Here is a 57,671-nt window from a genome sequence, read left to right as displayed (position 1 = left end):
GTCAAAAATATGACAAATGAACAATTATTTAATAAAATGGATTATAGATTAATTACTTTTGTAGGGGGACTACTATGGTAAACTTAACAGAATATCTGTACAGAAAGACAAAACCGATTATTGAAAGTTGGAATGAGGAAGGAATATATGCATTATCTTTTTTTGTATATACAAATGAAGATAATATCCCTAATTTTTTAATCAGTTATAATACTGAGGAAGATTGTGAGTATAGTCCACAGCTCAGTGAGCAGAGATGGAATTATGCCTTTTGGAGACAAGATGAAAATGAAATTATTGGTGATGAAGAATCAACAAATATTTTATTACAATGGTTTAAGGAAAATGGCGTAAAAGATATTGGGTACGAGGACGAAACATTAATGTTTGATGAGGATTATAATTATATAGGAAAAGGACCAAACGGATATTATGAGTTATTACAGATAGTTTCTAATGTAGCAAAAATATTACACGAAAATAAAGTTATTATAAATACTTTTAAAAGAGAAATACCCATAATTATTCACGATTTGGAATACTCTTGGTTTTCAGAAGAAGCAACGAAAAATGGAAACCCTAATGGAATAGCCGAGATATTCTCGGAAGCATTACGCCAAGAATTTCCAGAGTAAATTCTTGTATGTATTGAACAATTTACTTTCGATATGTTTCGGGCAATATTCATACCAATACATTTATCTACACCTCACAGAATGCTGATTATTGTACATTTATATAATCATTTATTAAATCAATAGAAATGAAAGCAAAATAAAAAATGTACACCACTAAATTGATTTTAGTAGTGTACGTTTTATGTTCTTTTTGTTAGTTAGGATTTTATTATTTTCCAAAATTCTGTTCCATAGCTTTTATTAGTAAATTCAACGGGTATTTGTGTTTTTGCAAAGTTGTCGCCACCCCCTATCTTGTTCACCTGATTTTGTAATGGTGAACCAAATGAAAATTCCAGTTGCAAATCAGTAAGGTTAAACAAAATTGAATGCACTGTTCCAAAGCTTTCATTGTAATTATGGACGGATAACCCTTTAGGAAACTCTGTTAAAAGAAGCTCTTGGATTTCATCAATAGATCTTTTGCCACTTTCCTTCAATTTCCCCCCTAAAATATCATATCTTAATTGAGAATGCTCGAGCTTGCCAGGCTCCATTTTTTGTATTGAAGAAAATAGACCATGGTTAGTGGCAATAAGATAATCTAGTTCTGCACGTTTCACTTCCTTTATTCCGTCGTATGTTCCAATTAAAGCTGCGTCGCCATTTGCATCAGCTATAAGTAGATTCATATTCGTTCCTACTGGCATATTGTTAACCATATAAATGGCTTCTTCTACATTTTTACAATTCTCTAACAGAGCTCTGACAATAACCATAAACTGTAACCCAGGTACTACTGGTAGTCTCATACCAGGATGTTTGCCAATAGGCATGCCACACGATGCATAGGCAACACATAGCCCCTTCTCATTTAAGCCTTCGCTCCGACCGAATGTAGAAACAGAAAATCCTGTATGAGTATACTTCCCCTCGACGACAGTTGTACATAAGCGCATATCTGAAATGTCAGGTGATAGATCATAATTTCTTATGACATATGTTTTACCATCCGCCATTTTTCCAGGCAAAATAGCCCCTAAACTACACCCTCCAGGAATTAACCAGGCATTTTGATAAAAATTTAATTGTTCGGGCTTATAGCCAAAGCCTTCCGCAAAGCCTTCTAATTCTTTATTTAAGCCTGTGCAATACTGCTCTATTTGTGCTCTCATTTCAAGATAAGCTTTGTCTGAAGCAAAATTTTCCGTAAAAAATAATGATTTCGCAAAAGGGATATTTTGAAATTCTCGGGCTTGTTGTTGTCCTATCTCGTACGAACTACCTTTAAGAAATGCAAACTGTCCTGTATTTATTTTCATTGATATACCCCATTCTATATAATACTAGCAAGACATTTCTACCCTTGCTAAATATAGAATAAAGTCTCCATCTACAGGAGAGTTTAGCTAGTTTCTTATTTTCACAAACACTTTTGTCAAAAAATCATTTGGATGTAGCTCAATATTTGGTTTGATATTAATTGGGTTTACTACTTCGGATGGGATTAGCCCCTTTATGTATTGCTCCATAAACATTCCTTCTGTCTTAAGGGATTGTTCCGTAAGCCATTCCTGCAAGCGACTATAGCCAAAATTCAACTCTGAATACGGTCCCTTTATATTTATACAAGCATACCTGCCTTCCGGTATTACTTTAATATACTCCGCCAGTTGAGTTGCTTTTATTGGCACCAATAGTTCAACATCTGCTACATTTTGCTTCCTATCCTGTTGATGAAAAATTGCAGTAAGTTTCCCTTCTATCTCTAATTGATAGGCATAAATTCGTTCAAATAATTTTTGTACTAACCTGTCTATTTCGATAATATTGATTTTTTCCCGAATGAAAAGCACCTGTATTTCTGATCGTTCTTCTATGTAACAACTCGATAATGTTGGCTTTGCATTAAATGTCTCAGCGTTCTTTATAGAATGTTTCACTTGGACAATATTTTGAATTTGTTCAGCGATTATTTCTTGTTGGTGCTCTAATTCCTGAACTTTTTTATGTAATCTTAGCTCTAAATCTTGCTTATCATTTTTCCCTTTTATAACCTGTTCAATTTCTTTTAATGAAAAATGACAGTCTTTTAGAACCTGAATAGTATTCAGCTCTTTCATTTTATCGTAATCATAATAACGATAGCCGGTCACTTCATCTATAAAAGATGGCTCGAGTAACCCAATATCGCTATAGTAACGAATAGTTTTTACAGGTACATTACATAGATTCGAAAATTTCCCAATGCTATACATAAGAACACCTTCTTTTCAATTTAGTTGAATTCGATTCATCGTGCTATTTCATTCATCTTGAATGAATTGAAATAAATCGCTCCTTGCTTAGTTATTGTACGATAAAGTTGTAGTAATTGTTTCAAAATATAATGAACGTGAGGTTGATTTAAGCGTCCAATGAACCACCCTGCTCTAAGTCTCATCAATCAACATTCACTCTAATCAACGTATAAACAACATGGTATACGTTTTAACAACTATCAGCGACAACTTGCTCAAATACAGAAGGTGAAAGGATGCCTAAAAACCAAAAGAGTATGCTCATGATTTGAGCATACTCTTTTCGATATATACTAATTTGTCTCGTATGTGAATTACCTTGTTCCTGCCGGTATTTACCCTGCTTCCGCGGGTATTTGCCTTGCTTCCGCGGGTATTCACCCTGCTTCCGCGGGTATTTACCCTTTCCGCGGGTATTCACCTTGCTTCCGCGGGTATTTACCTTGCTTCCGCGGGTATTTGCCTTGCTTCCGCGGGTATTTACCCTGCTTTCGCGGGTATTTACCCTTTCCGCGGGTATTCACCTTGCTTCCGCGGGTATTTACCCTGCTTCCGCGGGTATTCACCTTGCTTCCGCGGGTATTCACCTTGCTTCCGCGGGTATTCACCCTGCTTCCGCGGGTATTTACCTTGCTTCCGCGGGTATTTGCCTTGCTTCCGCGGGTATTTACCCTGCTTTCGCGGGTATTTACCCTTTCCGCGGGTATTTACCCTGCTTCCGCGGGTATTTGCCTTGCTTCCGCGGGTATTTACCCTGCTTTCGCGGGTATTTACCCTTTCCGCGGATATTCACCTTGCTTCCGCGGGTATTTACCCTTTCCGCGGGTATTTACCTTGCTTCCGCGGGTATTTACCCTGCTTTCGCGGGTATTTACCCTTTCCGCGGGTATTCACCTTGCTTCCGCGGGTATTTACCTTGCTTCCGCGGGTATTTGCCTTGCTTCCGCGGGTATTTACCCTGCTTCCGCGGGTATTTACCCTTTCCGCGGGTATTCACCTTGCTTCCGCGGGTATTTACCCTGCTTCCGCGGGTATTCACCTTGCTTCCGCGGGTATTCACCTTGCTTCCGCGGGTATTCACCCTGCTTCCGCGGGTATTTGCCTTGCTTCCGCGGGTATTCACCCTGCTTCCGCGGGTATTCACCCTGCTTCCGCGGGTATTTGCCTTGCTTCCGCGGGTATTCCCCCTGCTTCCGCGGGTATTTACCTTGCTTCCGCGGGTATTCACCCTGCTTCCGCGGGTATTCACCCTGCTTTCGCGGGTATTTACCCTGCTTCCGCGGGTATTTACCCTTTCCGCGGGTATTCACCTTGCTTCCGCGGGTATTCACCCTGCTTCCGCGGGTATTTACCCTTTCCACGGGTATTTGCCTTGCTTCCGCGGGTATTTACCCTGCTTCCGCGGGTATTTACCCTGCTTCCGCGGGTATTTACCCTTTCCGCGGGTATTCACCTTGCTTCCGCGGGTATTCACCCTGCTTCCTCGGGTATTTACCCTTTCCGCGGGTATTCACCCTGCTTCCGCGGGTATTTACCCTGCTTCCGCGGGTATTTGCCTTGCTTCCGCGGGTATTCACCTTGCTTCCGCGGGTATTTGCCTTGCTTCCGCGGGTATTTACCCTGCTTCCGCGGGTATTCACCCTGCTTCCGCGGGTATACTCCCTCTTCGCGCGGGTATTCACCCTCTTCGCGCGAGATCTACCCTTTCCGCGGGTATTTACCTTGCCTCTGCGGGTATTCTTCCTCTTCGCGCGCGGTTCACCTTGTATAGAAACTTATTTTTTAAAACGATTACGAGTATTGACATACACAAGTGTGAAAATAGTAAGACCTATAAAGAGAACGAGCCCGATGATAAATAGCCATTCCGTTTTAAATAGCTCGTTCAGTCCCCATAATAGTAAACAAAAACAGTAGCCGTACATCACTTTGCCCATAAATATCGCAAGTGCTTTTTCGTTATATTTCTCTTTCTCACTGTTGGACATCGTATTATAGCCCGCTAATCAATTATGCCTTGGCATAATTGCGTCCGGAATCGGCTTTGTGCCTGCACAAAGAACTCCTTTCCGATTCTGTGACATCCGCCGGAGGCTTTAATTTCTTTCAGCAGTTGTTTGGACACCTGCTGAAAGAAATTAAAAATGCACCTTTTCCTTGTGATAAAACAATTGCAAAGATTAGGAACGGAATCATTATGATAAACCAAACAATGACATTCATGATAATTAGTCTCTACTTTTCATTTAAAATAAATTGCTGAATGGCTGGCAGCAATTCTTTATGAAGTGGTAATGATGGGTCTGAATACGTCGCTAAATTTTTCGCGCGATCTGCTGGAGCATTTTTTAACACATGATTCATTCCGTCCATATATACAAGCTTGGCATCTGGTTTACCTTTCTTTAACGCTTCTGCATCAGTTGCAACTACTTGTATGTCGGTTGTTCCTTGAATAATTAAAACTCGGCTTTTCACTTTCGCTAATTCATTTGCAGGGTTATATTTTAACCATGAAATCATATACGGTTGAACGGAAGAACGGAAGAGAGATTGTAACTCTGGCGAAGAAACGTTCTTCACTAGCTCGCCTTTTTTCAAAGATGCAAGAACATCTGTTGTTTCTTTTAGAAGGGCTGGTGTAAACTGAACTTTTAATTGCTCTAACAAAACTTCATCTATTGGTCTTCCGGTGCCTGCTATAGAAACAAAAGATTCTACATTTGCTTTTTGTGCTGCTAGTAAACCGATCAATGAGCCTTCGCTATGTCCAATAATATGAACGCTTGAATAAGTATTGTCGGCTAAAAGGGTATTGATTACTTGAACTGCGTCATCTACGTATTGGTCAATAGTCATATTCTCTTCCTTTGTTAAAAGGGATTGATTATCGCCAACTCCTCGTTTATCATAGCGAACCGTAGCAATACCGTCTTTTGCTAATCCTTCTGCAATCATTTTTAAGCTATTATTTTTACCAGCTATGGCTGAATTTCCATCCTTATCGGTTGGACCAGAGCCTGCTATGATAAGTGCAACTGGTGATGGCTCCTTGCTAGCCTTTTGAAGGGCCACTGTTAACTCACCATCTTTAACGGGAATCTTTATCGTTTCATACGTAACTGGTTGTTCGGGTTGTTCTTTGAATGGTTTTAAGACAAGTGGGAGTTTGCCACCATTTTGTTGAAACGTTGCTTCAATTTGCCCATCTTTTAATGTTCCGTTAATTTCAATAGCCGAGCCATTTAAGTTGATCGATACACTTACTTGATCACCATTGTATTTAATGCTTTTAAATGGATAATTGGATAATCCTTGTGCTGGTACTGATAATTTCCCGCTATCTTTCTGCAACTCAACTATAATTGGAATAATTGGCAGTGCTCCGTTTTGTATCACAATATTTCCTTCCCATTTTCCTACTAACTGTTCATTCATTTTATTGTCCCCTTTCGTCTCTTTCCCTTTTGTGTTGTCTTCCTTCTGAGCGCATGCTGCTAATAATAAGAGTGCACAACATAAAAATAATAGTTTTTTCATAAAATCTCTCCCTCTATATGAAAATGACTAACAAGATTGGCAAAAATATGACAAGTATAATGATATAGCTCCATTTATTCGCCAAATTCACAGTCCAACCAACACCGTGTTTCTTTTGCACTAATAATGAGGGGTCATTTTTATTGATGTAAACTATACCCCATTTCCAGTATCGATCATCTGCTGCCGCTGTTTCGTTTGTATGTAAATCATCAAAGCGCTCATTACTTTTACTTAACTTCCAAATGAAGAGGATAAGCCCACCTAAAGAAACAATCATAAAAACGGTGAAAAGTGGGAAGAAGTAAGGAGCTGTTTGATTTTTTAAAATCACTGTTGTGTAATGTAAAACAACAAGAAGAATAGTCATACTATAATTAATCGCCGCTAAGTACCAGCTACCATATTTACGCTGTGTAAGCTCTCTATTGGCTGAAGCTTCTTTCGCCTGTGCGCTCAATTGTATTTTGGCATTTTTCATACCTATACTCATGATGAAAGAGCTAATTTGTATCCCTAGTAAAATAAGGGGCATTACAATTACTGATATCCATGTTTTTTCAGTCCAACCGTCTACCTCACCCGATACGTTCCAATGGGTAGCAAATACATCAGGGATGGCATTGTAATTCATATAGGTAAAGGTAATTAACGCTAAAGTCACAATAATTGGTAACACGAAAAATTTAGGTGAGAGTACTTCATCTCTATCACGTATAGATAGATCCGTCACATAAACGGTCTTGACATGTGCTTCCCAATTTTCTTGTTTTTTTAGTTTTTTTATTTTTATATGATAAGACATATAAAGAGCAGCTGATAGGAGTTGCATGACAAATAAGAATATGAAAGATAGTAAAACAAATTTCTCTTCCTGAATGGACGTAAATAGTAGAAAAATTTGGCCTAAAAGAAATGCAGTTGCTATGCTCCCTACCAGCATGCTGTAGTACTTCTTAAATATTCGTAGTTGCTGATGTTGCACATAGGGCTCTGGAATTGAAACACCAAACACTATTGTTTTTCTCGATAAAAATGGTGTTAATGTTTCCAGTACGCCTACAAAGATGAAGATGCTTACTATAAAAAGCATATTTCCCCTACTTCCATTGTTTTAGAATTCGATGAAACAAACTTGTCATCTGTTCTTTTTCGAGGCCACGTGCAAATGCCTCTGCCATAATTGGTTTTAATGCATTTTCTACTTTTTCAACTTCCGTCTCTTTCATTTCTTTTTTTTGACCACCGATAATGAGAGCCTTTGCTTTCGGCTTTAATTCGATTAACTCTTTTTCTTCGAGTTCATGATAGCTCTTACTTACCGTACTGACATTAATCCCTAAATCTGAAGCCATTGAACGAACTGAAGGTAATGTATCACCATTTTTTAGCTCTCCCTTAGCAATTAACTCAATTAATTGATTTGCCAACTGTTTATAGAGCTGTAATTCACTGCTTGAATCTAAATGAATATGCATCTTACCCCTCCAATCTGTATCGCACATCACCAAACAGAAATCTGTCATACTTAGAGTAATACAGATTTCTAATAATGTCAATTTTTTCTATAAATTAAAACTTAATCAGTGTTTCTCACTGATTATTAGTCTTCACCAATCGAGCTTTAGGGCAATGAATACGAAATAAAAAAAAGGACCCAGAAAAATTCTGGATCCAAGAACACTTATTTCTATTGATTATATCTGTATTGTTTTTTGCTTCTGCTTAAGCTACAGCAAAACAGAATAGCCTCTGCCTCACCAAATGCTTAAGATTTTTTAGAAGCTCACCTAATACAACTGTGGCGGACTTTCCTGAGATTCCTGGTCTTTGGGTGTTTGACTACTCATTCTACATCCTCCTAATCACATTAGATTAATAAGTGGTTCTGCTCTTAATATGAACCGTTTGACGATTGTTTATTCACGTGATGCGCATTTTTATTTAAAGTGGGATATCGCATAAAACGCCAAGGAAATTTTACGCTTCTTCTTTAAAGACCTGTTGCGCTATGGTTAAAGCGTTTTGCACACGCGGAAAACCTATGTACGGCACTAATTGTAATAGTGCTTCCACAATTTCTGTTTGTGTCAAACCTACATGTAAACCACGTTTAATATGTGTTTTTGTTTGCGGAGCAGCACCTTGAGTTACTACGGCTGTAATGACAACAAGTGCACGGCTTTTTGCATCTAGTCCTGGTCTTGAATAAACATCCCCATAGGCAAATTCTATAATCATTTTGCGTAAATCTGGTGCGATGTCAGCTAGTGCATCTGCCTCAATCATTCTTGCCGCTTCTTCCTTTGTCACATACTGTTTAATTGTTTCGTACCCCTTTGAAAAACGCTCATTCATTGAAAATCCCTCCCATTATCCTTTCATTACACAAAAACCCCAATTCCGCGTCTCCAGAATTGGGGATTGTCCTTCACGTATGTAAGGGTCTCTTTTTTTGTTTCACCCTCCGGCTCTAACAAAAAAGGAAAGTTTTTTTTCATAGTGCCTCACTGGACAGCTTTAATGAATATCTATGCAAAGTCACAAGGACACGCACGCTAAAATAATTGTTAAATTAGACAAGCTTTTGCCTTTTCAATTTGGATAATAACTTGATCAAATCCTGTACCACCTAATGAATGACGACGACGAACGGCAGCTTCAGGTGCTAATACATCGTAAATATCCGCTTCGATAAGCTCACTTTCTTTTTTCATGTCTTCAAGTGGTAAATCTAATAAGTAGATGCCCTTTTGAATACATGTGAATACAAGTTTTCCTGTCACTTCATGCGCTTCACGGAAAGGCATACCTTTTGTTGCTAGATAATCTGCAAGCTCCGTAGCGTTGGAGAAGTCAGAGTGTACTGCCTGGTGCAAACGCTCTGTATTGACAGTCATCGTGCGAATCATACCTTCAAAGATTTTTAGAGAACCAAGAATTGTATGGACTGTATCGAACATACCTTCTTTATCTTCCTGCATATCTTTGTTGTATGTTAACGGCGTTCCTTTAAGAACTGTTAATAAACCCATTAAGTTACCGTAAACGCGTCCCGTTTTCCCACGGATTAATTCCGCCATATCAGGATTTTTCTTTTGTGGCATTATAGAAGAACCTGTTGAAAAGGCATCATCTAATTCGATAAATTTGAATTCATCTGTTGACCACAAAATAATTTCCTCTGCAAAACGCGATAAATGCGCCATTAATAATGATGAATTGCTTAAAAATTCAACGATAAAATCACGGTCACTCACTGCATCCATAGAGTTTGCATAAACCTCGCTAAAGCCTAAAAGCTTTGCGGATTTTAAGCGGTCGATTGGGAAAGTTGTCCCCGCCATGGCACCTGCACCTAATGGCAAAATATCGATACGTTTAAGCGACTCCGTAAAACGTTGTTTATCACGTTCTAACATCCAGAAATAGGCCATTAAGTGATGCGCAAATGAGATTGGTTGCGCACGTTGTAAATGGGTATAGCCTGGAGCAATTGTTTCCACATGCTCCTCTGCCTTTTCTAGCAATGTCTTTTGGAATGTCTCCATTAAACCGATTGCTTCTTTCACACGTTTTTTCAAGAAAATGTGCATATCCGTTGCCACTTGGTCATTTCGGCTACGGCCTGTGTGAAGCTTACCACCTACAGGACCAATTAAGTCCATGAGCATTTTTTCCAGATTTAAGTGAATATCTTCATTAGCAACCGTAAATTCAAGCTCACCTGCAATTGCTTTTTCTTGTAATTGTGCAAGTCCACCGAGAATTGCCTCTACGTCAGTTGCTGGTAAAATTTCTGTTGCGCCAAGCATCGTAACATGTGCTACGCTACCTTCAAGGTCTTCTAGAACAAGCTGTTGGTCAAAGCCAATCGATGCGCCGAACTCGTCCACCCATGCTTCTGCTGATTTTTGGAAACGTCCGCCCCAAAGTTTTGTCATAACAGCTCACCTTTTCCTTCATTTCTTTTTGAAAAGGTGCAGCATAGCACAAGCTATCCTACACCTTGCTTGTCAAAATTAGTTTTTATTTACTGAAGAGTTAACTACTGTTGGCAGACCCCATAGTTCGATGAAGCCTACTGCTGAAGCATGGTTGAATTGGTCTTCTTTAGAGTATGTTGCTAGTTTTTCACTATAAAGTGAATTAGGAGATTTACGTCCTTCCACAATCGCATGACCTTTATAAAGCTTCACGCGTACAGTTCCGTTCACAAATTTTTGTGATTCAGCCAGGAATGATTCCAGTGCTACACGTAATGGAGAGAACCATAAACCATCATAAATTAATTCAGATAATTTTTTCTCAATGACTGGCTTAAAGTGCGCTAACTCTTTTACAAGTGTTAAGTCTTCAAGCTCTTTATGAGCCGTTAATAGCACTTTTGCCCCTGGAATTTCATATACTTCACGTGATTTAATACCAACTAAACGGTTTTCTACGTGATCGATACGACCAACACCGTGTGCACCAGCTACTGCATTTAGCTCTTGGATTAAATCAGCAAGCTTCATTTCTTTACCGTTTAAAGATACTGGCTTACCAGCAATAAATTCAATTTCCACGTATTCTGCTTCATTTGGAGCATTTTCCACAGAAACTGTTAAACCGTATGCTTCTTCTGGTGGAGATACCCATGGATCTTCCATTACGCCCGCTTCATTTGCACGACCCCATAAGTTTTGGTCAATAGAGAATGGTGAATCTAACGTTGCAGGAATTGGCACATTATGTTCCATGGCATATTCGATTTCCTCATCACGGCTCCAGCCCCACTCACGTACAGGTGCTAATACTTCTAAGTCTGGATTTAACGCTTTGATAGAAACTTCGAAACGAACTTGGTCATTCCCTTTACCTGTGCAACCATGCGCTACTGCGTCCGCACCTACTTGGTTCGCAATTTCCACTAATTTTTTTGAAATTAATGGGCGGGAAAGTGCCGATACTAACGGATATTTTTGTTCGTACCAAGTATGAGCTTGTAATGAGATTAATGCATATTCTTCCGCAAACTCATCCTTCGCATCTACCATATATGATTCAATTGCTCCTACTTGAAGAGCTTTATTTTTTACGAATTCAAGGTCCTTACCTTCACCAACGTCAAGGCACACTGCAATAACATCCCAACCTTGTTCTTTTAACCACGGTATTGCTACAGAAGTATCAAGACCTCCTGAATATGCTAATACTACTTTTTTATTTGCCATAAAAAATGCGCCTCCAATTAATCTATAGGATATGTATGTTTATACATTCAACTAAAAGTTTATACACGAATAGTATCATGTTATAAAAATAAAAACAAGTGTATTTTTATAAATTAATAGACTTTTATGTTTATTGTAAAAAGTGTGTCATTCCAATACTTTAAGTGCTTGTACAAACGATGAATATTTTTACTCGGAAAAACGTTTTTTTACTCGCAACATGAATGTATATAATATAAACTTTAGGAAAGTAAAAGGTTCTTCGGCAAACTAGGGGTTGATTTCCGTTCCAGCTGTGCGCTTTCTATAGGCGTCGGAGCAACAAATGTTTTCTATGCGAAAACTAGCGCTAACTTAGCGGCAGGTTGTTTTTTGCGCGAATGGACACCCTTGCACTTAGCTAGTGGTTCGCATATCCTAACGCCCACAGCGAACTTTCATCACCTAGTTGACGGACTTGCCGGCATACAAAAAAGAGTTGTCTCAGCGCAAGAGACAACTCTTTTCTTAATATCGAAAAACAAAATGATCTAGGTAATCTTTGTGAACTGTTTTAGTCTTCGTTTTTATAGGAATACTTTGAAGATTTATCGAAACAAAATCGCCCTTTATCGAAACTATTTGAGCTTTTATCGAAACAAAATCTCATTTTATCGAAACTTTTTGGGCTTTTATCGAAAAACAAGCTCTTTCTTTCAAAGAAATCTTAGACATTTGGTTTTTCGTTACTTCTTATTAAAAAATGATTTACCTAGAAATTCAACGGTTGCAGGTGCTATTGCATATAGCTTGCTTGTTAAACCCATGATCCGTGGTAAATTAACTTCTCGGACAGGGCGCTCGATTGTTTTTATCGTAGCTTGTGCCACTTCTTCAGCGGTTAATAAAAATTTTCCTAAAGACTCTCGATAGCCACTTTCATCACTCGCCTTGTCTAAAAATGGTGTATCGATTGGACCTGGATGTATCGCTGTGACTTTCACATTATACGGAGCTAGTTCCATGCGAAGCCCATTTGTAAAGCCAACAATCGCATGCTTAGTAGCAGCATAAACGCTAGCCTTAGGTGTCGCTACCTTTCCTGCTTGTGAGCCGATGAAGATGAGCTGACCTTGCTGACGTTGTATCATAGGGGTCGCTAAACGTTTTGCTAAATACATCGGTACAGTGACATTTAACTCAACCATTTGTCTAATAGCATCATCAGATAAGTCAGGTGCCATGCCAAATTTACCTACCCCGGCAGAAAGAATAGCTACATCAAGAGGCGGTAGCTGAGCACATACTTTATCTATTGTAGTAATATTAGTTAAATCTGCTTGGATCACGTTTGCGCCTACACGCTCTAATGCTTTCAATGCCACTGTATTGCGTCCTGTCGCATAAACCGTATGACCTTGTACTACTAATAATTCTGTAATTTTTAGTCCAACACCACTTGTTGCACCGGTCACGAAGATAGTCTTTTTATTCACGCTCATGTTTACACCTACTTCCTTTGAAATAAATAAATACCTTCTTCGGTTTTTGTAGATGTAATCAAATTGTTGGCCTCTAAGTAATCTAAATAACCGAGCGTTTTAGACAGTGTCAGACCAAGCTGACGTTGAAAAATTGCTGGGTAAAAACGCTTCGTTACTTGTACAGCAGTTAATGATTCATCACCAAATAATTCGCAAACCTTCAAAGCTTGTTGATGCTGGCGTTCTAATCGTTTATCAATTAAATCAGGAATATTCTGCAATTCTGCACCATGTCCTGTATACATTGTTTTAACTGGTAATCCTCGTAATATTTCTAGCGATTCATTATATTGTAGTATTGATTTCGTACGTCCTAATGTACGGTCTAGTGGTGGCTCAATTAACGGGTTTGGCGTTATTTTTTCAAGCAATAAATCTCCACCTATTACATGATGCGTTTTTTCATCCCAGAAAATTAAGTGGCTTTGTGCGTGTCCTAACGTTTCAATAGCCTTTAATCCAGGATGTCCTGGTACTTCATCCCCATCGTTAAGAATTTGTGATAATGGTCGTTCACCTACAAGCTCTATTTCACGGCGGACATGTACACTCGGCTGGATATATTCTTGAGGAACACCGTGCTCAAATAAGCGTTCACTGTAAAACTGCACATGGTAACGTAAAAAATCCTCGTCATGACTAAGCCATTTATCGTTATAGGCATGCCCTAAAATCTCTGCGTTTGGAAAGGCATCCACCCAACCTGCATGATCTGGATGATGATGGGTTAACACAACCTGTTCAATATCTCTCATGTCATAGCCAGCTGCGCGAATACCCCATTTTAGCGCATCATAGGCTTCCATTGTTTTTGGACCAACATCAAAAATTGTCAATGCATCGCCTTTGACAACAAATGCATTTACATCTCCTACATCATAGGGTGTTGGTATTTCTATTTTATATGTAGACAAAAGCTGTTTCCCCCTTTTATGCAACTAGTGAATACTGATTCATTCTATTTTACAAGTTTTTCTTCTTTTCGTCACCCTTCTGTTGACAGGTTGACGTATTACCAATATAATTTTGAATAATCTAATTATTTTTATGCGTTGATGAAGCCAAGTACGTAATTGGTGAAGGTGTCTTAGAGAGTGTTACATTTGCTGAAAGTAACATCACCCACTCCCATTACCGAACCTACTTCTGAGCAGTTATGAAAACATAACCGTTCCCCTTGCGATAAAAGGGCTATGAGTTGTGCCAATTGGCAAACAAAGGTGGTACCGCGGAAACAACAGCGTTTTCGTCCTTCTATATAAGGACGAGAGCGCTTTTTTTTATCTTCATTCTGCAAATATCTTGGTAGCGAAAGCGAAACGCCAGCTACAGAAGAGACTCCCACCTTTAAAGATGGTGAGATGAATGCATATGTAGTTCCTTTTCAGTGAGTGTCCAAACACAAACTGAAATAGAGGAACTCAGTCTAAGAACGCCACGTCCTGTGACGACGAATGAGTGACCAACATCACGTTGGCCCAAAGCCTCCGGCGGATGTCACGGATTTTCAAAGGAATGAATATAAGGATGTTAGCCTAAAACCGTCGCTTCCTGCGACAATGGCTAACTGACCTGCGTCGTGCAGGCCTTAGCACAATTCAAAATCCGGACGCGTTGTTTATCTGCGCGAAAGCGAAGCGGCAGCGGCAAATGTTTTCTGTAGCGAAAGCAAAGCGACAGCTACAATTACGCCAAGGCGAAATTGAATTTGAACTGGAGGTTTTATCATGAAAAAAATACTATTTATTGGTGCAGGCTCTATGGCAGAGGCATTGATTCAGGGCTGGATTAAACAAAAGGTATTTACAGCACAAGAAATTTACGTCACCAATCGCTCAGACAAAGAACGCTTACAATTTTTGCACGACACATATGGTGTAAATGGCCATTTTGATGATGATATTTATCAGCACGCTGATTTAATCATTTTAGCGATGAAGCCTAAAGATGCCATTGCAGCGATGCGTGAGCTAAAACCTAAAATTACAGAACAATCTGCCGTTCTTTCTATTTTAGCCGGTATCGCTATTACTACTATTATAGAACATTTAGGTGATCGCCCAGTCGCACGCGTTATGCCTAACACTTCTGCTACGATTGGAATGTCTGCTAGTGGAATTGCATTTAATGACAAAGTGACTGCAGAACAGCGCTCCACTTTCTTACAGCTTTTAAAAGCGGTTGGTTCAGTTATTGAGGTGGATGAAGATCAATTACACGCTGTAACGGCACTTTCAGGGAGTGGCCCAGCTTATATTTATTATTTAATGGAGGCATTTGAACGGGTTGGTACAAAGGTCGGTCTCTCGAAGGATACAGTACGACTATTAATGACGCAAACACTTGCCGGTACTGCAGAAATGCTGAAGCAATCCGTCGATGAACCTGATGTCTTACGCCGTAAAGTCACAAGTCCGGGTGGTACAACAGAAGCTGGAATAAAGGCCCTTGAACAATATCAATTTATTGAAGCGATAGAAGCATGTATTAAAGAAGCTGAAGCTCGATCCCGTTCACTTGCAAATAGTAAATAATGGGTGCAAAATGAAGTATATCACTAGGGATTAGGGGGCTTTATTTTGGCAAAATTATTCGAACCTTATCAATTACAAAATATCTCTTTAAAAAATCGTGTTGTGATGGCACCGATGTGTATGTATTCGGCACAGGATGATGGGCTAGTCACACCATTCCACCAAGTACATTATGCAACTCGGGCTGCTGGTCAAGTTGGTTTAATCATTGTCGAAGCTACTGGTGTTGTACCAGAAGGTCGTATATCTAGTAACGATCTCGGAATTTGGGATGATGCTCATATCGAAGGTTTAAGTCAATTAGTTCAAGGAATGAAGGCTTACGGGGCAAAAACCGGTATCCAGCTTGCACACGCTGGACGTAAAGCAACTGTAGATGGAGAAATATTTGCACCATCAGCCATTGCATTTAGCGATGCTTATAAAACGCCGACTGAGATGACAATAGAAGACATTGATTATGTAATAGAAGCATTTAAGCAAGCAGCTATTCGAGCAACTAAAGCAGGCTTCGATGTTCTAGAAATCCATGGAGCACATGGCTATTTAATTAGTGAATTTTTATCACCAGCAGCGAATAAACGCAATGACCAGTATGGTGGCTCTCAAGAAAATCGTTATCGATTATTACGTCAAGTCATCGATGCTATTCGTAGTGTTTGGGAAGGTCCTTTACTTGTGCGTGTTTCCGCTGAAGACTATGCAGAAGATGGTACTACAATGGATGACTTTATCGTCTTCAGTCGCTGGATGAAATCACAGAGTGTCGATTTAGTAGATGTTTCTACAGGTGGTGTTGTGCAAGCTCGTATAAATGTTTTTCCAGGCTACCAAGTACCTCATGCTGAAGCGGTTAAGCATGGTGCTGATATTCCAACTGGAGCGGTCGGCCTTATTACAACAGCCATTCAAGCAGAGGAAATTTTACAAAACAATCGTGCTGACTTAATTTTCCTAGCACGTGTTCTTCTTCGTGAGCCCTATTGGCCACTTCATGCTGCCAAGGATTTAGGAGAAGAAGTTCAACCTCCAGTGCAATACGTACGTGGCTGGTAAAAATAAAGGGATAGTGGCTATTCACCATCATGTAAAAAACAGCTTGTTGATTTATGTTAACAAGCTGTTTTCATTCAATAAAGAGGATTTTGTTTAATTTCTTCATTAATTGTCTTCACTAACGCATGTTTCGCCCAAAAAAATTTTAAACAATCTGAAAATAAACCCTTCAATCCAATTCTGCACGAGAAAATAAATCCGTAATAGTAGATTCATCTTCACACGTATTTTTAAATGAAATGGCAAACTTCTCTAATGCTTTTTTATCGAAGGAATATGCACAAAACATGCTAGCTTCGGAATCAAACTTGACAATACCGGAGTAAGGTTTTCCATTAAAACTAAATTTCCGCATATACGCCTAAATAAAGTCCTTGGCAAAGTATGTCATTAGCTAGTTCATTCCATACAGTGGCAGAATCAAATCCCTTAATCCTCCGGGGGATATTACAGACGTTACAGAAATCAACAGCCTGTAAACCTAATTCTGCTTTTTGAGACTTATCAAAGACTGATTAAACTTGACTGACTCTTCCCACTGGGGAAAATGACTTGAATTTTCGAACCAAATGAGTTTTTTAGGTGTTGTTATTGTGTGATAGTAATCCTCTACTAATGAAGAAGAAACATGCTGATCATGACGCCCCTCAAAAAACGTAATAGGGACATCGAAACTCTTGTATTCACTAAAATCAATTTCCATGAGCTCTTGCCACAAAAATTGTATAGATTGTAGACTCCCTTTTTCGCGATTGATTAAATCTTTAAACGTGTACTTTGATGAAAAAATGAAATCCTTTACCAATTGATTGTAATTGCTTTTTCCATATAAAGAATATTTGTATCGAACCACTAATTTAGTAACAAATAATAAATCGTTTAACCAATCTTTTTGAGTCAATGAAAGGTCAATATTTTGTAATCGCTGAACAATCTTGTTTTGATTTCGTTTTTGACTTTCATTCAGAACAAAATCATATTGACACTTCAAACCTTTTTTCATGTTAACTACTTGACCACAACCAAAATAACTATGTACTAGCTGGGGATATTTTTTAATGAAAATTAAGCCTAGGACACTTCCCCACGAGTGCCCTAAAAGGTAAACTTTTTCTTGTTTAAACGTTTCTAACAAATAATGAATTAAACTGTATAGGTCTTCTATATAAGTTTCAATAGATATTTGTTCCTCTCCCGAAAATGTATAGTAAGATTTCCCAGCCCCTCTTTGTTCCCAGACTACAACATTAAACACTTTTCCAAGTTCTGAGTTATATTTATAGATCAGTGGTAAAGCGGCATCACCTGGACCACCATGCAAATACACTAAAAGAGGTAGATTATTATTTTCACCAAAAATGGAAATAAATTGTTTTGAAGAACCTATTTTTATATAGTTTGAGACTTGAGTTTTCATTTTCTTCTCCTACCTTACTATCTCCGTATCGCCCTCGGTCGCCTTTAATAAGTAACCATATTCAGCGTCCTCATAACAATTGAATCTTAAAGTTTTTTTGTGTAATAGTATCGCTTACCCGTTAGCGGATAATCATTGAGTACAAATTCTTCTGTATAGCCTAGCTTCACGTAAAAATCAGGTGCTTGAAAACTAAAAGTATTTAGGGAGGCATATTTGCATCCTCTTTTAATAGCAATCTTCTCAGCTTTACGCATCAACTCCGTACCAATATGCTGTCCACGAAGTTTTTCACTTACCCATAAATACTCTACTTCTAACCAATTTCCATGTGTATCACCAATCAACCCCGCAACTCTATTTCCTTCTTCATCTTCTACAAAAAGACCAATATCTTTTACTAACTTATCTTCAATGTTATCAAGATTGTATTTTAATAATTCTTGAATAATATGTTCTTTTTCTTCTTCAGTGACCTTTTCGGATTCAATGTATTTCATTTATTCGACCCCTTTATACGATTTTAATAAGTTTCCTAATACCTTAATACAGCACTTCTGCCCTTTACTATACTGGCAGAAAATTCCACTAACAACAAAATACATAACATAGTAAAGTGTGATTCAAGACTGTTTAATTAACTGTTTAAAGAAAAAGCACCTTTTTAAAATTTTCCTGCCGTTTTACACCTGATACAGCTTTTAATGCCAATAACCCTAATAAGAAGAAGGCAAATGAACCTATTAACCCCACAGGACGGTTAATTTAGTGCGATTAGGTAAACCCATGCACCCACATTTGAAATGCCTATTCCTCCAAATAGTATTGAAGGATACTTCCATCTAGACATAATCACCACTCCTATTTTATTTTTTTAAAACAAAATAAAAAAACTCACCCCCAAGATATTTATCTTGGGGGCGAGTCATATCGCGGTGCCACCCCAGTTCATTTCTGCATTGCTGCAGAAACCTTATCGAGTACGGCTTTGTAAATAAATCACATGCTATACTCTATCTCTTTAACGTGAGAATACGTTGCATCATCATTGTTCCTACAAACAAATCCTATGCACAGCTCAAAGACTTGTTTCAACACATTTCCTATCCCTCTTTTTCAGCTACCAGAGGTCTCTGTAGATAGTACGTATGTTTACTTTTCTTTTCATAGCTTTTTATATGTAATTTTGTAAATTTTATACTATTCCAAACTAAAATTCAATACAAAAAGTATATCACTAATCATTTCTATGACAAATATAGAATTATTTTCATTTATAGTATTGGTGTTACAGAAATTATTTACTTCATGCATACCACAACTATTCTTATTGAGCTAACCTGCTTCGTTAGTAAAATCACTCCTATGTCTAGAATTCTATTAAGTTGGCAATAATCCCTTTTATATTACTATTTTAGGGGGAATGGAATTGTTACTGTCAAAAGCATGGACTTTGTTTGAAGCGGATAAACGAATAGAGGGCTTCTCGTCACAAACACTGAAGGCCTACAGGTTACAGTCTTTTCTATTAATTGGTTATTTTAAGGATATAGAGATGGATTTGCTTGACACCAATCAACTGAAGGGATATCTTGCTATATCCGGCAAGCACTTAAAACCAACCAGTCTTGCACACCGTATTCGCTTTATGAAATCATTTTTTCTTTGGTCTCATGAAGAAGGATACATGAGTAAGAATCCAACTTCCAAAATTAAAGAACCGAAAGTAGGAAAGCGGATACCCAAGTATTTAACCGAACGGGAGATTGAACATCTTCGTGAATCCTGTCATTCCGCAATGGAAAAAGCGATTTTCGAATTCATGTTTTCTACTGGTTGCCGAATTGGAGAAATAGTTGCGTTAGAAAAGAACCATATTAATTGGTCCAATCAATCCGCAATCGTTAGAGGAAAAGGTGATAAGGAAAGGGAGGTTTATTTTAATACGCGTTGTGACATATGGCTTAAACGTTATATTGAAAGCCGTACTGACAATAATCCTGCCATCTTTGTGACTGTAAGGCAGCCACATAAAATGAGTGTTGCCCAGATGCGATACATCATCAAGCAGATATCAAATCGTGCTGAAATCAATAAAGAAATTCAGCCACACCAACTTAGACACAGCTATGCAACTCATTTGTTGAACAATGGAGCTCCCATAGAAGTCATACAAAGTCTTATGGGGCACGAGAAAAGCGAAACAACTAGGATCTACGCTCAATTAAGCGGGAGGCTAAGGAAAGAATATTATCAGAAGTACTTTTAAATGTAAAAGGAGCAATGTCTTAAAAGACTTTGCTCCACTTGACTAAAGCACCCCGTTAGTTTAAGTACATTCTTTCACAAAGAACAATTCTAAATTCTCATAATTTGTTTTATTTCTCCCAAATCAATACCGCTCGTTCTAAAATTGAATCCCAAGAATCTTTTCCAGCAGTAATTTTTTCAATATCGAATTCTGCATAGTACACCGCATCAACGTTTTCACTTTCAGGAAGATTAGAGGTATATTCTCGTTCATTATTTTCATTATTAATAAGGTTTCTTGAAAGGTTTCTTGAAGGCGAATCGGCAATTGTTTTTGTGTAATAAATAAAACTCACAATCTTTTTTTCTCCATCAATTTCAAGACCAAAAGGAAATGTTTCGTGAACCCCTGAATAACCTTTACCATAATAATGAGAAACCAGTTTATTATCACTTTGCTTTTCAATTTTGATTAGATTCTTTGAATACGGGATAACAGTTTCATAACCAAAAACATAAGCATACACTCCAAATAAAATAAAAGCCGTTGCTAAAACAGAAATGATAGAAATTTTCAATTTTTTATTACGCCATTTTTTATTAATCTTTTTAAAAATAGGGGCCTTATTTTCTGCTGGAATAAACAGTTCACGTCTCATTGATTCAAATTCTTTTTGACATTTTTCACAATGCAATAAATGCTCCTCTATCATTTCTTTTGTATCTTGGCTAACTACCTCATCTATATAGAGAGGTAAAACATCCTGTATAATTGTACATTTAGTTTCTCTCATATTCCATCTCCTCCATATAATCGATAATTTGTTTCCTCGCTCTATAAAAAGTCACCCTTGCCCATCCAGCACTTTTCCCAAAGAGACGCCCTATTTTCTCAAAAGGCAATTCACCAAAGGTACGGAGTGAAAAGACTTCCTTATATGGTTCATTCATCGAGTGAAGAAACTGATGAACTGTGAAGGCATCTTCTTCATTCATCAAGTGCTTTACAATTTGAACTCCTGTCATTGCTGCTTCTTTTTCTTCTAAATCGATTTGCTTCTTCTTTTTTTTGTAGTGCGAGAAGTATGTATTTTTTGCAATTGTAAAAAGCCAATCTCGAATATCTTTAGAACCATCGAAATTTTCAATTGCCTTCATCGCTTTAAAAAAAGCTTCTTGCGTAATTTCTTCAGCTATACTTTCATCATTGCTTAAAGATTTGATAAATAAATAAACTTCTTGAAAGTATTCGCGATAGATTTCCTCAAAGTCCATTCTTTTCACCTCCCTCACTTATATAACTCATAGAATTTAATTACGTTACAAAAATTTAGAACTTATTTACACTTAGAGCCATATATAATTTTCTCAATCACCAATCTCTAACTAATTTAGGTTCACCATAATGTAGATAATACTCATCAAAAAATAAGCATATTCGAAAGAATATACCTGTATCATTTATTAACAATAACACTATTCGCTTTTGATATGATTCACCGCGACTAATATTAAATTCATTCCTAAAAACAGAATTCCTTATTGAACTAATCTGCCCCTTTAGTTGAAGAAGAAAAAAGAGCTGTCTGGACAGCCCAATGATCTTCAAGTAAAGTACCCGTTAGCCATCCATGAAGTGCAAAAATCAGCACTTCACCACAGAAAATGAAAGAGGATTAAGTTCTTTCATGGGAGTTTATATGAAAATGAAACCCAATGTCTTTCAGGCGAAAGTATAATCTTGGTTTGGAAATATACAACTGTTTGGACATAAAAAAGACCATCGAAATGATGGTCTTGCAGACTGTAGACAAATGCATAAAATAACGGATGAACCTTTCTCTGAACACTTACTTTACTTCTTTCATAAATAGTCTAACGTTTTCAGCGATTTCTTTGAATTTGGTATGGTGTAAATAATGTGATCCATCCATGGTTACTACTTTTCCATGTACCGAGTCTTTGATCTGCCCTTCATGCAGAGGTATCCATCCTGCTACATCTTCATTATTCGCTTGTACAAAGAGAAGAAGTGGAAGACATTTAGGGAAGGTTAAACCTTGAGCCCCTTTAAAATTAGACGAAATATGGTCCATCTCATTCAAGGTTGTGTCATTATACATGTTTTTATTCGAAATCATTTTCATTTGCTCTACGGTTTTTTCATCGAATGCCAGTCCAGCATAGGGGTCAGCACTGATTTTCATAGTCAATCTTAAGAGACCTGATTTTTTGAGATATGCAAACGTTTTTAATGGGAAATTGATATCCATACCCGGTTGTGTTGCAACACTGCTATCGATTCCAACAAATGCAGTCACCTCGTTTGGATATTTGTTCACATAATCAATTCCATAAATGCCTGTAATGGAGTGGCCCATGAGCATGTATCTGTTAATATTAAGCTGCTGTAGAGCTTCATGAACTTCACTTACCATATTCTCAGTTGTTCGCTCTTTTACAGTTTCATCACTTAATCCATAACCGAAAGGCTCTACCGCAACAACTTTGTAAAATGGAGATAATTCATCGATAAGAAGCTTAAAATCAAGCCCTGGAGTAGCTGTTCCATAACCAGGCAGGAGCACGATCGTTTCCTCGCCCTCGCCTTGAATTAACACATTCATGTTTTTCCCGTCTACAGATACGTGCTGCCCGTAGGGCACTATTCGTTTTTGCTCCGAATGACTACTCATCACATTTGCGATATAAACAATACCTAAAAAAAGTACAATGGCTAGAACGATTGCTCCTATGATTTTAAGTAAGATGTTTCGCACTTTCTTTATTTTCATTCCACTCCGCGTTTTCTTTTCCTCTTGTTGTGTCACTGTTATCTTCTCCTGTCCTGATCTGTTTGTTTGCCTTCCTTCATGTGCCTGTAATGAAATCTTAACCAATGAAGATGTACTCCCCATGACGACAATATGAACTGAATATGAACTGTCAAAAAAAATGCTACGGCTCTATATGCAAGTAAGCTTGCATATGAGTCGTAGCATAGAGAATGAATCTAACTAATCTGTTGGTGTAGTGATTGGCAAGGTGACAATGAAGGTCGTTCCTTGACCAGGTTCACTTTTCACTCGGATGTCACCTTGATGAAGCGACACGATCTGTTTAACGATAGCGAGTCCCATACCACTTCCGTCATACTTACGACTGTGGGAACGATCGGCCTTAAAAAAACGCTCGAATATACGCTTCTGGTCGTCAAGGTGAATACCAATACCAGTGTCGGATATTAGGATTGTCACGTTTTTGATATTTTGTTTGATGCTTACGTTAATCACGCCGGCATCCTCGGAAAATTTGATGCTATTTCTGAGGATATTCGTCCATACCTGATTTAACAGGTCATGATCAGCCGTTACTTTAACTGTCTGTAAATCAAGCTCGAAATGTATATCGCGAGCGGACCATTGTGGCTGGAGCGCCACGATTATCCGTCGGATTTGTTCATCGAGGCTGAGCGTGACGAACCGCAGTTGCTTTGACTGCGATTCAAGCAAACTCAGCTTTAGCAGGCTATCGCTCATTTTGGACATCCTTTTCGCTTCAGCGATGATAATATCAAGATAACGGCTTCGTTCGTATTCTGAAAGGTCAACTTGCTTAAGCACTAGAGCATAACCGGATATCGAAGTGAGCGGAGACTGAACCTCGTGCGACACGTTCGTTACGAATTCCCTGCGCATCTGCTCAAGTTGCTGCAGATCGTGCATCATTTCTTCGAAGCTGCGAGCCAAAGTACCCAGCTCACTCGTTTGCTTAATATTCAACTTGACGTTGAAATCTCCAGATGCTATCCGCTTAGTCGCTTTTGTCAGCTTTTTGATCGGTCTTACCAGGAATACAGAGGCAACTAGAATCAATAAGCTTCCTGCAATCAACGAACATATTGCAAAGATCAATGCCCACTTTGTGACAAAAGAGGCTGAAGGAGGTGCGAGCGCTTCCAAAAATATCGCTTTCGTTCCCATTTCCGTTTTCAACGGCAACCCTAAGAGGACCGTGGCAATACCATTAGGAGTGTCCTGAACAACACCTCCATCTAATACTTTCTTTAGTTGCTCCATTGTCACAGGCGCAGTTTTGTGTCCGTGAAGTTTACCGTAAGACTTGAACTGACCCGTTGCTTCATAAATTCGAATATAATAAGAATCGAGCTGCTTCATTTCACTTACGAACAAGTCCGCTTCACGTAACGGAAGGGTCTTGTAAATCCGGACGATGTCTTGGCCAAAGTTACGTAAGTTGATTTGAGCGTTTTCGTTCAATTTATCTTCGAATATCCAAGTTGACACCAAAAAAGAAATGATCGTGCCCCCGATGATGGAGACTAAAAATGTCATGACAACACGTATATATAAGGATCTGATCATTCATAAACCTCAAGTCGATACCCAAGCCCGCGCACCGTTTCGATCCGAAAATCGGGTGTTGTCGCGAACCGTTCACGCAGGCGTTTAATATGTACGTCTACCGTTCGATCATCTCCGGCGTAATCGATACCCCAAATCTGATCGATCAACTGCACGCGCGTATAGACTTGTCCGGGTGTTCCAGCGAGCTTATACAGCAATTCGAACTCCTTTAGCGGCAACGTAAGCGACTCCGTCCCTTTCTTCACCTTATAGGTCTGTCGATCAAGGATGACGTTCCCGAAATGGATCGTCTGCGTGGAGCCAATCTTGTATCGTTTGAGTAGTGCCCTAACACGAACCGTCAACTCTAACGGATCGAATGGTTTGGTTAAATAATCGTCCGTCCCAAGTTCGAAACCTTTCACTTTCTCCCATGTTTCTCCTCTCGCAGTCAGCATAAGTAAAGGTAGATCAGGATTGGCTCTTCGGAGCTCCTTGCATAACGTCCAACCATCCATACTCGGCATCATAATGTCAAGTACGACAAGATCGACATTCGTTGAGGTGTAGACGGCCAGTGCTTCCTTGCCGTCCGCTGCTTCAGCTGTTGCGAATCCGTCGTTGCGTAGAAATAAACAGACGAGTTCGCGAATGTTCGCATCGTCGTCAGCAACTAATATAGTATGCATCGGTTCCCTCTTTTCCCTGTTTTCCACCGCATTATTTCAAGTAATGATTATACTATAAATTAACACGTATGTTGATTAACCAAAGAATACAGTTTCTTGAATTATCGACCTGTAGAATTCAAGTGTTTCTTTCAAACTAATTTGCCACTCAATTGACAAGGCTTCACAAAGAAACAGGCGTGTGAAACCTGCAAATGACAAGCGTTTGTTTTGTCTTTTGGCCTTGTGCACGAAGAAATTTCAGCAAAGCATAGGCAATTATGGCTGTGAATAACTGATTGAACAACGCATTGGATGTTGTGTCAAACAATACGGGAACGTTCAAATTCAGCTTAATCCAGCGGAAAAATGATTCAATTGCCTAGCGCGATTTGTACATGGCAGCGATTCCTTCGGACAGATAGCTTGCTAGAACACATATTCCACAAACTACTCCAGTAATTACACCCTGAAATAACACGTCCCATACTCACTAATTATTTTTCATCAAATACGTAAATGGCGTATCAACTTTGATTGCACATTCGTTCCAAATCATTACTTGTTAATTTAAGTGAATTCCATCATAAAGATTCATATAGGTTTAGTAATTAGTCGAAGTTATTAGGGTGTTCTGTCGTATAATTTATATATATTAACATATAATTACCTCCTGATTTTTGTATATTATAGTTCTACATCGACACATAATATATAACTTTTTCTCATTGCTTATTGAACTAACCTGCTCCGTTAGTTCAATAAAGAAAAAAAGAGCTGCATATGCAACTAAATAATCTTTAAGTAAAGCCCTCCGTTACTTTAATAAGAAGCTTCGTCATTTATTCTATTTAAATCTTCAGTTGCGATATTTTGTGAAAGACGTTCTAATGTTTGATCGAATGATAGTTTCATTTCTGCAAAAGATGTACATGAGTTGATTGCCGGAAGCTTTAGGATTTTGGCAAGTAAATGACCACAACCAAACATAGAATCGTGGATGATGTAATCAAAATGCTCTCCTTTAATCTGTTCAAGTACGCTAGAGATAACGATATCTGCAGTCAGTAAAAGTCCATTGACCCTTTCGAGCAAATGATTTCTTCCGCCTGAAATAAAGGCTTTTATAAATTTTTGGCCATCAAATGTTCGTACAGTAGCTCCCGTTTTCTCAATACGCTCCCGAAAAGCTTCTATCGTAAAGAATACGACCTCTTCTCCTCGCGAAATTAATTCCTGCACAACGCAAATTGTTGGATTGATATGTCCTTCTGATCCAGCATTAATAAATAAAACACGTGCCAATTCTACCACTCCTTAGGTAAAGATACTTTCAAGATGGTGTAAGAGTAATGGATACTGCCTTTTTTATGGTAGCTTCTCGTCTTATCCTGATCGTTGTAAGTGCGATCAAAATCTAATTAATTGTTTAGGTAATACAAGTAGTCCTGGTGCTATTCTCATGGCAGGAGCATACAAAATAAAAATGGGACAAAACTGTTAAATTAGAAATATCTTAATAAATAATAAAATCAAGCCTATACATATAGGCTTGATTTTTAATTTTATTCTTATTTTTCTGACATTCCATAAGCAAATAGTAAAAGGAAAGTACACACTAAAATAAATAAATTTGCTATTACTCCAATACTCCCAATTAATAACTTAAATTTGTTTGGTTTAGTTAACCACAACGATATACTACTAAGTATAAGACCGAAGATTGAAGAAATTATAAAAATAGGAATGCCAAGGGAAGGTTGAAAATCAGGTCCTCTTAATATATAAAATGTAGTAATACTTAGTAACACAGGTAGTAAAGACAAAGCTCCTAAAATAACCCCAGTTTTGCTTTTATCCAAAATCACCAATCCCTCCTGTTTATATTTCCTATATTACACCAATTTTGATATGTTTTACAAATAACACAAAAATCAATCTGTCCTAGGGGAATCCCGGAATATTAAACGTTACATACTTAGGTTAGGCGTCTCAATAATATAGTTCTAAAATGACTGTTTCCTGGACCGACACCAAAATAATCGTGTCCAAATGCGATTGAGAAGGTGCATTTTGGTTTATCTGCCCTCCTTCATTAAGAATTGATAAACATTTTAAGCCTTGAATCTTAATCCTTTATGTAATTTTATTTTAAAGTTGTTTTTTTATGATTTCACTCTTCTATATTCAATGAAAGAGCAATTAAAACTCTTTTAATACAATAGAAAAGGAGGTGTTGAAATGGCACAACAAAATTGGGGATTAGAAAACGTAGCAGTTAAAGTAGCATCTGTGGCGGGTTTGAACTGGCTACCACAAGAACATTATGAACAGTTGAATAAACTGTTCAAACATCTAAAATTGGAAAACTATTTAGGTGAAAAAGTTATTGAGCAAAGTGCAATAGAACTGAAACTTGTGGGAGTAAAAGGTATTGTTCAAGAAGTAAAGTTTAGTGAACGTACAAAACTTGAAATTACTAGCGGAGATGGACTTCTATTCTTTGCTAAATTACTCCATACGGAAGAGGTAGAGAATGAAGATGGAACGTATAATCAACATTTAGTTGCAATTGAAGATGGTTTGATTATTGTCGAACGAATTGTGACGACAACTTCTAAAACAGTTGTAATAAGCGATCTTATTAAATCTTTAAATCTTGATGGACAGGATGTTTCCGCTCAAGCATGGTATGATAGTATTCCTTGTGTAGCAAATGGATGTTGTGCGTTTGCAGACGGGCCAATCCAATTAGAAAAGCCAGTTGTGTACAAATGGTGTGGAGCAAACTGCGGTAGTGGTACTCCTGTAAATGCAGCCGACAATTGTTGCCGAACTCACGATTACTGTTATTCTAGCTTCCCAAGTTACCCTAACCGCTGTTCTTGCGACCGAAACTTACAACTTGCTTTGGATGTTTCGTGAAATCAAAATTTAACTAAAGCACCCCGTTAGTTGAATAATCTAATAACACTCTAACTTGGTGACCCTGAAGTTAAAAACCACATAGCTAATAAAATCAACCAAATCACTGCTAAAACTATAATTAAACGCTTCATACTCAACCCCCTCTATCATATCCTTCTTCCACTAAACTGCGCCGTTAGTGAAAAAGCGATTGCTCTAATTGAACAATCGCCCCTGTTAGTTTAAGTGAATTTTCTCAAAAATGTATGATATTATACAGTTGAATAGAAAGACAAATTAGAATTTGGAGGTTCAATTTATTAGTAGATATGGGATATTCAAATTCAGTGTATTAGCTTCAAAGATTCAGAAGTTCGACTTTTGGTTGAATTAGCGAATAAAATCAAGAATTAACAACTTATAAATCTAAGTATTAGAAGGAGAACATATGGAAATATACAATATTAATTTGAATATTCATTATTCTGCTCCACAAGAAGTTTGGGATAAGTTGGAGCGTTTATATAGAGAAATGCCTAACTGGAACAACTTTGTAAACGGCTGTCCACAGTGGTATGGTTCAGATGGTAAATTGTTAGAAGTAAGTATTGAATCAAGTGGATTACAATTCTATGCTAAATTACCATCAGAAGAATGGAATGAATGGATTACATTATTTAAGAATAGAGCTACAAAATTATTGGGATATGAAGTTGGCGAACCAGAAGACGGTTTTGAATTTCACTATTATGATTAACCCTACAAATTCCAAGTTGTCCATAAGCTTAATTTTAAAATACATAAGACACTTCGGTGTCTTTTTTATATCATCGACAATTCTTCCAGTCACACCTAATTGCTATTCAACTAACCTGCCCCGTTAGTTCAATAAAGAAAAAAAGAGCTGCATATGCAACTCAATGATCTTCAAGTAAAGCACCCCGTTACTTCAATAAGGGGGCTCGTCAGATTTATGCGGATTTACAACGATAAGACTTCAATTTTATACACGATTTTATTCATCAAAGACGATGGTGCAACATTAATTCAAATGCTTCAAAACCTTTGCTATGACTGACTTTTAACAAAAGTGCATAAAATAACACATAAACAATGTTCATAAGATAAGCCACGAACGTTGATTTCACAACATTCGTGGCTTTTTGATGTGTTTCCAAACTTTCATTTGGGAACGTTATTAGGTTTAGTTATGTATACGTTATAAATCCTTGTTTCACTAATGCTACAGTTAGTTGAACAAAGTTTTGTGGTTTCACCTTGAAAACCAAATTAGTTAGCGAAGCATCTCTACCTTTACCTTTAGTTTTATATCCATAGGAAACCCTTCTTCTTCTACTAGATAAGATATGACATAAGCGCCTTCAGGGAATCCGTCAAATACCTTTTCATAACTTTCATTACTTTTTAAAGCACCAATTGCTATATTTGTTTCTTTATCTAGATTTTTAATTTTGTATAAAAAACTTTCAGTACCAATATTTAATAAGGTTATTTTAAATGGACTATCTCCAGAATGAGTAAAATAAGATTCACTTTGACCTATAGGAGACGTTATCTCTGCATCAATCGCAATAGGATAAAAACCTCTTATTGGTGCTACTTTCTCTATATCCGTGACATCTAAGATAACAGGTTCCTTTTTTACAACTTCTTTTACTTCTTCTGTCTTTTTAGTATTATCCTCTTTGCTAATTGTTTTGGAACGTTCAGTAGCCAACGATTCTGCTGTAGCTTCTGTGTTATCAGCTTCATCATTAATACAACCTGATAAAGCCAATGAACCTAATAAAATGCTTATGCAAAAATAACTTTTCAACATTTCCACCCCACTTAATATTATTAAAAAAGTTGCTTTAATAATACCACAAATGGATTTTATTGGTTTGTAACTATTTTAAGTCCCCAAAGCGTCGTTTGGTAATCTTTCATAAAAAGTTGTTATTCAACAATCTGGACCGATTGTTGAGCACAAGTTAAACATCATTGTTGAACTAACCTGCGCCGTTAGCACAATAAGAAAAAAGAGCTGTCTAAAACAGCTCAATGATCTTCAAGTAAAGCACCCCGTTAGTTTAATAAGAACTGTGACGCTTATACAACAATCGCGCCCGATTGTGTTGCTTTAAAATAAAGTTTGATCAAAAATTCTTCACAAGCCAGCATTTTACGATAAATAAAAAGAATCCATTTTGAAAAAAGATTGATCAAAATGGATTCTTATCCCTCAAATTTAAGATTGGTTTTTATAAAAAAGATCGATTATTTTCTACCAATAGGCTTTGGATCTACAGGTTTTTCTGGTTGCTCTGGCCCTTCAGGTGTTGGCTCTATTGCTACTGGTAAGGATTTCCGTCTTTTAGAACAAAAGCAGTTTTACTTTCCACACCTGTAGCAGATATAGACTTTATACCATATGTGTATACTTTACTATTATTTGCAATAGTATCTACATAAACAGTATTACCTTGTGTGTTATAAACCACGTCTACTATATTTTTAACGTCTTCATATGATCCTTCTTTTGTTCCATCAAATCGGTATATTACATATTTCCTTGGTTGAGTACTATTTTCATCTGTAATAGTAAGCTTCATGCCGAAAGACTCTTTATTCAATTTAACATCAGTTGGACATAAAGGTATTGCAGAGCCTTTCCAATAAATTGTAGGTGTTAAAGCTTTATAATTGTATAGTTGCTGATTTAGATAAGAAGCATATCCAAGAGCGTTATTGTTAATACTTCTTAGAGAAAAATGCATTTGTCCTTGAGCATTTTTATTTGCTCTGTTGGCGATTACTTGGCTGATAAGTTCCGTCTTATTATTCCATGCAGTATCAGAATCATTTCCAACTTTATGATTGGCCATGCCAATATATAAATTAACAGGATGGACTTTTGCGTACGTTTGAACTTCTCTTCCCCACCAATCTAATAAAACAGAGTAATTTGCTGCTTTATGATTTCTGGACCAATAGATTTGAGGAGCAATATAATCGATACTTCCATCTTTAATCCACTGTCTTGTATCAGCATAAAGATCATCGTAGTTACTCATTCCATTCGTGTTACTACCAGTAGAATCTTGCCCTTTGTTTCGCCAAATTCCAAACGGAGATATTCCATATTGAACATGAGGTTTAATTGCCTTAATGCTTGCATAAACCTTTTTTACTAATTGATTAACATTATTTCTGCGCCAATCTTCAATATTATTGAATGAGCCACCATACTTTTTAAAAGTTTGTTGATCTTGAAAAGTCTCTCCTTTTATTTTATAAGGATAGAAGTAATCATCCATATGTACAGCGTCGATATCATAGTTGCTTACTAATTCTTCTATGGTTGATAATAAGTAATTTTGAACTTCCGGCAAACCAGGATCTAAATAGTATTGTTTACCGTATTTCACTACCCAATTAGAATTTTTACGGGCTACATTATCGGCAGCAAGATTAGTCAAAGATTGCGAAGGCATAGTGACCCTATATGGGTTTACCCAAGCATGAAGTTCTAATCCTCGCTTATGTGCTTCGTCCAGCATTATTTGCAATGGATCAAAACCCGGATTGGTCCCTTGTGTATTGCCTGTTATATACGATGACCATGGAGCAAGCTTAGACGGGTACAGTGCATCATTTAATGGCTTAACTTGAAAAATAACTGTATTAAAGTTATCAGCTTTTAATTTGTCTAAGGTACTTTGAACCCATTGAGTATATTGGGTTTTACTCATACCTGCCTTCATATCAATATTAGATACTGTTGCAATCCAGGCTGCACGCATTTCATTTTGAGGTAGTGAATTAGCTGTAGCCTTTTGATTTGTAAAAACAGGAATAAGTAAAAGTAAAACAAAAAAAGTTACTAAGCACTTTCCAAAAAAAATTTTAAACATAAATAATGAAATCCCTCCTTTTAATTCTCAGCTATTAAAACCTAGCTGTTACTATAACCTAAGTAAATACCATTTCAGCCTATTCTATAAAAGTAGGAACTGATTTATCCTTCCAAAAAGTGTCTTACAGTAATTAGGTCTGTAGCATTTTGTCGGCAGGACCCTCTAGTGGTAATTTCAATTGTTTGCGAAGCTCGTAGGAAAATTTTATTCTGTTTCTTCGCTCACTATATAATACCACAAATCCCCAATTATTCTCCCTTCACCGGTAATTTCTATTTATTTAAATTCTTGACGCCAATTTTATGATAGCGTTGAATAGCAATCATTTGGTCAATTGTTAAGTTCGTTTGATAAAGTGGACCATACGGTGGAAGGATTGGAAGAAATTCTTCACAAGATAAACATCAGTTTTAACATAAATGTCCAATAAAAAAATCATCTCAAAGGATAACTAAAGAGATGATTTTTATCAAACTTTATTACAAATTATCAATCTTTATTATAAACGTTCAATCTTTTTTACAAAGTTACAGATTGTTGAATAAACAACTGCATAATGTCTACGTATTGTTCAATAAACTACATCAACAATTATGAAACTATCTTCTACTTTCTTCGTATATTAACTAAGTCAACTAATTCTCGAGGTGATAATAATGTACGAATACCATTTCGTTAAAGTGGAACTAAATACTTGGGGTAGTAAACCAAAAGAAGATTATCAAAATATAATTCACCAATACGCATCTGACGGATGGAGATTTGTTCAAATTTTTGCTCCTTCAACTAAAGGATATGGTTCCGCAGCCTATTTTGAATTAATTTTCGAGAGACCCCTTAATTAGATTTGAGGGGTATTTCTATTTTTGGGAACATAATGTAGAAATCTGTTTACTTAAACTCATCAGCTTTTTATCACTGATCAGTTTTGTTCTAATGTGCCTCATTTTTTGCATTACTTTTTATTAGACATTAATAATCTAATCTATTTTACAGCAAATGCTTATTCCTTTTGTGATTTCTTATTGAACAAACCTTCCTCGTTAATTTAAGTATTCTTCACAATACCACCTTAATATTAAAATAAATATCCTATTTTATTTAAAACTTTTATTCCGTTAAATGGCCCGATTGTTGAACACAAGTTAAACATTATTGTTGAACTAACCTGCCCCGTTAGCCATCCATGAAGTGCAAAAATCAGCACTTCACCACAGAAAATGAAAGAGGATTAAGTTCTTTCATGGGAGTTTAAGTACAATACTCACAAGCCCATACCGCTTTTAACACAAATTTCCAACTTCATTAGAGATTGTTATTCAATTTAATGGCCCGTTTGTTGAATTGTCATAATCCATCTTGTCAATGGTATCAAACCTTTTTACAAATTATCGGACTTTATTACAAATGATCAATCTTTATTTTAAATCTACACTTGGCCAGCCTGTCTGAAAAAGAATGGCCGATACTACAATTAGAAGGTTCCGGAAAAAATGATCGGACTTTAGAGTTACTAAACACTTAAAAAATCAACGATCATTTTCATTTCTAGATCTGGCATCATATGCATGTGTCCGCACCCTTTTAACATATGAGCCGTGTTATTTGGTATGATTCTTTGGGCTCTTGGTAATACTTTTTTCGCTGGAAATAAACAATCTTTTTCTGCTGCCATAATAAGCGTCGGTGCTTTACACTGTTGCATTAAATGTTCACTCACATTGGATGGCATCCCTACTTTTGTTTTCACATGATCAAAACTATCTTTCACCATATCTAAAGTATCTTTATCAAGAATTTCTTCTTTAATAGCCATAAATAAAGCTGTTTTTTTTATATATTTTTCTTTCTTCGTTAGTTTATATTTGAGTAGTGGTATCATCATTTTTACAGTACTGATTGGAAAGGCATTGTTAATACCTGATGGCACAATTAATACGGATTTTTTTACTTTCTCTGGTGCGGTACACATCAGTTTTGCCAGAACTCCGCCTCCAAACGAAGCCCCAAAACAAGCTATTTTATCAAATCCAAGCGCTGTTATAACATCACTTGCCCACTTTCCATAATCATAATTGCGAGGAGAGAGATTAACCTCATCACTTTTTCCAGGGTGGCCAATAATATCAACCGCATAAATATGAAAATCCTTAAGCAGGAATCTGTACATTAATAAATTATAGGCAGTCGTACTATTCCCTCCATGAAATACTAACAATGGTTCTCCCGATAGATTACCAGTTTCAATGATATGTGTTCTTCCAAAACGACTATGAACGTAAACATCCTTACATGTATATTCCAATTTCTTCAATTGAGCATCATAAAGTTTTAGTGACATTTCTCTTCCAAATTGTGTTTTGTATATACTCATTTAACCCTCTCTTATTAGTTATCTCATTCATTAATTTAATTATTGTGCAGATGTTCCAACCACCTGGCATCCAGATTTTTTCCCAAGTTACGCTTGAAAAAGGTTCTGTGACTGTACTTCCCTATCAGTAACTTCCCCAAAATGTCGTAAGAATCAAATTTTTCACCAATCTCGTTCTCTAAGAGCTTCTTCAATATCGATATCAATCTCAAAATATTGTAAAACTTTTTCTACTGTTAATGCGATTGAATCCCGTGCAACCGTTTCAATTTCACTGTCATTTTCATAAAACTCATTCTGCAGCTCATTGATCGCTATTGTCATTTCGTCTAATTTTTCTTGAATCTCTTCTATTGTATAAGTGTTCTCCTCAATAAAATGTACTACATTAACAATATGAGATTTAAGTTTATCTACTAAAAATGATGGAAAGAAAGAATCTTCATACATATCCTCTAGATAGTTAAATTCAGAATCAAGTTTCTTCACAATACTTCCTCCTTTGAAATCAAAGCTATTTATACATACTGTAAAGCTTGCCTTTCTACATTTTGTAGATATAGCCACACATCTTAAACAAGCATAAAAAATCTTTATTTTTGCGGTTAAAGTCTCTTAAAAGCCCAAGTCTGTTCAATTTGACTATCATTATTAATCATAACCATTACAACACATACTATAATTACCACAAATAGTTAAGTTTTTCCATAAGGATTATGTCATTGTTTTTTCCGGCTTTTCGATTTAAACGTTTTATGTATTGTTATAGCCAAGATGCAATAAGCTTCTTGGCTACTAATATTTTAAATTCTTTTATAAGTACACTTAAAACTCAATCATGCCATCTTCCATTTTGACTAACAGATTTATGCATGTCTTCTTATCACATCTTGATAGTTACTTCTCTATAAATGCATAGCGTCAGCATCACAGATCCTGTATCACAGACGTAATGAGCCCGAAAAATAGGAATGGTTTAATTTCACAAATAATCCCTCGTCTGAAATAAACATAATAACTCTTCTGGAACCCGGACCGAATCCTTATAAAAAAGGTATACAGGAACACTTGGTAAAGCTATTTCATCGAAGGGAACGATATTAAACCGACCTTCCATCCGCTCTCTTCTAACAATCATCCGTGGTAAAAATGACATACCTAGCCCATCTTTTATTAAGCGTTTTACCACATAGGATTGAGATATGGACACTTGTTTTGTAACTACATATTTTTCCTGTAGTTTATGTAATAGCTCCTTCCAAATAGTTGGATGATGGTTTGTAAATAAAGTGTAAGTTTGAAATAATTCTTCATATTCAATATAAGCTCCTGTCTCATCATCGAAAGCATCTAATGGAATAACCAATTCTAGAGGGCTCTCTACAAGAAGCTCTTGGTGCCAATGTCGATAACATGTTGGCAATAATGAAATACCAATATGCGCCTGATCACTATTTATTAAATCCTCAATTTTTGCTGAATCCTCCACTAAAATAGATATTTCGATAGAAGGATTTTCATTAATAAACTGATAAATAACATGAGGCAATATCGTTTCCACCATTAATGGAGTCATTGCAATAATTAGCTTTTCTTCAATTCCTTTAGTAGCTAACTGAAAACGTTCAATACTTTTATCCCATTGATGGATAATTTGCTGAGCTTCAATTAGAAAAAGCTGCCCTGCCTCCGTTAATTGCACACGGTTTTTCTCACGTTTAAATAATTTAACATTCAAAAATTGTTCTAATTGATGAATATGAACAGTGATACTTGGTTGCGATAAATGTAGTTCTTCTGCGGCCACTCTAAAATTACAAGATTTAGCTGCAACTACAAAAGACTGTATCCATTTATAATCCAATATCTCATCCCCTTTAATTAATGTTTATAATCAACTTCATTAACTATATTTAATTTACTAAATTATCCAATAATAATAAACTTAAAAGTAGATCGATTACTTTTACACAAAGGGGAGAATCGTATGTTAGCTAAATTAAGTAAGCAATTCCGTACTTTTGCAAAAAATGAATGTGAAAACTCAAGTCCACTGTATGAACATTTAGCCAATAAGATTGCTGATGATGAAGAACTATTAAAACTTGCGACATTTATACCTCAAGGGCAACCTGTACCTAATTTATTATTAGCTGGTGTTCAGTATTTGCTGTCATCATCTAAAGGCGATTTAGTTCATTTTTATCCATCTTTAACGGCATCACCCAAAGCAATTAATGAGGTTTTTCCTGTTTTTAAAACATTCGTTTTGTCCCATTCAGAAGAATTAAAGACTTTATTTCAAGAAAAACTTGTTCAGACTAATGAAATTCGCCGTTGTTCCTACCTTTATCCGATGATGACAGAAATTTATGAACGCCACAAAAAACCATTAGCTTTACTAGAAATCGGTGCAAGTGCAGGACTTCAACTTGGAATGGATCAATACAATTACTGCTATAATCAACAGCATCACATAAACAATTCTAATAATGCTTTCGTTTTGTCCTCAGAAAATCGAGGACAGCCGCTTCCAGCTTCTATTTCAAATTCTCCAGTTGTTTGTAAGCGAGTAGGCATCGATTTAAATCCTATTGATATGCATAATGAAGAAGAGCTCCGATGGCTCCAAGCATTAATCTGGCCAGAGCATCAAGAACGCAGACTTTTGTTAAATCAAGCGCTCCCTATTTTAAAAGAGCTCGATTTACAACTGATAAAAGGAGATGCCATTAAACTTATAAAAAAGATTAGTAGTGATATTAATGAAGATGCGATGTTAGTTGTTTACCATACACATGTGGCAAATCAAATACCTATGGAGTTACGCCTTGAATTAATAGAGCAATTAAAAGAGATCAGCATAGAACGACCTCTTTACCACTGTTATAACAATTTATTTGATATGCAACTGCATCAAGATTTTATTGATCAAGGAGAAATAGAATCTATACGTATAATGGAACGCCCTGATGGTCATGCTCGATGGTTCAAGTGGTCCAACCAAAAATAAAAATTGACACAAAAAAACGCTGCATAAGATTTCCCTCTTATGCAGCGTCATGTTGATAAAAAACTATTAAATCATTGAAATTAAGTTTTCTATTTTTAAAGTATGGCTCTCCGGCAAAACGAGGGGGTGATTTCCGTTCCGGCTTGCGCTCCTGGGTCACATCTGTGACGCTAATCTCCAAGGAGTCACCCCGCCTCCACTCCAATCAACCACTTCATTAAGCAAGTATCATATGGCACATCACTCTAATTTTTTGCAGTATATTTTTTAATCGCAGGTAGAATATCGTTCCCTATAATCTCAATGTTTTTCATTAATTTATCGAATGGCACACCGCCAAAATCAATTTGTGCCATAAATCGTTGCATGCCATAGAGCTCGTATTGATATAGTAATTTTTCAATAATTTGTTCCTTACTTCCGACCATTAAGGCGTCGCGTGTATCTGTCGCTTCCGCAAATTGTTGCTTTGGATAACCGGCGCCACGAATTGCTTGGAATCCACCATTTAAATGTGGGTACATCCCTTCTAGTGCCTCGTTCGTCGTATCCGCAACATAAAATAGGCTTGCTGTAGCAATCGGTAACTCTTTCGGATTGAAGCCACTTCGCTCAGCTGCTTCTCTGTAGGCATCAACTGATGGCTTAAAGTTCACAGCTGAACCACCTAATGTCGTTAACATCATTGGAATGCCCATATAGCCTGCTTTAATAGCACTAGCAGGGGGGCCACCGACAGCTCGCCAAATTGGCAACGAGCCATTTTTAGGTTGTGGCATAATTTGCGCATTGTGGAGTGGCGCACGGAATTGTCCTTCCCAAGAGACAAGCTCATTGTCATTTATTTTTTTCAGTAGCGCTAATTTTTCTTCAAAAATGTCTTCATAATCCTTTAAATCAATGCCTAGTAATTGATATGCACCTACTCGAGAGCCACGACCAGCAACTATTTCTGCACGTCCATCTGAGATTAAATCAATCGTTGCAAAATCTTCATATACACGTACTGGATCAGAGACACTTAGTACCGTCGCGGAGCTTGTTAGTTTAATTTTTGATGTAGCTTGTGCGATCGCTCCTAAAACAACCGTATGTGCCTGTGTAGTAAAGTACGATTGGTGACTTTCGCCTACACCAAATACATCAATACCTGCTTGTTCTGCAAGCTGACTTGCTTCAACTAGCTCTTGGATTCGTTGCTGAGCCGAAATTCGGCCACCTGTTAATGGATTCGGAATATGATCCCCTAATGAATAGAGGCCAAATTCGATGCCTTTCGATTGATCAATGCGGTATTTTTCCATGATTAAACCTCTCCTTAATCTAGTGGTTCTAAATTAGCTTCGATTTCTGCACGTTTTTCTTCTAGAAATGGTGGAAGATCAAGTTCTTTACCAAGATCCTCTACTGCGGAATCAACAGTAAACCCTGGACCATCTGTCGCCATTTCAAATAAAATTCCATTACGGTCTCTAAAATAAAGACTTTGGAAATAATAACGGTCCACAATGCCAGTACTATCAAAGCCCCGCTCCTTAATTTTGGCATCCCACTCTTGCAATTCCTCCACTGTTCCGACACGTAGTGCAAGATGATGAATACTACCACGACCAGGTTTCTCGCTAGGCCCTTCTAATTCTTTTACGACGATTTCTCCGACTACCTCACCAGGAATGGATTGCAATACTGCTTCTTGTTCACTTTCTGTAACAGCTGTGTAATTAAATAGCTCTTTTAATAAGCTTACTGTCCGTTGCAAATAACGAACTGTCATTTCAACTGTACCCATCCCTAAAATGCGATGTTTCGCTGGGATATCAGAGCCGTCCCATGGTTGCCAATGCGCAGGTGTTTCGTGACCATGATTATTTAAAAGCACCATTCGTAACCCTTCATGATCCTCAAAAAACAATGCATCTTTACCTGCATATGTTGTCATTTCACTATGTTCAACCTCTAATTCTTGAAAACGATTTTTCCAATATAACAGACTGTCATAGCTTGGCACTAATAGTCCAATACGTGTAATGGCATTTGTTCCTCGAACTGTCCGTCCTGCTACGGGCATTTCAAAAAATGTTAATTCTGTACCTGCAGCTCCTGTTAAGTCTCCATAAAATAAATGATACATAGAAGGCGAATCTTGGTTGACTGTTTTTTTCACACGACGTAAGCCGAGAATTTTTGTATAAAAATCATTATTACGTTTACCGTTTTTCGTTAGCATTGATATATGATGATGACCACTTAATTTGTTCATGAATGTTTCCTCCTCATTTTCACTTGACTAAGCAAGTGATGTTGTAAAAAAAATCACACTGGCGGTAATTTTTTTTCACGACTATGCTTCTCTAATTTTGACATAAATGTATTTAAAGTTTTCATTTCTTCTGTTGTAAATACTTCTTCAAAAAATGAAGATTGAAATTGTAGCTGACTTGGTGTTGCCGCATCAATCATCTGCTCGCCTTTAGCTGTGAGCGAAATTGTTTTGGTCTTCCAATTTTGCTTGCGTTCAATAAGTCCCTCTTTTTCAAGACGAGCAAGCATCCGAGACATACCACCTTGCGACACTGTCACTTTTTCTGCTAACTGCGATTGCGTTAACGGTGCATATGTCTTTATTTGTATTAGGACATCAAATTGTGCAGTCGTTAAGTCAAAGCGCTTTAAAAACTCATTGGATAGCTGGTTGCTTTGATTTGTAAAGCGCATCATCCGAATCCATGTCAGTGATCCGAGCGTGTGTTTTCGCATTGCTTCCTCCCCCTTTCATCATCACTTTACCACGCAAGTGATAAACAAGCAAGGAAAATATCTCGAATTCAAGATAAAAAATAGTGAGAAGCCAGTGAAGCCTCACACTATATAATGCCATGCGTCGTAATCGGATATAAGTTTCCTTTAAAGGCAAAAGAAATTCTCCCTGTTTCTTCAGACACTACCATAACAAGCGCATCACTTACTTCACTTAATCCTAATGCTGCTCGATGTCTAGTGCCTAATTTCTTTTCCCCCGTATGTCTGTCTGAAAGTGGCAGTACATTTGCTGCTGACTGAATTAGATTTTGGCTAACTAAAACTGCGCCATCATGAAGCGGATTTCCAGGAAAAAAAATAGATTCTAATAAGGAATGCGTTACTTCTGCACCAATATGAATACCAGACTGTATAAGAGATGCTAGAGAATCTTCTCGTTCAATCACAATTAGTCCACCGTGTCTTCTTTTAGACATGTTTTGTACGCAATGCGAAAGCTCAGGATATTTTTCAGTAAACGGGGAAAGATAGCAATTTAAATAAAATGTTGCAGCTTTCATTTCAATCGTTAAAAACTTCTCTTTAATTTTTTCAAAATTCCCAAGAAGACAGTTTGCATCAGTATCCATCGCTTCAACGCTTTGCTGTAATGATTTAATGACCTGCAGAAGCTCATCCTTTAACGTTTGTTTCATTGGTGAAAAATCGCAATTTGTTGGATCCAAAAAAACACCCCGCTTTTCAAATTTATTATGTATTTATTTTTTAGTTTCTCTAGATGGAATTATTTTATTCGTCTTTTATTCGTTTATTCATCTTTTACAGTTTTCCCATCATGTATGATTTGTTGTAGATAGATATTTCATTATGCCAATGTAGCCTTCTTTAAATGAATAATCTTATTAACACCACAAGAGGAATCGTGGAATTAATTGTATTTCACGAAAATTTTTTAAATCTATTTTATAGTTTTTCGTACTATATCTTTGACAGACTTTATAAAAAGAAAGGCTGTTTTCGTAAACTTTGTTGCTATTTAATTATGGTATAATTTAGAAAAATGATAGGGGGGGTAATCTTATTAATTTTATAAAACCAGTGGACTTCATTTTTATTTTGGCTTTTACACTCTTATTCGTTTTAGACTATTTCCCTAATCTTCCACTTACAGACTCTATTCCAAAAGGTGTTCTTATCGCCCTAATTTCAGGACTTTTTATATTTAATCTGATATTCAAGAAGTACAGAGACATAAACAATAAAGAAATACTACAATGGCAAATTTTTTCGACCATCTATATCCTATTAATAATGGGGATACTTACGATTTTAGGAGGACAATCATCTTCTGGCATATCCTTCGATAATGGGATTTTATGGATCATCTTTTTGATTGCACTGTTTGATATTTTTTCTCAATATAAGAAAATAAAAAGGACAGAAGCATAGGTGTTCAACTTATGTACCGTAAATTATTAACTGTAAAATAATATTTCAACGTACCGATTAGTTTGATACAATGGAGTAGAATTTACATCAATGATAGCTACAACACAATTACTCAAGCAATGAAAGCGATTCAGAGAGCATGAAAGACAGCTACTAAATCAACCGTTAATAAATTTTAAAGAACAAGGGCTTTACTACGAAATAAAGTAAAGCCTCTTCTTAATGCAGGAACAGGGATTATCATGGCAGATAATAGCTAATGTTCAAGTAACTTATCTATTACTAGTTTCGTTAAATTAGGCATTATTTCCATTGTATATTTTAATTCTGTTCTTTCGTATCTGTTATGTGCGTCATAACCATATGGTCCGATATTAATTGCTGGAATATTTAGGTCTCTAATTGCATTATAGTCTACAAAATGTTTTGTTCCCCAACTTGGGTTATTGTTAATAACTGATTTTATGCTTTCTTCATCGTCATTTATAGCTACACAGCTCATGTCACAAATATAAGGGAAATAATTTCTCTGTACGATTGGCTTATTATAATGTGGTTGGACTTTTGCAATAGCATAATCTAAAGCTACTAATAGATTTTTTTCTTTTTGATTTTTTCCAGTCACCTCGACGCGTGGTGAATAGAGTGAAGAATAAAAAATAATGATAGCAGGGCTCTTGTCCTTTGCCCATTTCCATGTTTCTTCTACTACTCTCGCTGAAAACATGCGTACATCTAATTCTTTATTTTTTAATAAGTCTTCTTTAAATCTCTTCATATGCTCTTTGTAACTATCACCAGATTGAGAAACAATCGATTGTTCTAGTTCTTCATAGAATAACACCCTAGTTTCCCATGGTAATTTTGTATATTCCTGTTCGCTAATTTCACAATACCTTTTATAATGATTATTTAGATTTTTTACTACATTATTAAATGCAATTTCAGCTTGAATCTTTAGTTTTTCAAGAACATCTTTAGGAGACCATGACTGCACAAAGAAGTTATAATATACATATGAAGCAAGTGCTGTTTGAACTGTATAAGTTTCTTTAAAATCCGTTTGCTTCAACGTTACTGGTGGCATAGGTGTTTCACCTAATGATTTATCGCATAGCTCCGGATTATAGGCAATTTGTCTAGTTAACTCTGCTGCAATATAGTTAGGATCAAGTCCTTCAAAGCTAGACCCCACATGACTTTCAGCTCCGGTGATATAAAAAGATGGAAGAAGCTTCCCAACACTGCCTTTATAAATATATCTATTTTCATCCTCTTCATACCTAGGAGCAACAAAATCAGAATTAATTAATGCTTCATATTCGAATCCATATTCTTCCTTAATTTTTTTCAAATCATTTAATCCCGATAATACCCCGTGCGAACTATCCTCCTCGTCACACTCAGCAAAGAACACAATATTTCCTTTCAATTCTTCAGGGTGTTCTGAATAATACTTTAATAGATAATAATTGCTTGCAACACCGCTTTTCATATCTAGTGTTCCTCTGCCAAATAACCATTCATTCGATTCCAAATGCTTTTTTACTAACGGAGGAACCTTTTCATGTTTTAATGCTTCTTGAAGATCATTAGGAAAACATGCTTTCTCTTTCAAGCTATTATAATCATCTATTCCTACCGTATCCGTATGTCCCATTAATACAACTGTTTTATCACTACTTCCTTTTGTACCTCTTACAAAAGCAAATACGTTATATCTCTCAACCTCATCATCTACCGTTTGTGAAGTAAACACATAGTCTGGATTTTTTTGAAAGTATGGTAGGTTAGAAATTGTTTTAGCAAGTGATTTTGATATATCGATTTCACCTTCGGTATTTACTATACTTTCAATTTTCACAAGATCATTAGTAACTTTTAATACCTCATCATACGTTTTTAACATGAATACCAACCCCTAACTTAAGATAATAATTATAAAACCTGTTGTAAAAACCTAACTGTTCTCTCTTCCTTTGGGGTTTTAAAGAACACGGCAGGAGGTCCTTCTTCAATTATTTTTCCATCAGCTAACATAATGACTCTATCCGCAACCTCCTTTGCAAAGCCCATTTCATGCGTTACAATTACCATTGTCATACCATCTCTTGCTAAACTTTTCATTGTTTCTAATACTTCGCCAACTAATTCAGGATCTAGCGCCGATGTTGGCTCGTCAAACAGCATAACGCTTGGGTTCATAGCAAGTGCTCTTGCGATAGCAACCCGTTGCTTTTGTCCCCCAGATAATTGTTCAGGATAATAATTAGCTTTATCAGCAAGCCCAACCCTAGTTAATAACTCCATTGCATTTTTATTCGCTTCTTCTTTACTTTGTTTTTTCACCTGAATGGGTGCTTCGGTTATGTTTTGTAAAACACTTAAATGCGGAAATAAATTAAAGTGTTGAAATACCATGCCCATATTTTCTCTGACACTATTTAAATTAGTTTTTTCTATATCAATAATCTCATCGTTGATGCTTATAGTACCCTCATCTAATATCTCTAAAAAATTCATACAACGTAATAAAGTGCTTTTTCCCGAACCACTGGCCCCAATTAAAACAACTACTTCTGATTTATTTATCTCGAGGTTTATATCTTTTAAAACTTTCAATTTACCAAATGATTTAGAAAGCGACTTCAACTTTATCATGCTTTTTCCCCTTCCCAACATCCAATCTGCTTTCAAGCTTATTAAACAATAGTGTGAAGATTAGAACTAAAATTAAATAATATACGCCTACTACAAAGTATGTTTCTAAAGGCATGTAATTGTATGCTTGAGCAGATAAGGCATGGTTAAATAATTCTGAAACTGCAATATAGGCTACTAAAGAAGAATCTTTTAATCCAATAATGAATTGATTGGCCAATGAAGGAATTGCTCTCTTAAAACTTTGTGGTAAGATAATTCGTCTCATTGTTTTAAAATATGTCATTCCTAAAGATCGCCCTGCCTCCATTTGTCCCTTATCAATAGATTGAATGGCTCCTCGAAAGATTTCTGCAATATAGGCTCCAGAATGGATCCCAAGTGCAATAGCTCCAGCTGCAAAATCAGATAGAACAAAAATACTAGAAATACCGTAGTACAGGAACATAAGTTGTACGATAAGTGGCATACCACGAATAATAAAAATGTAAGCGTTAGCAACCATCTCTAATACCTTTATATTAGAAACCTTGAAGAAGGCAAAAATCAGCCCTATAACACAAGCAATTAATAGGGAGACAACTGTTAACTCAACAGTTAAAACAGTTGCTTTTAAAAATTCGACCCCATGTTTTTCGAATATAGATGCTATATTGACTAAAAACTCCATATAAATCACCTAACCTCTTTAAGTGTGTGGGTGTAGAAGGCGGACATTTATTTTGTCTTAACGTAAGCTAAAATCTGTTTAATTATGAAAAGCGCAAGTGCCCTGCTTAGCTCCGATAAGTGCTGACAGTACATGACGAAAGTATGCTCACACAAAGATAGATACCGAAACAATCTTAAAGAGGGCTTTGGCGATGAAACTAGACACTGTTCAAAGAAATTAAAATGAGTGAATTTTCAAACTATTTCACATAATCTCTTATCCAAGAACAAGTTTAATAGCCAATTCTAGTATGTTTCTATTATACTAGGCGCTTTTCATTTCCACAATTTGCTTATTCTAATAAATCTTTACCAAACCATTTTGTACTTATTTCTTTATAAGTTCCGTCTGCAACCATATCTGCAATTGCTTTGTTAATTGCTTCTAATAACACTTCATTATTCTTATTAATAGCTACTGCAATTTCTTCTCTTTTAAGTTCTTCTCCCACTGTTTGTATTTCTAAACCAGATTCTTTCATCGCCGTAATACCTACAATTTTATCTGTAATGACTGCATCTAAACGTCCAGGAGGAAGGTCTTGTAATGCATAGATCTCACTAGGAAATTCTTTAATTTTATCTGTATATTTTTTGGCATCTTCAACGTACGTACTAGCTTGCATAACACCTATAGTTTTCCCCTTTAAATCATCTAAAGATTTGATATCTTTGTTTTTACTTGAAATAAATACTGTTGCTCCAGAAATATAATATGGATCTGAGAAGTCAACCTGTTTTTTTCTCTCCTCAGTAGCTGTCATACTCCCAATAATTGCATCATATTTCTCTCCTCGTAACCCCTGAAGGATCGTTTCCCATGGATTTGTAACAGGGTTGGGATCAAGCCCAATTCGCTTTGCAATTTCATTGCCAATTTCTACATCGAAACCAACTAATTTTTCATTTTCCTTATAGTTTAAAGGTTTTAGTAAACCACTCATTGCAAATGTTAGCTTACCTTCATTCACCAATTTCATATCTGATGTTGCGCTATTTCCTTCTTGTGCTTTTCCTCCATTACTAACAGATGTATCCGTTTGTACATTTGAATCTTTTTCTGAACACGCAACCATCAATGAAACGACTACCACCAATAAAAAATAGAATAGACTTCTCTTCATAAAAACCCATCCCCCCTTGTGATTAAGCTAATTCTCCGCCATCAATGGCAATTGTTTGCCCGGTAATATAAGCTGATTCATCTGAAGCAAGGAAGGCATATAACGCCCCTACTTCTTTTGGATCTGCATGCCGTTTTAAAGGAATCCCTTCATTTACAACCGCTAACATCTCAGGTGTATACTCAGCCTTTTGCATCGGCGTTAATACATAACCCGGACATATTGTGTTAACTCGAATTGTTGGTGCCAGTTCTAATGCCATCGTTCTTGCTAAAAGATTAACACCTGCTTTTGAAGCGTTATAATCTGCATAGAATGGATGTCCCGTAACTCCGTTTGTAGATGCTGTCATGAGTATAACGCCTTTGCCCTGTTCAACCATGATTTTTGCGGCCCCTTGGGAAGTATAGAACACACCATTTAGATTAATATTTAAAACCTTATTCCATTGTTCTGGCGTAATATCGAGAAATTTAGAGCGAACGCTAATACCTGCGTTCGCTATAAAAACGTCCACTCCCCCTAAATCCTCTTTAATATGTTTAAAGACATCATTTACACTTTCAGGGTTACTAACATCTGCTACATACCCTTTAGTAATTCCAGGGTTTTCTTTTATCGATTTTTCAATACTTTCTTCATTAATATCTAAAATAGCTACTACTGATCCCTCTTCTACAAAACGTTGTGCTGTGGCTAATCCTATACCACTAGCCCCACCTGTAATAACAACCCTCTTCTTTTCTAAACTACTATGCCTCGATCCCATTAAAACACCCCTAAGATTTTAACTTGTTATTTCCGCCGTATTTTTCACCTTTTCTTGATATACCCTCCATGAAGTACACCATTTAGCAGGATCATCTAAATAATCTGCTTCGATTAATTGGTGAATTGTGCTATTTTGCGGTGCATTTTTAACAACTTCTGGATTTTCATACGCTTCCTTCGAAATCTGCTCAAGTGCATGGATATATTCGTCTAAGTCTGCTTTAGAATAGGATTCTGTTGGTTCTAGTGTAAATGGTTGTGGCACAATATATGGATGATGACTTGTCCAATAATGCAAACCAAAGTCTGTCATACGACGTTGTACATCCTCTGTTGTTACACCTGTTTCTTTCTCCAGTTGCTCCCAACTATAACGAACCTGCTCCAGACGTTGTCCTTGTACATAAGGTACACTTGCGCCACGAATTTTCGATACTTTACTATATAAATAGTTATTATTTAGTACAGCGATTTCTGCCACTGCTTTAAGTCCCTCTTGTCCTAATGCTCGAATCCATGCATAAGAACGTAAGATGGTTTGTGCTACTCCGTGGAAAGCACGTACTTTTCCAATGGAGTACTCTAATTGATCATTTAATACGTATTGATCACCATGTTTTTCGACAATGGGTCCTGGTAAATACGGTTTTAATTCCTCTGTTACTCCTAATGCACCCGTTGCTGGTCCCCCACACATGTGTGGCGCTGCGAATGTCTTGTGTAAATTAAAGAAACACATATCGAAACCTGCTTCTTTTGCACGTGTAATTCCTAATAACCCGTTTGCATTCGCTTGATCGTAGTAACAGATACCACCAGCATCATGGACAATTTTTGTGAATTCTTCAATTTTCGAATTGTAAATCCCTGTATCTTCTGGGTTAGCTACGACAAAGCCAGCAGTTCTTTCGGATACAACTTCTTTTAACTTTTCAATATCAGGGAATCCATTTTCATCTGGGTGTAGGGTAATAATTTTATAGCCCTTTACAACTGCCGTTGCTGCTTGAGATGGATGAGAGAAAATGGTTGTAATGATTTCATTACGTTGATCTCCCTCACCTTTAACTTCAAAATACTTACGTACAATCGATGCCATCGCAAACAGTGCTTGTGTACCACCACTCGGTTGGAAAGAGAATGCATCCATACCTGAAATCTCACGCATCGCTAAATCCATATTATGAATGATTTCTAACATACCTTGTACAGTGCTAATATCTTGTAGTGGATGTAATTCCGTTATTTTGGTATTACGAATTAATAACTCGTTAATTTTTGGAATGTACTTCATCGTACAAGTGCCTTGCCCGATTTCCACATTAAAATCCGACCCTAATGTTTCTTGTGAAAGACGAACATAATGTCGTAAAACACGTGCTTGCCCGATTTCTGGTAAGTTTGGCTTACTTGCTCGCTTTATATTTTTCGGTAAAACTGAAACACCATCTCCCACTACATCTACAACTTCCTGGGAAGCTTGCGGTACTTCAACTCCAACTTCACCAGGCTGATGTAGTTCGAAAATAATAGGCTCATTCCACTTAGCTTGATGAAAATCTATATTTACAGACTGTCTTTGAATTTTTATCATGTTAATACTCCTTTCTATCCCATTATTTCGTAACAACTTTTGATAAAACACTTACTAGTTTGTCGATATCTTCTTTGGTATGCACTTCAGTTACGCAGCAAAGCGCAGACTGACCATATTGAGGAAACTCTTTCGATAGATCCTTCCCTCCGAAAATCTTGTGTTCTAATAATTGTGTATTGATTTCTTCTACAGTTAACCCTGTATCATTAAAGTCGATAATAAATTCTTTGAAAAATGGAGATGTGATTCTTGAACCTCTAATGTACTTAATTTTATTAAGTTGCATCACTGCATACTGACTATTTTGCATAATTGCTTGACCTAAATCGTACATACCGTTTGGTCCCATTAGTGATAAATAAACACCTGCTGTAATGCCCCATAGAGCTGTTTGCGTACCCACTGATTCTTTACCGTTTTCTCTATCTGCGAAAGACGTACGGTCATACGCAATGTCACCAAAACCATACTCTCCTTCTTTTACAGTCGGAATAATACCAAATAATCGAGATGGGTATTCATTGATGAATGTTGGATCATTATGTGTCGCAATGAATCCAGCTTGCCCTCCGCTAAAATTCATATGCATACCTAGTGGTTGAAGGTCTCCACATACAATATCAGCGCCATATTGACTTGGGGGTGCAAGTATTCCAAGAGAAATTGGATCTACTCCTACTATCATTTTTGCACCGTATTTTTTTGCAAGATTTGAAATTTCTTGGCCTTGTGATTCAATAAATCCTAGGTATGATGGGTTTTCAAAATAAATCGCTGCAACATGATTCGATAATTTTTCTTCTAAATCGGCTAAATCCATTAACCCTGTGTTAAGATTAAAATTCACTTCTTCAAATGTTAATTGAGGTGTACCATAGTTTGTAATTATCTTTTTTCTCTCAGGGGACACTGTATTAGCAAGTAAGACACTGGAACGTTTGGTAATACGACTAGCCATACGAATCGATGTAGCTGCAGCCTGTGCCCAATCAAATGTTGGGACATTAACTACTTCCATGTCCACAAGTTCTGCCATTAGACTTTGGTATTCAAATAAAGCTTGGAAACGACCATGATCTTCGTAAGGTTCCCCTGCATAAGCGGTTAAAAATTCTGCTCTTTGATTCACCTCATCACATACTGCTGGTATAAAATGTTGCCAACAACCCGCTCCTAAAAAGTTAAGATATTCATTAGTACTTACATTTTTATTTAATAGCCCTTCAATATGTCGTCGTAACTCTAATTCATTCAAAGCTTTCGGGATATTCATCGTACCTTTATACTGTAATTTCTCTGGAATACAAGAATAGAGTTCTTTAATTGAATGCACACCAATTTCATCTAACATCTTTTGTTTAACTTCAGGCACCATATTTGGAATGTATGGATGAACTTTTTTACTCATTTAAAATACCTCCTTTATATTTTTTATGCTAAACCGCCACCATCAACGGTTAATGTAGTTCCTGTAACCCAAGCAGATAAATCACTTGCAAGGAATAATACCCCCTTAGCAATATCTTCAGGTGTTCCCAACCTTGCCAATGGTCTATCAACCGCCGAACTACGTAAAAAGCTTGATTCCTCTATATCTAGTTGTTTTGCCTCACCTCGAAGTAACGGCGTATCTGTATCACCAGGGCAAATACAATTTACACGAATGTTCTCTGATCCATGGTCAATAGCCATAGCTTTTGTTAAATTTACAACCCCTGCTTTCGCAGCACAGTAAGATGCTGCTTTGTCTCCACCTTTTAATCCCCAACCAGAACCGGTATTGATAATACTGCCACCACCATAGTTTTGCATAAGTGGAATTAAATATTTAGAAAGTAGATAAACACCTTTTAAAGAGACATTAATTACGGCATCCCAATCAGATTCATCTAAGTCCACCACTGTTTTTCTACGAATAATGCCTGCATTGTTAAAGAGCACATCGACTTTTCCATGCTTTTCGTCTATTAACTTCGCCACACTTTGGCAATCTTGTGAGTTCGTCACATCACACTTTACAAACTCAATATCTAAGCCAGCTGCTCGAAGTGTTTCTTCTGTTTCCTTTCCCTTTTGCTGATCGATATCGAGAATGATAGTTTTAGTCCCCACCTCACTCAGTAATTTAGCGGTTGCAAGACCTATTCCCGAAGCACCTCCTGTTACAACAGCAATCTTCCCACCTAATTGAAAGTAATCTAGCAAATAAATATACCCCCTTTTTTTTCTCACTATATATAAAGCAAATATCATGCCAAGTTTAAAAAAGTGGAGTTTGAGAGATTCATAAATAATAAATCCTTCATTTTTTGTCACATTTGTCAATTCAAATTCCATCTTTGACAAAAACGAGAATTTTTAAATTTTTAGTTATTTAAAGTTGCTATTGTAACGACATGCGGAAAAATATGTATTTCGAAGTTTTGTTACGAGAGATAACGATGGGGAATAATGGGGTTATAAATCTCTGTTCAAAAGCAGGAAAAGAGTTGAAACTTAATAATTGATAAATACAAATTGCTACAACGGTATCAGCTATCTATTAAAGATAAATCTGCGGTAGAAGAATAAGAGTAAACAATAAAAGGGATACTTCCGTATCCCTTTTCCCAGTTAGCGTGACTTTTTTTAATTACTTTTTAATTTTCTATAAAGAGTCCTTGTACTGATACCTAGCTCTTCTGCAACACGTTCCTTGCCCGCAGCATCATTTCCGTACTCAGATAGTTTTTGGTTTATTATTTCCATTTCCATATTTCTTAACAACTGAGGCGTTTCGTGAGAATTTTGCATTCTATTATGTTCGATAATATAACTTGGTAAACTTTCTTTAGTTAATTGCAAGGAATCTTCCATTACCATACTGTACTCTAAAACATTTTCTAATTCCCGGATGTTACCAGGCCAATGATAAGCATTCAATTCTTCTAAAAATTTATCTGAAAAATCCTTTATAAATTTACCTGTTTTATGCTGAACCTTTTCCAGTAATGTAGAAATTAAGTAATCCATTTCACCTTTTCTTTCTTTTAAAGGTGGCAAAGTTAAAGGAATAACATTTAATCGATAGTATAAATCCGCCCGAAACTCTCCCTTTTTCACCATTTCTTCTAAAGGTCTATTTGTTGCAGCAATAATTCTTACATTTACCTTTCTAGGCTCAATTGCTCCCACTCGGTAAATAAGACCATTCTGTAAAACAGTTAGTAGTTTAGCTTGAAGATGCAATGGTAATTCTGTAATTTCATCAAGAAATAAGGTACCTTTATCTGCAACCTCAAAAAATCCCTGTTTCCCTTTTCTCCTAGCGCCAGTAAATGCCCCTTCTTCATAGCCAAATAATTCACTTTCAAATAAAGCTTCTGGAATACTAGCACAGTTTAGCTCTACAAACTTACCTTTATGTGTAATACTGTTTGAATGAATATACTTAGCTAACAAACTTTTTCCAGTCCCCGTTTCTCCAGTGATGACAATTGAAGATGAACTATTTGCAATACTATTTAGTTTGCTTTTAATAAATTGAAAATGAGGCGCATCGCCCAATGAATATTTTGTGTCAAATCCCTTTTTTGTTTCAAATAATAAATAAGATCCTTCACTATTTAGTACATTGATAACAATTTCACCTAAACGAGCTAACCAGTATTGATATTTTTTTTGTTCAGTAGATAATTTTTTTTCACCCTCATCTGTAAAACTTACAAACGTTAAATAGCCAAAATGCCGACCGTCTTTGACTAAGTTCATAAGTATTTCTACTTTGGAAGGACAATTGTTTTGAAACCTACACCCAGAACATGTTTTCATTTTTCCAGGTCTCTGCACGTATTGAATTGGCTCAGAGTAGTACTTTTGAAAAAATGGTAAATGTACTTGCACTCCTTTTCGTTTTCTATATTCATCAGTGGCTATTAAAATTTCACCTTCTGAAGTAAAATAAGCTACTTCCACTTGTAACAAGTCTCCAAATATATTAATGATAGATTGTACTAACTTTTCACCATTTAACATAACATCGTCCTCTCAGACCATTTTCTTAATAATATAAATTTAATCTAAAAAGCTTTAGTATTTATTCTTTTTTAAGAAAATAAAAATCCCAGAATTCACATGTATATCATTGAGACATTGGAATTTTATATTGATATATCCTTAACGGCATTTGCTAATGGTATCCTTAAATGAAAAAATTTATTGTATAGAATTCACCACTTTCTATTATTTTGAACACACAATTTTTTCAAGTCACATCTACTTATTTCTAGAAGCAAGACAGACGTAGCTCCGATACTTCCACGAAACTATTCTCTATTAAACGCCTTAATTTCCAATTAATGTATCAGTTATAACGACTATATCAGACATAACATTCACCTCTAATATATAAATTTCGCAAAAAAGGTTTCGTACCTTTAAAAATCGTTCAACAAATACAGACATTATAAGTTGAATATTGTCTAAATATAAAATCAAAAAAAGAGCCATACAAAAGTTAAGTGGATGATTAATCACAAATAAAGTGTATCCATTAGCTTATCTAATGGATACACTTTTTGTTTTAGCTTACATTTGTCCAGCACGAATTTTCTTAATAATGCTAAATGTCGTGTAGGCAGCAGCCGGCGCAAGCACAAAAATAAAAATAAGCCAAACCGTTAAGTTGTCCGTAGCTTTTAACGTGTCATAATTAGAGATAACAAAAAAGATAAGTCCAAATAGTAATAAATAGCTCAGCACATTTGGAAAAATTACAATTAAACGCAATAGTGCTGGTGGCATTTTTTGCTGATTCATATTAAACCACTCCCCTTTAGTCAATTATACGAAAATCTACTATTAACTGCATTATTTTTCTCTACTATTCTAAATCTTCGTATTATATCTTTTCCTACATTGTATTTGGCCTTTTTTCACTTGATAGGTCGAGACAATGTAAATTAATTATAAAAATAAGAGCCTTGCTACATAATTGTAGTAAGGCTCTTCAGCTTGTCGGCAAAAGAATAAATATAAATTAATACGTATCAATGAACAAAGGTTGATTATAGCAATGATTAAAATGCCAAGACAGGCCTCACCACATTGACTTCTGGAGTAAAACAACTAAACTCCATTCGTTGAAATCTATACATTCACAAACTATTGTTTACTCTTTTTTTAGATGGAACAAATAGAGTCAAAACAAATGCGAGTATCGCTAAGATTGTCATGAAATAATAGGCATCACTTGAACCTAAAATGGAAGCAAGTGTACGTATACCTTGAGCCGTAGCATTTGGTGTTTCTACTAGCAGTGTTTTCGCATGGTTTGTCGTTTGTGCTGTGAAAATTGTAATGACGACAGCAGATCCAATTGCACCTGCCATTTGGCGTAATGTATTATTCACTGCTGTACCATGTGTGACAAGTGTCTTAGGTAAGGCATTCAAACCAGCTGTGTTCAATGGCATTGTGATAAAACTCAACCCTATACGTAGAAAAATGGTACGTATCATTAAAAAGCTATAGGTTGTTGTTTCTGTTAAATCAGTTACAACCCACATGGAAGGAATAACGAAAATCAAACCGATAATAAATAACGGTTTTGCACCAAAACGGTCATACATTTTTCCTGTCACTGGAGACATAAAGGCATTTACAAGAGCACCCGGTAATAATAATAACCCAGCGTCTAATGCCGTAAACCCTCTTCCATTTTGTAAATATATCGGTAATAAAATCATATCCGCATACATCATCATTGTGACAATAATGTTGATGATGGACGTTAGCGTAAATACTTTATTTTTAAAAACAGATAAGTTAAGAAGAGGATCAGAAGATTTCATTTGTCGAAGACAGAATATTGCCGTAGTCAATATCCCCACAAGTATAGTAACGATAACAACTGTATCATCCCAGCCATGGCTTCCTGCATTACTAAAACCATACAAAATAAGACCAAAGCCAATTGTTGATAAAATAACACTCACTACATCTAACTTCGTGTTTGCTGTTTCTGAAACATTAATTAAATATTTCATTGCCATGAATATAACGATCACGACAAATGGGATTATCCCGATAAATAACCAACGCCATGAATAATAATCTATAACGAAACCTGCTAAAGTTGGTGCAATGGCTGGAGCGAAAATCATAGCAAGCCCAATTAACCCCATCATACTGCCTCTTTTTTCAGGAGGAAAAATAAACATTACGATACTCATTAGCAACGGCATAATAATTCCTGCTCCAACCGCTTGAATCATACGACCTATTAGTAAAGTGGTGAAGTTCGGAGCTACTGCACAAAAAATAGAGCCTACTAATAAAAACAGCATTGAACTTATAAATAATTGGCGTGTTGAAAAACGTTTCATTAAGTATGCTGTAATAGGGACTAGCACCCCGTTTACTAACATAAAACCAGTAGCTAACCACTGAACGGTTGTAGCAGAAACGGAAAACACATCCATTAAATTACTTAATGCAACGTTTAACAGCGTTTGATTTAGAGTAGATAAAAAACACCCTAAAATTAAAACTGTTAATAGTACTTTTTTATTTATTGATTCCGACATTACATTCTTCCTCTTTCCACTTGTTTTATTAACACTATGTCAATAAAATAGATAATAACACGTTTATTTTTTGATTCCTATTTACAATTTTTCAAAAAGTGTCAATTAAACAACAAAATTAAAAATACTATTAATTAAATTTGTATTTAATAGATAAAGGAGAATTAAATTGACCACACACAAAAAGCAAGACCCACGAGCTATTCGCTCTAAACGGGTATTTAAAGAAGCTGTCGTAGATATATTAATCGAAAATCCAGATATTTCGAAACTTACAGTACAGAAAATAGCCCAACGTGCAGAGCTAAATCGGGCAACTTTTTATTTACATTTTATAGATATTAATGATTTATTAAAGCAAGTAGTTTACGATATTTTCGACGACTTGTTGTCGAAAATGTCTCCAACTTTACAAATTGATAATTTAAATAATCAAGAACAACTAATTACGTTTTTAGATTACTTTTATAAGCATAGAAAAATTTTAGCTGTACTATTTGAGCATCCTGGTTTCATTAAAAAAATGCATATGACATTAAAGGACTTGATTGTCATACAACGTAAAAGTGAAGGCGCTGATAGTACTCTATCAATGGATATTCTCGCCTCTTCAATACTTGGGATACTTATGTGGTGGCTCAGAAATGGGGTTCAATTTAGCTCCGAATATATCGCAAATCAAATTGTTGAATTATATCGATAAAAAAGCTCATTCAAAATAGTTGGTTATATAATTGGCATGGATTTTAACAATTTCAGCTCTACTTTTAATGAAGAGACAAAAAAGCTTGTTACGATTATGACTGTAACAAGCTTTATATTAATTGTTGTTGCTTTAGCACAGAAAACACTTCTGAATAAAGATAAAAGTACCTTTTAAATGAAGTGTCATTTAAAAGGTACTTTATGTTTTTGAATCACTTATGCCTCGGCATAAGTGCGTCCGGAATCGGCTTTGTGCCTAGGCCTGCACGAGGGCCGACACGATGTCGGTCATTTCGGTAATGCCACAGGACGTGGCGTTTTTACCGATGCAGGTCAGTTAGCCGTTATCGCATGGATGCGATGATTTTAGGCTAACATCCTATGCGAACTCCTTCCTGATTCCGTGACATCCGCCGGAGGCTTTAGGCCAACACGATGTTGGTCACTCAGTCGTTGCCACAGGACATGGCTTTCTTAGACTGAGTTCCTCTATTTCAGCGGATGTTCGGACACCCGCTGAAAGAAGTTAAATTAACATATTGTTATTCCATGTAAATATTGATTGATCAGATGTAAGGAAGGTTTGTGGGAAAATCTCCTGAGCATCTGCTAAAAATTCCGGTAAATCATGTGGTAAAAAGCGGGCACTTAAATGGTTTAGAAGTAAATAGTTTGCTCCTGCTTGTTGTGCCACCTTAGCCGCTTCAACATTTGTAGAGTGTCCATAGCTTGCTGCTAAATCTGTCGTAGTGCCATCAAAGGTCGCTTCATGAATAACGATATCTGCTCCATTAGCTAATGAAACAGCCTCTGGACAGTATTTTGTATCGCCTAATATCGTGAGCGTAAAGCCTTTTTTCGGCGGCGCAACAACATCTTTTGCATAAACTTTAGTGCCGTCTGCAAGCTCAATATCTTTCCCAGCTTTTAATTGTCCTAACATAGGACCTTTTGGAACACCTAGAGCCTGTGCTTTTTCTATTAGCAGTTCACCAGGTAAATCTTTTTGTTCAACACGGTAGCCAAAGCATGAAACTACATGTCGCAATTCACTTGCACTTACTGTGAATTGTTCATCCTCATAAATAATACCTTCATAGACTTCAACAAATTGTAATGGATATGTTAAGTGCGTCTTTGACAAGGCTAAGGTTTGCTCAATCCATTGCTGTAAACCTTGCGGACCAAATATCGTTAATGGTTCATCCCCGCCTTGAAATGAACGAGAGCTTAAAAAACCAGGTAAACCAAAAATATGGTCACCATGTAAATGTGTAATGAATATTTTCGTTACTTTACGTGGCTTTAACGATGTGTGCAAAATTTGATGTTGGGTCGCCTCCCCACAATCAAAAAGCCACATTTCCCCCACTTCATCTAAAAGCTTTACCATTAGGGCACTTGTATTTCGTTCCTTTGAAGGCATTCCTGCGCCTGTTCCTAAAAAATGTAGTTGCACATATGCCACCTCACTTCTATTTCTATCGCTTTATTGTACCCTATCGTTCACAATAAAAAAAACCTTTGGTCTGAACTGCTCCCCAATTGTTAGACACATCTAACAATTGGAGGTGCAGTTTTTTTATGGTCAAATATACTGCCGAAGATAGATTACAAGCTGTTGA

The 57,671-nt window shown here is 36.5% G+C and carries 49 protein-coding genes, 3 pseudogenes and 1 other annotated feature; of the genes and pseudogenes, 9 read left to right on the top strand and 43 right to left on the bottom strand.

Going from position 1 to position 57,671, the window contains the following annotated elements; genetic code table 11:
* The first annotated feature begins 74 nt into the window (after positions 1–74).
* Entirely contained in the window at positions 75–635 is a 561-nt protein-coding gene (locus tag ACQKN2_RS08075) for a hypothetical protein (RefSeq protein WP_427414507.1), read from the top strand.
* Positions 636–835: 200 nt separating this feature from the next.
* On the opposite strand, the gene ACQKN2_RS08070 is transcribed toward ACQKN2_RS08075, so the two are convergent.
* The 11 genes and pseudogenes from ACQKN2_RS08070 to ACQKN2_RS08020 all read right to left on the bottom strand — a co-directional run bounded on the left by ACQKN2_RS08070 (position 836) and on the right by ACQKN2_RS08020 (position 14,110).
* Positions 836–1,939: a C45 family autoproteolytic acyltransferase/hydolase gene (locus ACQKN2_RS08070; protein WP_427414506.1), complete on the bottom strand. Its 1,104-nt coding sequence runs from the start codon at positions 1,937–1,939 to the stop codon at positions 836–838.
* 87 nt (positions 1,940–2,026) lie between these two features.
* Complete coding sequence (locus ACQKN2_RS08065) at positions 2,027–2,875, bottom strand: MerR family transcriptional regulator (RefSeq protein WP_427414505.1); 849 nt, start codon at positions 2,873–2,875, stop codon at positions 2,027–2,029.
* Between the two features lie 1,817 nt (positions 2,876–4,692).
* Positions 4,693–4,911 (bottom strand): annotated as a pseudogene (locus ACQKN2_RS08060) (DUF3784 domain-containing protein); the annotation flags it as partial.
* Between the two features lie 241 nt (positions 4,912–5,152).
* A complete protein-coding gene (locus ACQKN2_RS08055) occupies positions 5,153–6,457 on the bottom strand; it encodes an alpha/beta hydrolase (protein WP_427414504.1) in 1,305 nt (434 codons plus the stop codon).
* Positions 6,458–6,470: 13 nt separating this feature from the next.
* Positions 6,471–7,550 (bottom strand): DUF1648 domain-containing protein, encoded by a 1,080-nt coding sequence (locus ACQKN2_RS08050; protein ID WP_427414503.1) that lies wholly within the window; start codon positions 7,548–7,550, stop codon positions 6,471–6,473.
* 7 nt (positions 7,551–7,557) lie between these two features.
* A complete protein-coding gene (locus tag ACQKN2_RS08045) occupies positions 7,558–7,935 on the bottom strand; it encodes a GntR family transcriptional regulator (protein WP_427414502.1) in 378 nt (125 codons plus the stop codon).
* Between the two features lie 502 nt (positions 7,936–8,437).
* Positions 8,438–8,815 (bottom strand): carboxymuconolactone decarboxylase family protein, encoded by a 378-nt coding sequence (locus tag ACQKN2_RS08040; protein WP_427414501.1) that lies wholly within the window; start codon positions 8,813–8,815, stop codon positions 8,438–8,440.
* Between the two features lie 212 nt (positions 8,816–9,027).
* Positions 9,028–10,401, bottom strand: coding sequence for an argininosuccinate lyase (gene argH / locus ACQKN2_RS08035; protein ID WP_427414500.1), 1,374 nt, complete (start codon positions 10,399–10,401; stop codon positions 9,028–9,030).
* A 78-nt stretch (positions 10,402–10,479) separates the two neighbouring features.
* Positions 10,480–11,673 carry an argininosuccinate synthase gene (locus ACQKN2_RS08030; RefSeq protein WP_427414499.1) on the bottom strand — a complete coding sequence of 398 codons (1,194 nt, stop codon included), beginning with the start codon at positions 11,671–11,673 and terminating at the stop codon, positions 10,480–10,482.
* 725 nt (positions 11,674–12,398) lie between these two features.
* A complete protein-coding gene (locus tag ACQKN2_RS08025; protein ID WP_427414498.1) occupies positions 12,399–13,154 on the bottom strand; it encodes an SDR family NAD(P)-dependent oxidoreductase in 756 nt (251 codons plus the stop codon).
* 8 nt (positions 13,155–13,162) lie between these two features.
* Positions 13,163–14,110, bottom strand: coding sequence for an MBL fold metallo-hydrolase (locus ACQKN2_RS08020; RefSeq protein ID WP_427414497.1), 948 nt, complete (start codon positions 14,108–14,110; stop codon positions 13,163–13,165).
* Positions 14,111–14,923: 813 nt separating this feature from the next.
* On the opposite strand from ACQKN2_RS08020, the gene proC reads away from it, so the two are divergent.
* A complete protein-coding gene (gene proC, locus ACQKN2_RS08015; protein WP_427414496.1) occupies positions 14,924–15,730 on the top strand; it encodes a pyrroline-5-carboxylate reductase in 807 nt (268 codons plus the stop codon).
* Between the two features lie 45 nt (positions 15,731–15,775).
* Positions 15,776–16,786 (top strand): NADPH dehydrogenase NamA, encoded by a 1,011-nt coding sequence (gene namA, locus ACQKN2_RS08010; protein WP_427414495.1) that lies wholly within the window; start codon positions 15,776–15,778, stop codon positions 16,784–16,786.
* A 169-nt stretch (positions 16,787–16,955) separates the two neighbouring features.
* On the opposite strand, the gene ACQKN2_RS08005 is transcribed toward namA, so the two are convergent.
* From ACQKN2_RS08005 to ACQKN2_RS07995, 3 genes are all read right to left on the bottom strand, one after another.
* A complete protein-coding gene (locus ACQKN2_RS08005) occupies positions 16,956–17,141 on the bottom strand; it encodes an Imm51 family immunity protein (protein ID WP_427414494.1) in 186 nt (61 codons plus the stop codon).
* Positions 17,142–17,267: 126 nt separating this feature from the next.
* Positions 17,268–18,203, bottom strand: coding sequence for an alpha/beta fold hydrolase (locus tag ACQKN2_RS08000; protein ID WP_427414493.1), 936 nt, complete (start codon positions 18,201–18,203; stop codon positions 17,268–17,270).
* An 86-nt stretch (positions 18,204–18,289) separates the two neighbouring features.
* The gene (locus ACQKN2_RS07995; protein ID WP_400909271.1) at positions 18,290–18,703 is read right to left on the bottom strand and encodes a GNAT family N-acetyltransferase; all 414 of its coding nucleotides are present in this window, start codon (positions 18,701–18,703) and stop codon (positions 18,290–18,292) included.
* Between the two features lie 413 nt (positions 18,704–19,116).
* Positions 19,117–19,380 (bottom strand) — a binding site (T-box leader).
* A gap of 252 nt (positions 19,381–19,632) precedes the next feature.
* Here ACQKN2_RS07995 and ACQKN2_RS07990 point away from each other — a divergent pair.
* Complete coding sequence (locus ACQKN2_RS07990; protein WP_427414492.1) at positions 19,633–20,472, top strand: tyrosine-type recombinase/integrase; 840 nt, start codon at positions 19,633–19,635, stop codon at positions 20,470–20,472.
* A 109-nt stretch (positions 20,473–20,581) separates the two neighbouring features.
* On the opposite strand, the gene ACQKN2_RS07985 is transcribed toward ACQKN2_RS07990, so the two are convergent.
* The 8 genes and pseudogenes from ACQKN2_RS07985 to ACQKN2_RS07950 all read right to left on the bottom strand — a co-directional run bounded on the left by ACQKN2_RS07985 (position 20,582) and on the right by ACQKN2_RS07950 (position 27,350).
* Positions 20,582–21,247, bottom strand: coding sequence for a zf-HC2 domain-containing protein (locus ACQKN2_RS07985; protein ID WP_427414491.1), 666 nt, complete (start codon positions 21,245–21,247; stop codon positions 20,582–20,584).
* Positions 21,234–21,728 (bottom strand): RNA polymerase sigma factor, encoded by a 495-nt coding sequence (locus ACQKN2_RS07980; protein WP_427414490.1) that lies wholly within the window; start codon positions 21,726–21,728, stop codon positions 21,234–21,236. The genes ACQKN2_RS07985 and ACQKN2_RS07980 overlap by 14 nt, the downstream gene beginning before the upstream one ends.
* Positions 21,729–22,303: 575 nt before the next feature.
* Positions 22,304–23,284 (bottom strand): alpha/beta fold hydrolase, encoded by a 981-nt coding sequence (locus ACQKN2_RS07975; RefSeq protein WP_427414616.1) that lies wholly within the window; start codon positions 23,282–23,284, stop codon positions 22,304–22,306.
* 186 nt (positions 23,285–23,470) lie between these two features.
* Entirely contained in the window at positions 23,471–24,838 is a 1,368-nt protein-coding gene (locus tag ACQKN2_RS07970) for a sensor histidine kinase (RefSeq protein ID WP_402998017.1), read from the bottom strand.
* Positions 24,835–25,509, bottom strand: a complete 675-nt coding sequence (locus ACQKN2_RS07965) for a response regulator transcription factor (protein ID WP_427414489.1) — start codon at positions 25,507–25,509, stop codon at positions 24,835–24,837. Before ACQKN2_RS07965 ends, ACQKN2_RS07970 begins: the two co-directional genes overlap by 4 nt.
* Positions 25,510–25,894: 385 nt before the next feature.
* Positions 25,895–26,150, bottom strand: a pseudogene (locus tag ACQKN2_RS07960) (GNAT family N-acetyltransferase); the annotation flags it as partial.
* Between the two features lie 172 nt (positions 26,151–26,322).
* Positions 26,323–26,793: pseudogene (locus tag ACQKN2_RS07955) on the bottom strand (glycosyltransferase); the annotation flags it as partial.
* Between the two features lie 266 nt (positions 26,794–27,059).
* The gene (locus ACQKN2_RS07950) at positions 27,060–27,350 is read right to left on the bottom strand and encodes a hypothetical protein (RefSeq protein ID WP_427414488.1); all 291 of its coding nucleotides are present in this window, start codon (positions 27,348–27,350) and stop codon (positions 27,060–27,062) included.
* Positions 27,351–27,729: 379 nt separating this feature from the next.
* Between ACQKN2_RS07950 and ACQKN2_RS07945 the strand changes: the two genes are divergently transcribed.
* Positions 27,730–28,413 carry a hypothetical protein gene (locus ACQKN2_RS07945; RefSeq protein ID WP_427414487.1) on the top strand — a complete coding sequence of 228 codons (684 nt, stop codon included), beginning with the start codon at positions 27,730–27,732 and terminating at the stop codon, positions 28,411–28,413.
* Positions 28,414–28,843: 430 nt separating this feature from the next.
* On the top strand, positions 28,844–29,152 hold the full coding sequence (locus ACQKN2_RS07940) for a hypothetical protein (protein ID WP_427414486.1): 309 nt from the start codon (positions 28,844–28,846) through the stop codon (positions 29,150–29,152).
* Between the two features lie 537 nt (positions 29,153–29,689).
* Here the strand turns inward: ACQKN2_RS07940 and ACQKN2_RS07935 are convergent.
* Together ACQKN2_RS07935 and ACQKN2_RS07930 are read right to left on the bottom strand one after the other, a co-directional pair.
* Positions 29,690–30,235, bottom strand: coding sequence for a hypothetical protein (locus ACQKN2_RS07935; RefSeq protein WP_427414485.1), 546 nt, complete (start codon positions 30,233–30,235; stop codon positions 29,690–29,692).
* 514 nt (positions 30,236–30,749) lie between these two features.
* Positions 30,750–32,312: a glycoside hydrolase family 10 protein gene (locus ACQKN2_RS07930; RefSeq protein ID WP_427414484.1), complete on the bottom strand. Its 1,563-nt coding sequence runs from the start codon at positions 32,310–32,312 to the stop codon at positions 30,750–30,752.
* A 659-nt stretch (positions 32,313–32,971) separates the two neighbouring features.
* Here ACQKN2_RS07930 and ACQKN2_RS07925 point away from each other — a divergent pair.
* Complete coding sequence (locus ACQKN2_RS07925; protein ID WP_328010908.1) at positions 32,972–33,160, top strand: DUF4177 domain-containing protein; 189 nt, start codon at positions 32,972–32,974, stop codon at positions 33,158–33,160.
* 668 nt (positions 33,161–33,828) lie between these two features.
* Here ACQKN2_RS07925 and ACQKN2_RS07920 read toward each other — a convergent pair.
* The 3 genes from ACQKN2_RS07920 to ACQKN2_RS07910 form a co-directional block, all read right to left on the bottom strand.
* Positions 33,829–34,689 (bottom strand): alpha/beta fold hydrolase, encoded by an 861-nt coding sequence (locus ACQKN2_RS07920; protein WP_427414483.1) that lies wholly within the window; start codon positions 34,687–34,689, stop codon positions 33,829–33,831.
* Positions 34,690–34,851: 162 nt separating this feature from the next.
* Positions 34,852–35,178, bottom strand: a complete 327-nt coding sequence (locus ACQKN2_RS07915; protein WP_427414482.1) for a DUF5713 family protein — start codon at positions 35,176–35,178, stop codon at positions 34,852–34,854.
* A 493-nt stretch (positions 35,179–35,671) separates the two neighbouring features.
* Positions 35,672–36,553 carry a LysR family transcriptional regulator gene (locus ACQKN2_RS07910; protein WP_427414481.1) on the bottom strand — a complete coding sequence of 294 codons (882 nt, stop codon included), beginning with the start codon at positions 36,551–36,553 and terminating at the stop codon, positions 35,672–35,674.
* 123 nt (positions 36,554–36,676) lie between these two features.
* On the opposite strand from ACQKN2_RS07910, the gene ACQKN2_RS07905 reads away from it, so the two are divergent.
* Positions 36,677–37,702 (top strand): DUF2332 domain-containing protein, encoded by a 1,026-nt coding sequence (locus tag ACQKN2_RS07905; RefSeq protein WP_427414480.1) that lies wholly within the window; start codon positions 36,677–36,679, stop codon positions 37,700–37,702.
* Between the two features lie 245 nt (positions 37,703–37,947).
* On the opposite strand, the gene ACQKN2_RS07900 is transcribed toward ACQKN2_RS07905, so the two are convergent.
* The 15 genes from ACQKN2_RS07900 to ACQKN2_RS07830 form a co-directional block, all read right to left on the bottom strand.
* Entirely contained in the window at positions 37,948–39,006 is a 1,059-nt protein-coding gene (locus ACQKN2_RS07900; RefSeq protein WP_427414479.1) for an LLM class flavin-dependent oxidoreductase, read from the bottom strand.
* A gap of 14 nt (positions 39,007–39,020) precedes the next feature.
* The gene (locus tag ACQKN2_RS07895) at positions 39,021–39,962 is read right to left on the bottom strand and encodes a ring-cleaving dioxygenase (RefSeq protein WP_427414478.1); all 942 of its coding nucleotides are present in this window, start codon (positions 39,960–39,962) and stop codon (positions 39,021–39,023) included.
* A 53-nt stretch (positions 39,963–40,015) separates the two neighbouring features.
* Positions 40,016–40,459: a MarR family winged helix-turn-helix transcriptional regulator gene (locus ACQKN2_RS07890; protein ID WP_427414477.1), complete on the bottom strand. Its 444-nt coding sequence runs from the start codon at positions 40,457–40,459 to the stop codon at positions 40,016–40,018.
* A 107-nt stretch (positions 40,460–40,566) separates the two neighbouring features.
* Positions 40,567–41,187 carry a sporulation-specific diadenylate cyclase CdaS gene (cdaS, locus tag ACQKN2_RS07885; protein WP_427414476.1) on the bottom strand — a complete coding sequence of 207 codons (621 nt, stop codon included), beginning with the start codon at positions 41,185–41,187 and terminating at the stop codon, positions 40,567–40,569.
* Between the two features lie 980 nt (positions 41,188–42,167).
* A complete protein-coding gene (locus tag ACQKN2_RS07880; RefSeq protein ID WP_427414475.1) occupies positions 42,168–43,820 on the bottom strand; it encodes a M20/M25/M40 family metallo-hydrolase in 1,653 nt (550 codons plus the stop codon).
* Positions 43,821–43,849: 29 nt separating this feature from the next.
* Positions 43,850–44,572, bottom strand: a complete 723-nt coding sequence (locus tag ACQKN2_RS07875) for an amino acid ABC transporter ATP-binding protein (protein ID WP_323646844.1) — start codon at positions 44,570–44,572, stop codon at positions 43,850–43,852.
* Positions 44,547–45,242, bottom strand: a complete 696-nt coding sequence (locus tag ACQKN2_RS07870) for an amino acid ABC transporter permease (protein ID WP_323646845.1) — start codon at positions 45,240–45,242, stop codon at positions 44,547–44,549. Before ACQKN2_RS07870 ends, ACQKN2_RS07875 begins: the two co-directional genes overlap by 26 nt.
* A 334-nt stretch (positions 45,243–45,576) precedes the next feature.
* Complete coding sequence (locus ACQKN2_RS07865; RefSeq protein ID WP_427414615.1) at positions 45,577–46,359, bottom strand: transporter substrate-binding domain-containing protein; 783 nt, start codon at positions 46,357–46,359, stop codon at positions 45,577–45,579.
* Positions 46,360–46,429: 70 nt separating this feature from the next.
* Entirely contained in the window at positions 46,430–47,176 is a 747-nt protein-coding gene (locus ACQKN2_RS07860) for an SDR family NAD(P)-dependent oxidoreductase (RefSeq protein WP_427414474.1), read from the bottom strand.
* 18 nt (positions 47,177–47,194) lie between these two features.
* Positions 47,195–48,772 (bottom strand): aminomethyl-transferring glycine dehydrogenase subunit GcvPB, encoded by a 1,578-nt coding sequence (gcvPB, locus tag ACQKN2_RS07855; RefSeq protein ID WP_427414473.1) that lies wholly within the window; start codon positions 48,770–48,772, stop codon positions 47,195–47,197.
* Between the two features lie 22 nt (positions 48,773–48,794).
* Positions 48,795–50,183: an aminomethyl-transferring glycine dehydrogenase subunit GcvPA gene (gene gcvPA, locus ACQKN2_RS07850; protein ID WP_427414472.1), complete on the bottom strand. Its 1,389-nt coding sequence runs from the start codon at positions 50,181–50,183 to the stop codon at positions 48,795–48,797.
* Between the two features lie 23 nt (positions 50,184–50,206).
* Positions 50,207–51,028 (bottom strand): SDR family NAD(P)-dependent oxidoreductase, encoded by an 822-nt coding sequence (locus tag ACQKN2_RS07845; protein WP_427414614.1) that lies wholly within the window; start codon positions 51,026–51,028, stop codon positions 50,207–50,209.
* A 375-nt stretch (positions 51,029–51,403) separates the two neighbouring features.
* Entirely contained in the window at positions 51,404–52,789 is a 1,386-nt protein-coding gene (locus ACQKN2_RS07840; RefSeq protein WP_427414471.1) for a sigma-54 interaction domain-containing protein, read from the bottom strand.
* 552 nt (positions 52,790–53,341) lie between these two features.
* Entirely contained in the window at positions 53,342–53,572 is a 231-nt protein-coding gene (locus ACQKN2_RS07835; RefSeq protein ID WP_349661459.1) for an acyl-phosphate glycerol 3-phosphate acyltransferase, read from the bottom strand.
* 338 nt (positions 53,573–53,910) lie between these two features.
* Positions 53,911–55,341: a DHA2 family efflux MFS transporter permease subunit gene (locus tag ACQKN2_RS07830; protein ID WP_427414470.1), complete on the bottom strand. Its 1,431-nt coding sequence runs from the start codon at positions 55,339–55,341 to the stop codon at positions 53,911–53,913.
* Positions 55,342–55,510: 169 nt separating this feature from the next.
* Here ACQKN2_RS07830 and ACQKN2_RS07825 point away from each other — a divergent pair, with 169 nt between their 5' ends.
* A complete protein-coding gene (locus ACQKN2_RS07825; RefSeq protein ID WP_427414469.1) occupies positions 55,511–56,044 on the top strand; it encodes a TetR/AcrR family transcriptional regulator in 534 nt (177 codons plus the stop codon).
* A 528-nt stretch (positions 56,045–56,572) separates the two neighbouring features.
* Here ACQKN2_RS07825 and rnz read toward each other — a convergent pair.
* Complete coding sequence (gene rnz, locus ACQKN2_RS07820) at positions 56,573–57,505, bottom strand: ribonuclease Z (RefSeq protein WP_427414468.1); 933 nt, start codon at positions 57,503–57,505, stop codon at positions 56,573–56,575.
* Between the last annotated feature and the right edge of the window lie 166 nt (positions 57,506–57,671).

The sequence above is a fragment of the Lysinibacillus sp. NPDC093688 genome (assembly GCF_050280145.1).
In the GTDB taxonomy this organism is placed as follows: domain Bacteria; phylum Bacillota; class Bacilli; order Bacillales_A; family Planococcaceae; genus Lysinibacillus; species Lysinibacillus xylanilyticus_B.
Note: the sequence above shows the minus strand (reverse complement) of the source record. Positions and strands in the feature narration are given on the sequence as shown.

What these genes read in the sequence shown, in the direction of transcription:
- ACQKN2_RS07985 (WP_427414491.1), bottom strand. Translation starts at nt 21,247, where the DNA reads ATGAGAGAAACTAAATGTACAATTATACAGGATGTTTTACCTCTCTAT.
- ACQKN2_RS07905 (WP_427414480.1), top strand. Translation starts at nt 36,677, where the DNA reads ATGTTAGCTAAATTAAGTAAGCAATTCCGTACTTTTGCAAAAAATGAA.
- ACQKN2_RS07880 (WP_427414475.1), bottom strand. Translation starts at nt 43,820, where the DNA reads ATGTTAAAAACGTATGATGAGGTATTAAAAGTTACTAATGATCTTGTG.
- ACQKN2_RS07930 (WP_427414484.1), bottom strand. Translation starts at nt 32,312, where the DNA reads ATGTTTAAAATTTTTTTTGGAAAGTGCTTAGTAACTTTTTTTGTTTTA.
- ACQKN2_RS07980 (WP_427414490.1), bottom strand. Translation starts at nt 21,728, where the DNA reads ATGGACTTTGAGGAAATCTATCGCGAATACTTTCAAGAAGTTTATTTA.
- ACQKN2_RS07835 (WP_349661459.1), bottom strand. Translation starts at nt 53,572, where the DNA reads ATGAATCAGCAAAAAATGCCACCAGCACTATTGCGTTTAATTGTAATT.
- ACQKN2_RS08075 (WP_427414507.1), top strand. Translation starts at nt 75, where the DNA reads ATGGTAAACTTAACAGAATATCTGTACAGAAAGACAAAACCGATTATT.
- ACQKN2_RS08030 (WP_427414499.1), bottom strand. Translation starts at nt 11,673, where the DNA reads ATGGCAAATAAAAAAGTAGTATTAGCATATTCAGGAGGTCTTGATACT.
- ACQKN2_RS07935 (WP_427414485.1), bottom strand. Translation starts at nt 30,235, where the DNA reads ATGTTGAAAAGTTATTTTTGCATAAGCATTTTATTAGGTTCATTGGCT.
- ACQKN2_RS07945 (WP_427414487.1), top strand. Translation starts at nt 27,730, where the DNA reads ATGGCACAACAAAATTGGGGATTAGAAAACGTAGCAGTTAAAGTAGCA.
- ACQKN2_RS07920 (WP_427414483.1), bottom strand. Translation starts at nt 34,689, where the DNA reads ATGAGTATATACAAAACACAATTTGGAAGAGAAATGTCACTAAAACTT.
- ACQKN2_RS08025 (WP_427414498.1), bottom strand. Translation starts at nt 13,154, where the DNA reads ATGAGCGTGAATAAAAAGACTATCTTCGTGACCGGTGCAACAAGTGGT.
- ACQKN2_RS07890 (WP_427414477.1), bottom strand. Translation starts at nt 40,459, where the DNA reads ATGCGAAAACACACGCTCGGATCACTGACATGGATTCGGATGATGCGC.
- ACQKN2_RS07845 (WP_427414614.1), bottom strand. Translation starts at nt 51,028, where the DNA reads ATGATATTTGCTTTATATATAGTGAGAAAAAAAAGGGGGTATATTTAT.
- ACQKN2_RS08065 (WP_427414505.1), bottom strand. Translation starts at nt 2,875, where the DNA reads ATGTATAGCATTGGGAAATTTTCGAATCTATGTAATGTACCTGTAAAA.
- ACQKN2_RS07965 (WP_427414489.1), bottom strand. Translation starts at nt 25,509, where the DNA reads ATGCATACTATATTAGTTGCTGACGACGATGCGAACATTCGCGAACTC.
- ACQKN2_RS08040 (WP_427414501.1), bottom strand. Translation starts at nt 8,815, where the DNA reads ATGAATGAGCGTTTTTCAAAGGGGTACGAAACAATTAAACAGTATGTG.
- ACQKN2_RS08070 (WP_427414506.1), bottom strand. Translation starts at nt 1,939, where the DNA reads ATGAAAATAAATACAGGACAGTTTGCATTTCTTAAAGGTAGTTCGTAC.
- ACQKN2_RS07870 (WP_323646845.1), bottom strand. Translation starts at nt 45,242, where the DNA reads ATGGAGTTTTTAGTCAATATAGCATCTATATTCGAAAAACATGGGGTC.
- argH (WP_427414500.1), bottom strand. Translation starts at nt 10,401, where the DNA reads ATGACAAAACTTTGGGGCGGACGTTTCCAAAAATCAGCAGAAGCATGG.
- ACQKN2_RS07995 (WP_400909271.1), bottom strand. Translation starts at nt 18,703, where the DNA reads ATGAAATACATTGAATCCGAAAAGGTCACTGAAGAAGAAAAAGAACAT.
- ACQKN2_RS07865 (WP_427414615.1), bottom strand. Translation starts at nt 46,359, where the DNA reads ATGGTTGCGTGTTCAGAAAAAGATTCAAATGTACAAACGGATACATCT.
- ACQKN2_RS07840 (WP_427414471.1), bottom strand. Translation starts at nt 52,789, where the DNA reads ATGTTAAATGGTGAAAAGTTAGTACAATCTATCATTAATATATTTGGA.
- gcvPA (WP_427414472.1), bottom strand. Translation starts at nt 50,183, where the DNA reads ATGAGTAAAAAAGTTCATCCATACATTCCAAATATGGTGCCTGAAGTT.
- ACQKN2_RS07875 (WP_323646844.1), bottom strand. Translation starts at nt 44,572, where the DNA reads ATGATAAAGTTGAAGTCGCTTTCTAAATCATTTGGTAAATTGAAAGTT.
- ACQKN2_RS08045 (WP_427414502.1), bottom strand. Translation starts at nt 7,935, where the DNA reads ATGCATATTCATTTAGATTCAAGCAGTGAATTACAGCTCTATAAACAG.
- ACQKN2_RS08000 (WP_427414493.1), bottom strand. Translation starts at nt 18,203, where the DNA reads ATGAAAACTCAAGTCTCAAACTATATAAAAATAGGTTCTTCAAAACAA.
- ACQKN2_RS07830 (WP_427414470.1), bottom strand. Translation starts at nt 55,341, where the DNA reads ATGTCGGAATCAATAAATAAAAAAGTACTATTAACAGTTTTAATTTTA.
- ACQKN2_RS08055 (WP_427414504.1), bottom strand. Translation starts at nt 6,457, where the DNA reads ATGAAAAAACTATTATTTTTATGTTGTGCACTCTTATTATTAGCAGCA.
- ACQKN2_RS08005 (WP_427414494.1), bottom strand. Translation starts at nt 17,141, where the DNA reads ATGCGGAAATTTAGTTTTAATGGAAAACCTTACTCCGGTATTGTCAAG.
- ACQKN2_RS07895 (WP_427414478.1), bottom strand. Translation starts at nt 39,962, where the DNA reads ATGAACAAATTAAGTGGTCATCATCATATATCAATGCTAACGAAAAAC.
- ACQKN2_RS07940 (WP_427414486.1), top strand. Translation starts at nt 28,844, where the DNA reads ATGGAAATATACAATATTAATTTGAATATTCATTATTCTGCTCCACAA.
- ACQKN2_RS07925 (WP_328010908.1), top strand. Translation starts at nt 32,972, where the DNA reads ATGTACGAATACCATTTCGTTAAAGTGGAACTAAATACTTGGGGTAGT.
- ACQKN2_RS07900 (WP_427414479.1), bottom strand. Translation starts at nt 39,006, where the DNA reads ATGGAAAAATACCGCATTGATCAATCGAAAGGCATCGAATTTGGCCTC.
- ACQKN2_RS07860 (WP_427414474.1), bottom strand. Translation starts at nt 47,176, where the DNA reads ATGGGATCGAGGCATAGTAGTTTAGAAAAGAAGAGGGTTGTTATTACA.
- proC (WP_427414496.1), top strand. Translation starts at nt 14,924, where the DNA reads ATGAAAAAAATACTATTTATTGGTGCAGGCTCTATGGCAGAGGCATTG.
- ACQKN2_RS08050 (WP_427414503.1), bottom strand. Translation starts at nt 7,550, where the DNA reads ATGCTTTTTATAGTAAGCATCTTCATCTTTGTAGGCGTACTGGAAACA.
- ACQKN2_RS07970 (WP_402998017.1), bottom strand. Translation starts at nt 24,838, where the DNA reads ATGATCAGATCCTTATATATACGTGTTGTCATGACATTTTTAGTCTCC.
- gcvPB (WP_427414473.1), bottom strand. Translation starts at nt 48,772, where the DNA reads ATGATAAAAATTCAAAGACAGTCTGTAAATATAGATTTTCATCAAGCT.